This is a genomic window from Pontibacter ramchanderi (assembly GCF_002846395.1).
Classification (GTDB): domain Bacteria; phylum Bacteroidota; class Bacteroidia; order Cytophagales; family Hymenobacteraceae; genus Pontibacter; species Pontibacter ramchanderi.
The window spans coordinates 1-57,394 of the sequence record NZ_PJMU01000005.1; the positions used below are offsets into that span (position 1 = coordinate 1).

General features: G+C 50.7%; 55 protein-coding genes and 1 tRNA gene (1 of these 56 cut by a window edge). 25 read left to right on the forward strand and 31 right to left on the reverse strand.

Annotated features, from left to right (window positions below):
* Positions 1 to 527: 527 nt before the first annotated feature.
* The 5 genes from BD749_RS17990 to rpmH form a co-directional block, all read right to left on the reverse strand.
* A complete protein-coding gene (locus BD749_RS17990; RefSeq protein ID WP_101447107.1) occupies positions 528 to 1,040 on the reverse strand; it encodes a DUF2480 family protein in 513 nt (170 codons plus the stop codon).
* A 9-nt stretch (positions 1,041 to 1,049) separates the two neighbouring features.
* Positions 1,050 to 1,748 carry a tRNA (adenosine(37)-N6)-threonylcarbamoyltransferase complex dimerization subunit type 1 TsaB gene (tsaB, locus tag BD749_RS17995; protein ID WP_101447109.1) on the reverse strand — a complete coding sequence of 233 codons (699 nt, stop codon included), beginning with the start codon at positions 1,746 to 1,748 and terminating at the stop codon, positions 1,050 to 1,052.
* A gap of 106 nt (positions 1,749 to 1,854) precedes the next feature.
* On the reverse strand, positions 1,855 to 3,504 hold the full coding sequence (locus BD749_RS18000) for a S41 family peptidase (RefSeq protein WP_101447111.1): 1,650 nt from the start codon (positions 3,502 to 3,504) through the stop codon (positions 1,855 to 1,857).
* Positions 3,505 to 3,532: 28 nt separating this feature from the next.
* Positions 3,533 to 3,937, reverse strand: a complete 405-nt coding sequence (gene rnpA / locus BD749_RS18005) for a ribonuclease P protein component (protein WP_180336457.1) — start codon at positions 3,935 to 3,937, stop codon at positions 3,533 to 3,535.
* Between the two features lie 41 nt (positions 3,938 to 3,978).
* A complete protein-coding gene (gene rpmH / locus BD749_RS18010) occupies positions 3,979 to 4,137 on the reverse strand; it encodes a 50S ribosomal protein L34 (protein WP_007659000.1) in 159 nt (52 codons plus the stop codon).
* Positions 4,138 to 4,278: 141 nt separating this feature from the next.
* On the opposite strand from rpmH, the gene BD749_RS18015 reads away from it, so the two are divergent.
* A complete protein-coding gene (locus BD749_RS18015; RefSeq protein ID WP_245869427.1) occupies positions 4,279 to 6,090 on the forward strand; it encodes a M61 family metallopeptidase in 1,812 nt (603 codons plus the stop codon).
* Here the strand turns inward: BD749_RS18015 and BD749_RS18020 are convergent.
* The 9 genes from BD749_RS18020 to BD749_RS18060 form a co-directional block, all read right to left on the reverse strand.
* Entirely contained in the window at positions 6,087 to 7,325 is a 1,239-nt protein-coding gene (locus BD749_RS18020; protein ID WP_101447115.1) for an NAD(P)/FAD-dependent oxidoreductase, read from the reverse strand. The two genes, BD749_RS18015 and BD749_RS18020, sit on opposite strands and share 4 nt — an antisense overlap.
* Before the next feature lie 203 nt (positions 7,326 to 7,528).
* A complete protein-coding gene (locus tag BD749_RS18025) occupies positions 7,529 to 7,729 on the reverse strand; it encodes a hypothetical protein (protein ID WP_101447117.1) in 201 nt (66 codons plus the stop codon).
* A gap of 157 nt (positions 7,730 to 7,886) precedes the next feature.
* Positions 7,887 to 8,810: a PfkB family carbohydrate kinase gene (locus BD749_RS18030; RefSeq protein WP_101447119.1), complete on the reverse strand. Its 924-nt coding sequence runs from the start codon at positions 8,808 to 8,810 to the stop codon at positions 7,887 to 7,889.
* Positions 8,811 to 8,974: 164 nt separating this feature from the next.
* A tRNA-His gene (locus BD749_RS18035) sits at positions 8,975 to 9,050 on the reverse strand.
* Between the two features lie 132 nt (positions 9,051 to 9,182).
* Positions 9,183 to 9,551, reverse strand: coding sequence for a DUF6980 family protein (locus BD749_RS18040; protein ID WP_101447121.1), 369 nt, complete (start codon positions 9,549 to 9,551; stop codon positions 9,183 to 9,185).
* A 59-nt stretch (positions 9,552 to 9,610) separates the two neighbouring features.
* Positions 9,611 to 10,081 (reverse strand): DinB family protein, encoded by a 471-nt coding sequence (locus tag BD749_RS18045; protein WP_218972562.1) that lies wholly within the window; start codon positions 10,079 to 10,081, stop codon positions 9,611 to 9,613.
* A 29-nt stretch (positions 10,082 to 10,110) separates the two neighbouring features.
* Positions 10,111 to 11,445, reverse strand: a complete 1,335-nt coding sequence (locus BD749_RS18050) for a dihydroorotase (protein WP_101447123.1) — start codon at positions 11,443 to 11,445, stop codon at positions 10,111 to 10,113.
* Between the two features lie 103 nt (positions 11,446 to 11,548).
* Positions 11,549 to 12,781 (reverse strand): serpin family protein, encoded by a 1,233-nt coding sequence (locus BD749_RS18055; RefSeq protein ID WP_180336458.1) that lies wholly within the window; start codon positions 12,779 to 12,781, stop codon positions 11,549 to 11,551.
* A 124-nt stretch (positions 12,782 to 12,905) separates the two neighbouring features.
* Positions 12,906 to 13,469, reverse strand: a complete 564-nt coding sequence (locus tag BD749_RS18060; protein ID WP_143741281.1) for a hypothetical protein — start codon at positions 13,467 to 13,469, stop codon at positions 12,906 to 12,908.
* A 134-nt stretch (positions 13,470 to 13,603) separates the two neighbouring features.
* On the opposite strand from BD749_RS18060, the gene BD749_RS18065 reads away from it, so the two are divergent.
* Positions 13,604 to 14,944: a DEAD/DEAH box helicase gene (locus BD749_RS18065; RefSeq protein ID WP_101447129.1), complete on the forward strand. Its 1,341-nt coding sequence runs from the start codon at positions 13,604 to 13,606 to the stop codon at positions 14,942 to 14,944.
* 37 nt (positions 14,945 to 14,981) lie between these two features.
* On the opposite strand, the gene BD749_RS18070 is transcribed toward BD749_RS18065, so the two are convergent.
* From BD749_RS18070 to upp, 3 genes are read right to left on the reverse strand one after another with little or no spacing between them, the layout of a single operon-like run.
* On the reverse strand, positions 14,982 to 15,431 hold the full coding sequence (locus BD749_RS18070) for a small multi-drug export protein (protein WP_101447131.1): 450 nt from the start codon (positions 15,429 to 15,431) through the stop codon (positions 14,982 to 14,984).
* A 41-nt stretch (positions 15,432 to 15,472) separates the two neighbouring features.
* Complete coding sequence (locus BD749_RS18075; protein ID WP_101447133.1) at positions 15,473 to 15,916, reverse strand: GNAT family N-acetyltransferase; 444 nt, start codon at positions 15,914 to 15,916, stop codon at positions 15,473 to 15,475.
* A 14-nt stretch (positions 15,917 to 15,930) separates the two neighbouring features.
* Positions 15,931 to 16,587: a uracil phosphoribosyltransferase gene (gene upp / locus BD749_RS18080; protein ID WP_101447135.1), complete on the reverse strand. Its 657-nt coding sequence runs from the start codon at positions 16,585 to 16,587 to the stop codon at positions 15,931 to 15,933.
* Between the two features lie 223 nt (positions 16,588 to 16,810).
* Here upp and BD749_RS18085 point away from each other — a divergent pair, with 223 nt between their 5' ends.
* The 8 genes from BD749_RS18085 to BD749_RS18120 all read left to right on the forward strand — a co-directional run bounded on the left by BD749_RS18085 (position 16,811) and on the right by BD749_RS18120 (position 26,829).
* Entirely contained in the window at positions 16,811 to 18,490 is a 1,680-nt protein-coding gene (locus BD749_RS18085) for a hypothetical protein (protein ID WP_101447137.1), read from the forward strand.
* A 257-nt stretch (positions 18,491 to 18,747) separates the two neighbouring features.
* A complete protein-coding gene (locus tag BD749_RS18090) occupies positions 18,748 to 20,586 on the forward strand; it encodes an ABC transporter ATP-binding protein (protein WP_101447139.1) in 1,839 nt (612 codons plus the stop codon).
* A gap of 128 nt (positions 20,587 to 20,714) precedes the next feature.
* Positions 20,715 to 21,056, forward strand: a complete 342-nt coding sequence (locus BD749_RS18095) for a hypothetical protein (RefSeq protein ID WP_101447141.1) — start codon at positions 20,715 to 20,717, stop codon at positions 21,054 to 21,056.
* An 8-nt stretch (positions 21,057 to 21,064) separates the two neighbouring features.
* The gene (gene lpcA, locus BD749_RS18100; protein ID WP_101447143.1) at positions 21,065 to 21,640 is read left to right on the forward strand and encodes a D-sedoheptulose 7-phosphate isomerase; all 576 of its coding nucleotides are present in this window, start codon (positions 21,065 to 21,067) and stop codon (positions 21,638 to 21,640) included.
* A gap of 991 nt (positions 21,641 to 22,631) precedes the next feature.
* Positions 22,632 to 24,170, forward strand: a complete 1,539-nt coding sequence (locus BD749_RS18105) for a YifB family Mg chelatase-like AAA ATPase (protein ID WP_101447145.1) — start codon at positions 22,632 to 22,634, stop codon at positions 24,168 to 24,170.
* A gap of 245 nt (positions 24,171 to 24,415) precedes the next feature.
* Positions 24,416 to 24,988 carry a porin family protein gene (locus tag BD749_RS18110; RefSeq protein ID WP_245869431.1) on the forward strand — a complete coding sequence of 191 codons (573 nt, stop codon included), beginning with the start codon at positions 24,416 to 24,418 and terminating at the stop codon, positions 24,986 to 24,988.
* Between the two features lie 359 nt (positions 24,989 to 25,347).
* A complete protein-coding gene (locus BD749_RS18115) occupies positions 25,348 to 26,013 on the forward strand; it encodes a porin family protein (protein ID WP_245869436.1) in 666 nt (221 codons plus the stop codon).
* A 156-nt stretch (positions 26,014 to 26,169) separates the two neighbouring features.
* Entirely contained in the window at positions 26,170 to 26,829 is a 660-nt protein-coding gene (locus BD749_RS18120; protein WP_101447149.1) for a porin family protein, read from the forward strand.
* A gap of 94 nt (positions 26,830 to 26,923) precedes the next feature.
* On the opposite strand, the gene BD749_RS18125 is transcribed toward BD749_RS18120, so the two are convergent.
* From BD749_RS18125 to uvrA, 7 genes are all read right to left on the reverse strand, one after another.
* Positions 26,924 to 28,285 carry a dipeptidase gene (locus tag BD749_RS18125; protein WP_101447151.1) on the reverse strand — a complete coding sequence of 454 codons (1,362 nt, stop codon included), beginning with the start codon at positions 28,283 to 28,285 and terminating at the stop codon, positions 26,924 to 26,926.
* A gap of 93 nt (positions 28,286 to 28,378) precedes the next feature.
* Positions 28,379 to 29,023 carry a glycerol-3-phosphate 1-O-acyltransferase PlsY gene (plsY, locus tag BD749_RS18130; RefSeq protein WP_101447153.1) on the reverse strand — a complete coding sequence of 215 codons (645 nt, stop codon included), beginning with the start codon at positions 29,021 to 29,023 and terminating at the stop codon, positions 28,379 to 28,381.
* Between the two features lie 157 nt (positions 29,024 to 29,180).
* Positions 29,181 to 33,968, reverse strand: coding sequence for a hypothetical protein (locus tag BD749_RS18135; protein WP_101447155.1), 4,788 nt, complete (start codon positions 33,966 to 33,968; stop codon positions 29,181 to 29,183).
* Positions 33,969 to 33,986: 18 nt separating this feature from the next.
* Complete coding sequence (prmA, locus tag BD749_RS18140) at positions 33,987 to 34,817, reverse strand: 50S ribosomal protein L11 methyltransferase (protein ID WP_101447157.1); 831 nt, start codon at positions 34,815 to 34,817, stop codon at positions 33,987 to 33,989.
* A 9-nt stretch (positions 34,818 to 34,826) separates the two neighbouring features.
* Entirely contained in the window at positions 34,827 to 35,198 is a 372-nt protein-coding gene (locus BD749_RS18145) for a hypothetical protein (protein WP_180336459.1), read from the reverse strand.
* Positions 35,199 to 35,290: 92 nt separating this feature from the next.
* Positions 35,291 to 36,052 (reverse strand): triose-phosphate isomerase, encoded by a 762-nt coding sequence (tpiA, locus tag BD749_RS18150; protein WP_101447159.1) that lies wholly within the window; start codon positions 36,050 to 36,052, stop codon positions 35,291 to 35,293.
* 137 nt (positions 36,053 to 36,189) lie between these two features.
* Positions 36,190 to 38,997: an excinuclease ABC subunit UvrA gene (gene uvrA / locus BD749_RS18155; protein ID WP_101447161.1), complete on the reverse strand. Its 2,808-nt coding sequence runs from the start codon at positions 38,995 to 38,997 to the stop codon at positions 36,190 to 36,192.
* A gap of 333 nt (positions 38,998 to 39,330) precedes the next feature.
* Here uvrA and BD749_RS18160 point away from each other — a divergent pair, with 333 nt between their 5' ends.
* Positions 39,331 to 39,453, forward strand: a complete 123-nt coding sequence (locus BD749_RS18160) for a 30S ribosomal protein THX (RefSeq protein WP_101447163.1) — start codon at positions 39,331 to 39,333, stop codon at positions 39,451 to 39,453.
* 60 nt (positions 39,454 to 39,513) lie between these two features.
* On the opposite strand, the gene BD749_RS18165 is transcribed toward BD749_RS18160, so the two are convergent.
* On the reverse strand, positions 39,514 to 40,782 hold the full coding sequence (locus BD749_RS18165) for an MFS transporter (protein WP_101447165.1): 1,269 nt from the start codon (positions 40,780 to 40,782) through the stop codon (positions 39,514 to 39,516).
* Between the two features lie 68 nt (positions 40,783 to 40,850).
* Between BD749_RS18165 and BD749_RS19505 the strand changes: the two genes are divergently transcribed.
* The 6 genes from BD749_RS19505 to nth all read left to right on the forward strand — a co-directional run bounded on the left by BD749_RS19505 (position 40,851) and on the right by nth (position 44,095).
* Positions 40,851 to 41,027: a hypothetical protein gene (locus tag BD749_RS19505; protein WP_180336460.1), complete on the forward strand. Its 177-nt coding sequence runs from the start codon at positions 40,851 to 40,853 to the stop codon at positions 41,025 to 41,027.
* A 296-nt stretch (positions 41,028 to 41,323) separates the two neighbouring features.
* Positions 41,324 to 41,659: a hypothetical protein gene (locus tag BD749_RS18170; protein WP_101447167.1), complete on the forward strand. Its 336-nt coding sequence runs from the start codon at positions 41,324 to 41,326 to the stop codon at positions 41,657 to 41,659.
* Positions 41,660 to 41,817: 158 nt separating this feature from the next.
* On the forward strand, positions 41,818 to 42,207 hold the full coding sequence (locus tag BD749_RS18175; RefSeq protein WP_101447368.1) for a group III truncated hemoglobin: 390 nt from the start codon (positions 41,818 to 41,820) through the stop codon (positions 42,205 to 42,207).
* Positions 42,208 to 42,581: 374 nt separating this feature from the next.
* Positions 42,582 to 43,184, forward strand: a complete 603-nt coding sequence (locus BD749_RS18180) for an RNA polymerase sigma factor (protein ID WP_101447169.1) — start codon at positions 42,582 to 42,584, stop codon at positions 43,182 to 43,184.
* Positions 43,159 to 43,389 (forward strand): hypothetical protein, encoded by a 231-nt coding sequence (locus tag BD749_RS18185; RefSeq protein ID WP_101447171.1) that lies wholly within the window; start codon positions 43,159 to 43,161, stop codon positions 43,387 to 43,389. The genes BD749_RS18180 and BD749_RS18185 overlap by 26 nt, the downstream gene beginning before the upstream one ends.
* Positions 43,390 to 43,408: 19 nt before the next feature.
* A complete protein-coding gene (nth, locus tag BD749_RS18190; RefSeq protein WP_101447173.1) occupies positions 43,409 to 44,095 on the forward strand; it encodes an endonuclease III in 687 nt (228 codons plus the stop codon).
* 67 nt (positions 44,096 to 44,162) lie between these two features.
* Here the strand turns inward: nth and BD749_RS18195 are convergent, their stop codons facing one another.
* The 3 genes from BD749_RS18195 to gldB form a co-directional block, all read right to left on the reverse strand.
* Positions 44,163 to 44,687 (reverse strand): DUF4890 domain-containing protein, encoded by a 525-nt coding sequence (locus BD749_RS18195; protein ID WP_101447175.1) that lies wholly within the window; start codon positions 44,685 to 44,687, stop codon positions 44,163 to 44,165.
* Positions 44,688 to 44,868: 181 nt separating this feature from the next.
* On the reverse strand, positions 44,869 to 46,071 hold the full coding sequence (locus BD749_RS18200) for a glycosyltransferase family 4 protein (protein ID WP_101447177.1): 1,203 nt from the start codon (positions 46,069 to 46,071) through the stop codon (positions 44,869 to 44,871).
* Between the two features lie 29 nt (positions 46,072 to 46,100).
* Positions 46,101 to 47,096, reverse strand: coding sequence for a gliding motility lipoprotein GldB (gene gldB / locus BD749_RS18205; RefSeq protein ID WP_245869439.1), 996 nt, complete (start codon positions 47,094 to 47,096; stop codon positions 46,101 to 46,103).
* A 67-nt stretch (positions 47,097 to 47,163) separates the two neighbouring features.
* Between gldB and BD749_RS18210 the strand changes: the two genes are divergently transcribed.
* Positions 47,164 to 47,841, forward strand: coding sequence for a porin family protein (locus tag BD749_RS18210; protein WP_101447181.1), 678 nt, complete (start codon positions 47,164 to 47,166; stop codon positions 47,839 to 47,841).
* A gap of 99 nt (positions 47,842 to 47,940) precedes the next feature.
* Here the strand turns inward: BD749_RS18210 and BD749_RS18215 are convergent, their stop codons facing one another.
* From BD749_RS18215 to BD749_RS18225, 3 genes are all read right to left on the reverse strand, one after another.
* Positions 47,941 to 49,527, reverse strand: a complete 1,587-nt coding sequence (locus BD749_RS18215) for an Rne/Rng family ribonuclease (RefSeq protein WP_101447183.1) — start codon at positions 49,525 to 49,527, stop codon at positions 47,941 to 47,943.
* Positions 49,528 to 49,735: 208 nt separating this feature from the next.
* Positions 49,736 to 50,599, reverse strand: coding sequence for a tetratricopeptide repeat protein (locus BD749_RS18220; protein ID WP_101447185.1), 864 nt, complete (start codon positions 50,597 to 50,599; stop codon positions 49,736 to 49,738).
* Between the two features lie 72 nt (positions 50,600 to 50,671).
* Positions 50,672 to 50,977, reverse strand: a complete 306-nt coding sequence (locus BD749_RS18225) for an HU family DNA-binding protein (RefSeq protein WP_007655567.1) — start codon at positions 50,975 to 50,977, stop codon at positions 50,672 to 50,674.
* Between the two features lie 354 nt (positions 50,978 to 51,331).
* Here BD749_RS18225 and mutY point away from each other — a divergent pair, with 354 nt between their 5' ends.
* The 7 genes from mutY to recG form a co-directional block, all read left to right on the forward strand.
* Positions 51,332 to 52,423: an A/G-specific adenine glycosylase gene (gene mutY, locus BD749_RS18230; RefSeq protein WP_101447187.1), complete on the forward strand. Its 1,092-nt coding sequence runs from the start codon at positions 51,332 to 51,334 to the stop codon at positions 52,421 to 52,423.
* Positions 52,424 to 52,533: 110 nt separating this feature from the next.
* Entirely contained in the window at positions 52,534 to 53,001 is a 468-nt protein-coding gene (locus BD749_RS18235) for a single-stranded DNA-binding protein (RefSeq protein ID WP_101447189.1), read from the forward strand.
* A 143-nt stretch (positions 53,002 to 53,144) separates the two neighbouring features.
* Entirely contained in the window at positions 53,145 to 54,398 is a 1,254-nt protein-coding gene (gldE, locus tag BD749_RS18240; RefSeq protein ID WP_101447191.1) for a gliding motility-associated protein GldE, read from the forward strand.
* A 25-nt stretch (positions 54,399 to 54,423) separates the two neighbouring features.
* A complete protein-coding gene (gene gldD / locus BD749_RS18245; RefSeq protein ID WP_101447370.1) occupies positions 54,424 to 54,978 on the forward strand; it encodes a gliding motility lipoprotein GldD in 555 nt (184 codons plus the stop codon).
* A gap of 183 nt (positions 54,979 to 55,161) precedes the next feature.
* Complete coding sequence (locus BD749_RS18250) at positions 55,162 to 55,707, forward strand: DUF6252 family protein (RefSeq protein ID WP_143741282.1); 546 nt, start codon at positions 55,162 to 55,164, stop codon at positions 55,705 to 55,707.
* Between the two features lie 62 nt (positions 55,708 to 55,769).
* Positions 55,770 to 56,243, forward strand: a complete 474-nt coding sequence (locus BD749_RS18255) for a DUF6252 family protein (protein ID WP_101447195.1) — start codon at positions 55,770 to 55,772, stop codon at positions 56,241 to 56,243.
* A gap of 164 nt (positions 56,244 to 56,407) precedes the next feature.
* Positions 56,408 to 57,394: the 5' portion of an ATP-dependent DNA helicase RecG gene (gene recG, locus BD749_RS18260; RefSeq protein ID WP_101447197.1), read on the forward strand. The gene runs 1,110 nt beyond the window's last position; 987 of the gene's 2,097 nt are visible here — the first part of the coding sequence; the start codon lies at positions 56,408 to 56,410; its stop codon lies beyond the right edge, outside the window.

The window sequence follows — 57,394 nt, forward strand, 5'->3', positions numbered from 1 at the left end:
GCCGCCCTGCCGGCTAGCCTTGTCCCTCTCCCCCGAACCGTATGTCCGGGTTGGGAGTGCAAAGGTCGCAAAAGTTTTCTTCTCCGCAAGGGGTAACCGACAACTTTCAGCTTCCCCGCCCCCGGGTTCCGCCTAACTGCCTGACCGGCACGCCGAATAGTTTTTAAATTTCTTGCGGGTTTTGTCGCCTCTTAGCGATACAAGCCTTTACTGCCTGCATTGCTAAGAGGCTGTTTGTTTTCAGAGCTTTTGATACTCTAAAGATTCAGGCTGTTTAATTGGCAACTTTCATAAGGAGATTGTCTGTACAATCTGTGGAGATTCCCTATGATACACGCTCCAGTTTCCCGTGCGCTAGAGTGTAACAGCCAATTTGCCTCTCTTAGTTCCAAGTGTTTTCACTTTTTAAAAATTTCTTTTCTGCCCTATGCCCATTTCTTCTGCTGATAGCTTATTAAACTCCTATAACCATTATAATACAAAAGGCCCTCTCTTTCGAAAGGGCCTTGTTTTATATTTATGCCAGCCTATTCTGCTTTTGGTCTTTTGTATAATGGGACCGTACTACATGGCTCACCATACATCAGGCTACTTACTACCGGAAGTAGCTTTCTCATGATTTCTACATAAGCATACGTTGGCACAGGTATGCTGCCACATCCTTTGATGACAACTTTACCGTCACGGTATTCTTCTGGATCTATTTTGGCTATGGCCTCCTGCATCAGCGCTTGTTCTAATGCATCTAAGTCTCCAAACACATAGTAGTTCGCATGAGCCTGTAGCTTTGTTGCGAGCAGCATGTAGGCCCAGGTTGGCACAATAGCATCTACTGAACAAGTAATGGCCACGTTCTTTCCTGCATACATCGACCAATCGTGCTCTTTAACAAAGGCCCTGAAATCTTTCTCGCGCAGGATCAATCCCTGGAACAAGTTCTCTTTTATATCATACACAACGCGCTCACCTGGATGGAGCAGTTCCTCCAGGTTTAGCGTTACGAGTGCACTCTGTGCAACTTTGTTTATTATATCCGACATTGCTATGGCTTATTTTATGTTATTCTTACTAGGGCTTGTTATATAAACATCCTTTAAATAGAAGGGTTCATAATATGCCACGTCTTCAAAGGCTTGTTGCTCGTACTTTGCTACTGCCAATTGGCCAATTGGTTTGGCAGATGGTTGTATGCTGTCCAGAAACAAAGCGTACGGATTTCCCTCTTGTAGCTTTTTGAACTTCGCAGACCCATTCCCAAAAAAGATGATGGACTGACTGGCTAGTTGCGCTTGCAGGCTTTGTTCGTCCAGCACGATTGGCGCTACCGGCAGTACCTCTTCCAGATTGGAGTTGAGCAAGCAGGTATACACCTCCATTCGGCGGGCATCGATCATGGGGCAGAACAGGTAGTCCTGTGCATTCGGTATACTGTCTATTGCCTGCTTAGCCAACCCGTATAAAGTAGACACCTCCAACAGTGGAATATCCAGCGCATAGCAAAGTCCTTTGGCTGTGGAGCTACCAATGCGCAAACCGGTATATGAGCCCGGTCCTCCTGAAACTGCTACTGCACTTAGGTCATGCAAGTTATAGCCACAGTTTTCGACAAGCTGGGAAATCATCACCGTGATATGGGACGAGTGGGACTTTTCGATCTGCAGCTCAGATGCCCCCAGCAAGTCCGCTCCTTTATATAAGGCAACAGAACATACGGTAGATGAGGTTTCGAGTGCGAGCAGTAGTGGCATGCTTAGTACTAATAATGAATGATAAGACAAAAGTACGCTTGAAAGTGCAAGAAACAAAAAGGGTGACGCCAGACCGACATCACCCTTTTGTATATAACCTGAGTATTTACTTTACCTTAAGATAAGAAGCATACTCTTGCTGATTGTCGAGAACACGCTTTGCCATCAGGATATCCGGGTCGTCGTCAAACGAAGATTCAATGTAGCCTTTCTGCAGATAGTAACGGGAAGCGATCTCAGCCTCCAGCATTTCCTGGATCTCGGTGCGGAAGCGCATCAGGTCGTTTGACTTGTTATGCGACACTTTCTTCTTGATGGCATCCAGCTCCAATTTGATGTCCTCAAGGTGTTTTCCACTTTTTGCCTGCTCTGTCAGCTCTTCCAGTTCACGCTCTACCTTAGTCGTATAATTTACGTCTTTGTTATCCAGGAAAGCGACAAACTTCTGGTAGTCGGCATCGGTTAACTTAAACTGTTTGGCTGAAGGTATGCTGGGGTTCTCGGCTCTGTACTTGTTGGCGTACTCAAAGAAGTAACCTTTTGAGGCGATTGTCCTGGCAATTTCAGAATAAGTTTTGCGGGTTACCTCCACATCCGGACTCACGCCACCGCCATCGTATACAATACGTCCACCGGCAGTTTTATGGGCCACTTTAAGTGAGTCCGGAATTTTACCGGCGCTGCCATCTTCGTTGCGGTGTTTGTAATCGATGGCCTGGATGCTGCGGCCGCTCGGGATGTAATATTTAGCTGTTGTTACCTTCAGTTGCGAATTATACGAGAGCGGACGCGTTGCCTGCACCAGGCCTTTTCCGAAAGTACGCTCCCCTACCAGCACGGCACGGTCATAGTCTTGCATCACACCAGCCACAATCTCTGAAGCCGAAGCACTGCGTGAGCTGGTCAGAATCACCATCGGAATGGTCTTGTCCAGTGGCTCGTCTAATGCTTTGTAGGTTTTGTTCCACTCCTTTACCTTACCTTTGGTGCTAACGATATCCCGGCCTTTGTCCACAAACAGGTTGGAGATGTTCACCGCTTCGTGCAGCAAGCCACCCGGATTGTCGCGCAAATCGAAAATGATCTTTTTAGCTCCCTGTTCTTTCAGTTTCTGAACGGCGGTTCGCACCTCCTTGGAAGCATCCACTGTAAAACCTGATAACTGGAAATAACCAACCTCGTTATCGATCATACCATAGTAAGGCACATTGTCTACCATGATGTTGGCGCGGGTAAGCTCTACTGTTCTGGGCTTCGTTTGGCCGTAGCTTTTCACTTCGAGTTTTACAACAGAGTTGGCTTGTCCCTTGAGCAGTTTGCTAACTTCTGAAGTGGTCTTGCTGGAAACGTTTACCCCATCGATCTTCAGAATTTCGTCGCCAATGACCAGGCCCGCCTTATGGGCAGGAGAATTTTCATAGGGCATTTGCACCACAATCTTGTTGTCGCGGCTGCCAATGAGTGCACCAATACCACCGTACTGGCCGGTCGTCATGGTGCGAAAATCTTCAATATCGTCTTCGGGGATGTAGTTAGTATAGGGGTCGAGCGACTTGAGCATCGCGTCTATACCTGTGCGCACCAGTTTGGAGGGCGGCACTTCGTCTACATAATAGGTGTTTACTTCTTTGAAAAGCGTGGCAAAAACGTCGAGGTTCTTGGCAATTTCGAAATAACGCTCGGACTCCGTCTTAAAAGAGAAGAGGGTCAGCGCTAAGCTGCCGGCGAGGATGCCAGCTATCCATTTCTTATACATAGAATTCCAGGTTTAGGGCGGGGTAAGACTATCTAGTCAAACAACGTTCCAAACCGGAAATTAGTTTTTTTTGGATTGTATCAAAGGATTTTTTTTCCTTGCCGATATAAATAATGGCAAGAAGGCCGGGAGCCTTCCCCTGATGTTGGGTAAGTAGGTGCTTGTTGAGGCGGTAAGCCTCACGTATCTGGCGCTTCAGGCGATTCCGGTCGACGGCGCGCTTAAAATGACGCTTCGATACGGAGATGACCAGCTTTGTGCTTTCGGAAAGAGGTGCTTCGGGCGAGTGGTATACAAACCGGAGCGGATACAAATTAAAAGAAGAACCCTTGCTAAACAGCAGCGAGATGAGGCGCTTACTGCACAAGCGTTCTTCTTTCGAATATGTATAGGAAATCGGCTGCTCTGCTGCTTGGTCTTTAGCTGGATCCATACGCATGACGGCTCCGGGCTGAGCAAAGCACAACCAGATTACTAAGCTTTGTGTCTTCTTTCGTCAGAAACAGTCAGTTTCTTTCTGCCTTTAGCTCTTCTGCTAGCTAGCACTCTTCTACCGTTAGCGGTCTCCATTCTAGATCTGAAACCGTGCTTATTTCTTCTTTTTCTCTGCGAAGGCTGGAATGTTCTTTTCATCGTCTGCCAATGGTTTTATTATGGCCTGCAAAATTAGGGAAGCTTTTCTAAAATAGCAATGCCACCTCCCATATTATTTCTAAAATTACAGAAAAAAGGCACAGCGCACCGTTTCAGGCTAATTTGTTGCGCTGCTATACCTTGGCTCGAGCGGCAACAAAGGCCTTTGTGCCGGAGTTAAATACAGATTATCTTAATTTTACAACCGACGCTATACCTGCAAACGCCATGATCCGACACCACCTCTCATATGCCAATCCGCTCACGCACGCTCTGGATATTACCCTTACCATACCTGACAACGAACAGCAAACGCTATACCTGCAGCTGCCCGCCTGGCGACCAGGCCGCTACGAACTCCAGCATTTCGCTCAGAAGTTGGGCGGTGTTACGGCCACGTCCAACGGCACGGCTATACCTGTGCGCAAAGTCACCAAAGACCGCTGGCTGGTAGAGGCAGGCAGTGCAGAGAACATAGAGGTAAGGTATAGCTTCTACGCCCGGCAGATGGACGGCGGCGGCTCCTGGCTAGATGAGGAGCAGCTATACCTGAACGGTATCAATTGCCTGATGGCCGTAGAAGGACGCGAGCACGAATCGCAGCAGCTGCAACTGGCTATACCTGCCGACTGGCAAATTGCCTGCGGCTTGCCGGAAACAGAACCCCATTCCCTACTGGCAAAGGACTACGACCAGCTGGTGGACAGTCCGCTTATTGCCAGCAACTCACTCAAAAAAGAAACCTACACCGTGGCCGGCATTCCTTTCCACATCTGGATACAGGGCGACTGCCGGCCGGGCTGGGAGCAGATTAAAAAAGACTTTGAGGCCTTCACAAAGGAGCAATTGGAGGTGTTCGGCGATTTCCCGGTGGCAGATTATCACTACCTCAACCAGATCCTCCCCTACCGCACTTACCATGGCGTAGAGCATGTTAACTCCACCGTGATCACGCTGGGTCCGGGCGAGTTGTTGATGACCCCGCCACTGTACAAGGAATTCCTGGGCGTGAGTTCGCACGAGCTCTTCCATGCCTGGAACGTGAAACAGATACGCCCTAAAGAGATGCTACCATATGATTTCACGGGCGAGAACTACTTCCGGACGGGCTATGTGGCAGAGGGCATCACCACCTATTACGGCGACTACATGCTGGCCCGCTCCGGTGTGTTTACAGCAGCGCAGTATTTCGAAGAACTCAACACCACACTGCAGCGCTACTTCACCAATCACAGCAGAAACAACATGTCTGTGGCCGACTCTTCTTTCGACCTCTGGCTCGATGGCTACAAGCCCGGCATACCGGACCGCAAAGTGTCCATTTACATCAAAGGCGCTTTAACTGCCTTGCTATTAGACCTGCAACTGCGCCGTGCCACAGGCAACCACCAAAACCTGGACACGGTGATGCAGCATCTTTGGAAGGAATTTGGAAAACGCGGGATTGGGTATACCGAAGTAGATTACAAACAACTGGTGCTGCGGGCCGGAGGCGAGACATTTGAGACTTATTTTGAGCGCTACATAGAAGGTACAGCTCCTATTGGGGGCGCATTGGATGAAGCGCTTGGCTTTGTCGGCTGCACCCTGAACTCTGAGAAAAGCGCGTTGCTGTATGAAAGTGTTTTTGGGTTTAAGGTGATTGCTGATGCGCAATCAACCAAAGTGACGGCCATTGCGCCCAACTCTCCTGCGAGCGAAGCCCTCAGCACGGATGACGAATTGATTGCCCTTAACGGACGCAAGATCGAGCAGAACCTGCAGGCTCTCCTTGCCGACATGGACCTAGCCCAAGGTATAGCGCTCACTCTTTTCAGGAATAAGCAGTTGCGGCGCGTTGAATTGCGACCAAGGCAGCAGACATACTACACCAGGTATAGCATTTCTAAAAAACCGGACGCCACAGACGCCGAGAAGCAAAATTTCAGGTTGTGGCTGAAGCAGGACTTTTAGTTGAACAGCAGCTTGAGATAAAACGATGGCTGCTTGAGGCGCTCGCGCAAGTCGAGGTCGGTGAACATGCAGGAAATAGTCTCGGCGAGGGCTTTGTTTTTGGAAGCTTTGCTGGCTACCTGGTTGAAAAGCCAGGGGTAGTCTAACAGGCGCTGCATGCGGCGGCTAAGCTTTAGCTCCTTCCAGAGCCGGTTGTACACGGCTTTGTCGTAGCCTTGCATGAAGTCGGCGGAAAAGTTCTGCTGCTGCAGGCACAGCCCGGCTTGCGCAGCTGCCCAACGGCCGCTGATCATGGCATTGCTGATGCCCTCGCCGGTAAAAGGATCGATGAGGGAAGCCGCATCGCCCACCAGCATGTAGTTATCGCCTGAAATCACCCGCTTCTTCGAGCCGAGCGGAAGGCCATACCCTTTGATGTCGCCCACCAGCTCGGCATTGGCAAAGCGCTCTTTGAATTCCGGGTGTGTTTCAATGATGCGAAGCATCTCCTTTTTAAGGTTCACCTTTTTCTGGCTCACCGTCTCGCTCAGCATCCCTACCCCTACATTGGCATAGCCATCGGGCAAGGGGAAGATCCAGAAATAGCCCGGCAGAAAATCTTTGAGAAAGTGCAGCTCGATGAAATTATCCTGATCCAGTCCTGCCACATTTCTGTAATAGGCCCTGAGGCCGGCACAGTAGTGCTCGGGCTCCTGTTTTATACCTGCGTGGTGCCGCGCAAAAGCCGAATGCGCTCCATTGGCCGCAATCAGCAAGCGGGTGTTGAAAAGCTGTTCGCCACTTTTGTCTGAAAGCGAAAAACCCTGCGCCGTCCTTTCAACAGTGGCAATGTCTATACCTTCGAGCAAGGAAATTTCCGGGCGCTTTTTCACTTCCTCAATCAGAAAGTTATCAAAATCAATGCGCTTGGAAATATAACCGGAAGGTACATCCCGCTCAGGATCATACTCATACCTGAAGGGCACGCTCAGTTTGTGGCCGGCCGGCGAGATAAAATGGATCCCCCATGAAGGCAGTTGCTCCTGTTGCTCTCCTAACAAAGCAGGCAAATTCGGCGAAATGCGCTTCAGCTCGTTTACCACCTTGCCGCTCAGGGCATCACCGCACACTTTGTCGCGCGGGAAAACAGCCTTGTCGATGAGCACACAGGGTATACCCTGGTTAGCCAGGTGCAGGGCTGCGGTGGCGCCGCCGGGTCCGGCGCCCAGGATGCAAATGTCGTGGTGTTGGAGCATAGGTATGATTGGGTAGCGGGAGCTAAAATAGAAAGCAAACCCGAGCCAATCGCTATACCTGTCCGAAAAAGCACATAAAAAAAGGAAAGCCCGTGGGCCTTCCTCTCCTTTTCCATAGTCTTATTTTGTATTCCTGGCGCACTTACTTGTTGTAAGGGGTGCTTTCGCTGCCTGCCGCCAGGTCAGGTTTAGTCGCGTTATAATTACTTCTTGTCGTACGGTGTGTTGTTTCCACCCTTCGCCAGGTTACGGTTTGGGTTCTGCACTTTTGTATCGCTTTCGTTCAATGCGTTTCGGTTCGGGCTCTTGTCGATGTTACCCATCGGCTTGTTTGTGTCCTCTCCTTTCGGGTTGTTTTTCTTCAACTCGTCCAGCGTCTTTTTATTTTCGTTTTTTAAGCTCATTTCAGTCAGTGTTTAGGTAATCGTATACCTTCCTTGTACCCCATGAACCCCCACTTTGTTACATTTCGGTGCAAATCAAGCGACCAGCTATACCTGCTCCAAAACAAAAAAGGGCAGCTTTCGCTGCCCTTTTCTACTATTTATAAGTTGCTTATACCTAAGATAATACCGTATCGAAAGCCACCAGGTTTACGAACTGCTGCACACGCTGGTCTATCTCCTGCTGGCCCAGGTTCTTCAATCTTTCAGTACCAAACTTCTCTACGCAGAAAGAAGCCATAGCCGAACCGTGAATAATGGCACGTTTCATACCATCAAAGCTGATATCGCCGGTTTTGGCGATGTAGCCGATAAAGCCGCCTGCGAAAGTATCGCCGGCTCCGGTTGGGTCAAATACTTCTTCCAGTGGAAGGGCCGGAGCAAAGAATACCTTGTCCTCGTGGAACAACAGGGCGCCGTGCTCGCCTTTCTTGATGATCAGGAATTTCGGACCCATCGCCATGATCTTGCGGGCAGCTTTCACCAGCGAGTACTCGCCGCTCAGTTGACGCGCCTCTTCGTCGTTGATCGACAGCACGTCTACCATCCCAATCGTTTTCTGCAGTTCGTCCATGGCAATGTCCATCCAGAAGTTCATCGTGTCCATCACGATCAGCTTCGGGCGGTTGTTCAGGCGCTCGAGCACCGTGCGCTGCACCTGTGGCGCCAGGTTACCCAGCATCAGGTACTCACAGTTCTGGTAGCTTTCCGGGATGATCGGATCGAAATCGCCCAGCACGTTCAGCTCGGTTACAAGCGTCTCGCGGCTGTTCATGTCGTTGAAGTAGCGGCCAGACCAGAAGAAAGACTTCTCGTTCTCCTTTACCTGCACGCCCTCGGTGCTGATGTTGCGCTGGTGCATCAGGTTGATGTGGTCCTGATCGAAATCGCCACCCACTACCGATACCACATTCACGGGCTTCACGAAGTAAGAAGCCGACAGCGAAATATAAGTGGCGGCACCGCCTACGATCTTATCTGTTTTTCCGAAGGGCGTCTCGAGTGCGTCAAACGCCATTGAACCTACTACTACTAAGCTCATATCTTTTTAATTGTTGATTGTTAACTTAATTGTTGATTGCTAAATTGTTTAAGCGTTAAAGTGTTGTTACACGAATGTGTTTATTACCAACAACCTAACAGCTAAACCATTTAGCAATGCAATATAAATGAAAAAAGCCCTTGAAGGTTTGCTTCAAGGGCTTCGGGTGGAAGATGGGTCTCGAACCCACGACCCCCAGAATCACAATCTGGTGCTCTAACCAACTGAGCTACAACCACCGTGTCTCGTTTGAGAATGCAAATATACGTGCCGTTTTCTTATTTACAATACGCAGAACGCATTTTTTTAGATAAAAATCGTATCTCGCTGTGTGTTTTACACTTACAATTTCACCCGCTTCAGGTATAGCGCCTACCTCCCCAGCTTTGTGCCACACCACGGGCAGTAGTTGATTACGACCATGGTAGCGCTGCCATTGTGCACCGGTATACCAAACAGCCCTTCGTCCCACCGGTTAATCACCACTTCCGGATCGTCATACCTGATTTCGCCGTCTTCATCCAGGCTCTCGTATACCTTATCCGCCATCATCAGGCAGCAGTAGCTTTTGTAGTCAAAGCCTCGGCTTTTTAGCTTATCAGTAATGGCCCAGTTGTAGCAGGCTTCGTTTTCGTGTATGGCTTCTTCGTAGGCTTCATACTCCTCCGATTGCAGCACCTCCTCCGACAGCTCCTTGCCGAAAAAGCGGGCATGCAGTTCTTTGAATTTCTCTAACTCCATATCTTCTGGTCTATACCTGCCGAACAGTTAACTTCTCCTACTCTCCATTTCTTAGCCACCTAACGCATGATATCGGTATCAATCGGAACATAGCCCAGGTGCCTGCTTAGCGATAGGATCTGGCCTTTGTGGTGATACTCGTGTGTAATGACGTGCGTGAACAGTTTGAGCGGGTTTGCTTTGGCATTTCTATCATTGATAGTCACCTCCAGGTTGGTGAGGTAGTTTCGGCCAAAACTCACTACAAATTCCTCTACCAGTTTGTCTAACTCCTGAAACAGGAGCCGGGCGTCTTTGACATTCTGAACAGCTTCGTAGGGCGTAAAGATCATCTCTTTTCGCAAAGCCTGCTCGCCCAGCCAGAGCTCATAGGTATTGGCAATGTGCACCAGCAGGTTTCGGATGCTTCCTCTCCCGAACGAGCTGTTTTCCTGGCAAAAGTCCGCTGCTGCTATGGTTTCGCAATACTGCAGGAGCACCTCCCGCGATCCTCTTACCCAACCATATTGCAGCGACATAATGCTTTCCATACCTGGCCCTTTCCGGTTATACCTTATACCTATCTGTCAAACAACAGGCGCTCCCCTTTCTTGCTCTCATCAAACTCTCCTTTGGCAAAGGCCAGGTGGCCTGACACCAGGGTATGGGTGATGGTGCTGCTGAAGGTATGGCCCTCGAAAGGCGACCAGTTGCATTTATAATAAGTATTGTCTTTAGTAACGGTATACGGTTTGTTCAAGTCCACCAGCACGAGGTCAGCCCAGTAGCCTTCGCGGATGTAGCCGCGCTCACGCACATTGAAGAGGATAGCCGGCGCATGGGCCATTTTCTCTACTACTTTCTCTATCGTCAGCTTACCCTGCTTCACAAACTCCAGCATCATCTGCACCGAGTGCTGCACCAGCGGCACTCCGCTTGGCGCCTGCTTATACTTGCCCTGCTTCTCTTCCCAGGTATGCGGGGCATGGTCGGTGGCGATCACGTCAAGCTTGTCTTCGAGCAGCCCCTGCAACAAGCCCTCTTTGTGGCGGTGCTCTTTTATGGCCGGGTTACACTTGATCTGGGCTCCCAGGGTGCCATAGTCTTCTTTGTCAAACCACAGGTGGTGCACGCATACCTCAGCCGTAATGCGCTTCTCAGCCAGCGGAATATCGTTTCGGAAAAGCTTCAACTCCTCTTCCGTGGAAATGTGCAGGATGTGCAGTCGGGTGTTGTGCTTCTCGGCCAGCTTCACAGCCAGGTACGACGATTTAAAACAAGCCGCTTCGTTGCGTATTTCGGGATGGCACTTAATCGGAATATCCTCCCCGTACTTCTCTTCATAGATGGCCATGTTGTCGCGGATGGTCTGCTCGTCTTCGCAGTGCACGGCAATCGGCAGCTTGGCTTTGGAGAAGATCTGCTCCAGCGTTTCGGCATTGTCCACGAGCATGTTCCCCGTGGAAGAGCCCATGAAAATCTTGATGCCGCAAACCGTGTTGGGGTTGGTGAGCAGCACCTCGGCCAGGTTATCGTTGGTGGCGCCCATGTAAAAAGAGTAGTTTGCCAGCGAGGTTTCGGCTGCGATCTTGTACTTATCCTCCAGCAATTCCTGCGTCACGGCGTTGGGCACCGTGTTGGGCATCTCCATAAAAGAAGTGGTTCCGCCCGCCACAGCTGCTCTCGCCTCTGTTTCGATATTGGCCTTGTGCGTCAGTCCCGGCTCGCGGAAGTGTACCTGGTCATCGATGGCGCCAGGGATCAGGTGCAGGCCGGTGGCATCAATGGTCTCGTCGGCTTCGGCGGCTATACCTTGACCGATCTGGGCAATGCGGCCGTCTTTTACCAATACATCGGCAGTGGTGGTGGTGCCCTCATTTACAAGCTGTGCGTTCTTTATCAGAATAGATTTCATGCTGCTAAGGTATGTGCTCAACAAAGTTAACACACATTAGCGGAGTTTTACGCACAAATGCGCCTGTTTGCTATACCTGAAAAAGCAAAAGCTATACCTGCCCCTATTCAGGCTGCATCAGTTTGCCGATGAAGAGGATGGCGCCTGAGGATTTCTCGCGGATCATAAACACGAAAGGACGATCGATGCGGAAAGCTGTTGGCATGGACGTAAGCTCTACACCGACAGAGGTAACGGCTGCGGCCTCTGTACCCTCCTCGTTTACTTCCACAAAGGTTTTGTGCTTCACCTTAGAAATTGCCAGGTTGCTTTGCCCCTCCAGCATGCGGCTGAAATTCGCACTGCCCGTAAAAGCTATACCCATACCCAGTTTGGACAGCATGGCATTTAGCTCCTCTTCATACTCCAGTTTAAATTTAGGCATCTGCAGCTCCTTGGTAAGCTTATTGCCTGCTGCAAGCCACTTTGCCAGGTTTTCAGGATTCAGCTGCGGCATAATGCTTTGCACGGTGTTCTCCCCGCTCGGCATTACGATTGTCATGCTATACTGTTCGTTCCCGTAAGGCAGGTCTACCATATTCACGACGTTATCACTGTATACCAGGTATTCGCCTTTTTTCATGGACATAAAATCGTGCGTAACGCTGCTGCCGTTCTCGAGATAAAACAGACCAGGCTTTGTGAGATTTTTATCGAAAGGGTAGGTCCAGGTGCCTTTAAAATAGATCGCATTGATCAGAAACAGCACTTCGTCACGGCCTATCTCATCCAGTATCTTGTCGATTTTGCCATTAGTGTTGTTGTTCACCCAATTGTTGATTTGCCCAATGGATGCTGGAGAAGCAAAGTCAAGCCCCTGCACAGTGGCGTTGAAATAGTCTTTATTAATTTGGATGAACGGAGCCTGCAGTCGCACCAAGTTGCTGTGCCAAAGGGAATTGGCCGATGTGAAGATCACCTTCTTGTCTATACCCTGCAGCAAGGCGACCAGGTCTTTGTAGGATTTATTAATGTCTTCATCAGAGGCAGCCTCAAAACCAAGCGTCTGCCCAATGGCCTGCTTCGTTTCACCATCGGCACCATTGTAGGCCATGGTGAGGGCCATGCTGATGCTGAGCGGCGAGATAAAAATATTCTCTGTCTCCTCGGCTTTGCTAAGCTCCGCAAAAGAGCGGAAAGCAAAATTGTTGGAGCTGTTTACAGTCTTCTGCTCCTGCACCGTCAACGGACGGGTATTCGGTGTATTGGGTCCATCCTCTACCATCTCTTTCTGGCAACCGGAAAACAAACTCATCGCCACAAGGGCTATACCTGACAGGAACATATTCTTACGCATGGGGAAAATCGGGTTATGGTCTATACTTGAAAGACCCTGATGGTAGGGAAAGGGTTGCATGGGATCAATCATGATACAGCTTGTTAAACCACTTCTATCCTCTTAAAAAGTACTTTAATTCTGATTAAATTTCTTCTTGCAACTTTGCCCGTCTTCTTTTATCGAATTTATCACTAAGAGCAATTGATGAATAATCTAAACAAATTAAATTTTCACCATCGGCTTGAAAATCTGCTCGACTTACAACTAATGTCACTTTATCACCAATCCACATTAACTTATTTTTATCAACCAATTGTGAAGGTGCCCCATAGATATCATCCATATTTTGAATGTATTTCTTTAAGTCATTAGACTGTATATAAACACTAACGGATGAGAGCTTGTAATCTAAATAGATACCAGATATCATCACAACTTTATCCCCATCTAATGGCGAATGTGGGGGTTCAAAATAACCTGTCATTAAACCAAGCGCTTCATCAGTTTTCAAGGAGACAAAATTTTTATTTTCTCCTAAAACAGAACCTAACTTAATATCTCGGAATCCATTCTTCTCATCTAACCTTTTAATATTTACATTTTTGGCTCTTATTGCATCCTCCGAACTTACTCCGTCGCAGCCAACCGTAATCAAAACAAATACAAACAGGATTGATAGAGTAATTTGAAACTTAATTAGTCGCATATAAAGGTGATTTATTGTGTTTAAAATAACTTCTACTTTTAAGATAACAATATACACACTTTCCCCTATGTTACCCCGCTCCCGCAAATTTCCCGTACCTTTGTACATTAATATCAAGCACAAGCACCACAACCATGGCAGAAGAAGCGGAGAAAGAGATAAGCACATTCGAGGATTTTAAGCTGAACCGACAGCTGCTCAACGCCATTGAGGAGGCCGGCTACGAAAAGCCAACTCCGATCCAGCTCAAGGCTATCCCTATCATCATGGGCGGGCACGATGTGATGGGCATCGCCCAAACCGGAACCGGCAAGACAGCCGCCTTTTTGCTGCCGATCCTGATGAAGGTAAAATATGCGCAGGGCACCAACCCGCGTGCCATCATACTGGCCCCTACTCGCGAACTGGCCATGCAGATCGAAGAGAACATCACACTGCTTGCCAAGTATACCGACCTGCGCCATACCGTAATCTACGGCGGACTAGGCCCCAAAACACAGATCGAGACCATCAACAAAGGCATTGACATACTGGTAGCCACGCCCAAGCGCCTGATGGAGCTGTACCTGAAAGGCGAGTTGATTCTGAAAGAAGTAAAGACGCTGGTGCTCGACGAGGCCGACAAGATGATGGACATGGGCTTTATGCCGCAGATCCGGCAGCTGTTGGAGGTATTGCCGCGCAAGCGCCAGAACCTGCTTTTCTCGGCTACCATGCACCCGAAGGTGGTGGAGCTGTCGGAGGAGTTTCTGGAGTTCCCGACCCGCATTGAGGTAACGCCGCAGGCCACACCGGTGGAGACTGTAAGCCAGTTGCTGTACCAGGTACCCAACCTGCGCACCAAAATTGCCATGCTGGAGTATTTAATTCAGGACAAGGAAACGTTTAACCGGGTAATCATCTTTACGCGCAGCAAGAAGAACGCTGAGAACGTGGCCAAGTTCCTGGACCGGCGCGAGTACGGTGAGGTACGTGCCATCCACGGCAATAAAGGGCAGAACACTCGCATCAATTCCATGGAGGCTTTCAAAGGTGGCGATGTACGCTTCCTGGTAGCAACCGATGTGGCCTCACGAGGTATAGACGTGAGCATGGTAAGCCATGTAATCAATTTTGATGTACCTTTTGTGTACGAGGACTATGTGCACCGCATTGGCCGCACCGGTCGTGCCGAAAACGTGGGTGCTGCTATCACTTTTGCCAACCCAGCCGAGATGTACCATATCCGCAAGATCGAAAAACTGATCAGGATGCAGATACCGGAGGAGCCGATGCCGGCAGAAGTGAAAATACACGACACCACTTTTGAAGAGCAGCAGGCCATTGCCCGCGACATCGACCATCAGAAACGCAGCGAGAACCCGGATTTTAAAGGCGCTTTCCACGAGAAAAAGGCTATACCTAAGAAGCGGCCCGAAAGTAAGCGTGACCCGAAAGCCTCATTCTGGCAAAAAACCAAGAAAAAGAAAAGATAGCGAAGGCACCCTGCCCGGAAAGGCAGGGTGTTTTTGTTTACAGGTACTCCAGGGCTACTTCCTGAAATCGGTATACCATACCTGTCAGAATAAAACCCCACAGTGTGCCGCTCCAAAGCATGTGCAGGATAATCTGCCGGCGGGGAACCCCGAAAACGGCGGCTACGATGGTACCGAACACAGGTGTGAGGAAGAGTGGTGTAAAGAAAGCGACGCCTATAACCCCAAAGTTACGCCAAATACGCACCACCCGGCGGCTACGGCGGCTAAAGACAGGCCGGCTGTAATTGCGTCGGTAACGGGCATACCAGCGGGCCGCCTCTCTCCCGATAAAAGAAAACACGAGCACACTGGTCATCATGCCAGCAACGGTCAGCAATACGGTTTCGAGGTAAGGCATGCCCAGCGACATACCTGCCAACGGCCCGCCAATGAACTTGACCATGCTGATCAGGTATACCGACATGTATTTAAGAAGTTCCTCCAATCCCCTTCTGAACGCTCATGCGAGTTTAAATAGTACAGGCCCTAAGCGCCCAGATTCATTTTCATTTGATACAGGTCGATCCCCTTTGCCCAAAAGTCCGGCTCCACCTGCTCCAGCTCAAATCCCAGCTTCTGGTAAAACGGGTATACCAGCTGGCTCGTCCGCACCTGCAGCCACTGCATAGTGGGCATTTCCTTTAGCTTGCTGATGCGAAACAGAGTCAGCTCCCGCCCGATGCCTTTACCTTGAAACGCAGGGTGCACCAAGTCCCAGGATAGTCGCGCCCAGGTATAGCCGTCGAAATAATTAATACCCCCTGCTCCTACTACCTGCCCCTCCTGCTCCACCACAAAGTAGTCTTCGCGACGCTCCTGCAGGTATAGCACCAGGTTGGCTTCCTCTTCAGGTGCAAAATATTGTGGCGTGTTGAGGCGAAGGATTTGCAAAAGCGCCTCCTGGTCAGTTGAGGTATAGGGCCTGATCATGAGCAAAGGGAAAACTATACCTTCGGACCGAAAGCCAGGTCGCCGGCATCGCCCAGCCCCGGCACGATGTAGAAGTTCTCGTTCAGGCTTTCGTCCATGGCGCCCAGCCAGATGTGCGCCTCCGGCACCTCCTGCTGCACATAGGCCACCCCTTCCGGCGAGGCAATGGCAGCGGCAAAGTGCACCTGCACCGGCTTGCCGTGGCGCAGCATGCCTTTATAAGACTTCACAAGCGAGCGACCGGTAGCCAGCATCGGGTCCGCCAGGATCAGAATTTTGTCGTGCAGGTCCGTCGAGGCCAGGTACTCCATGTTGATCTGCAGCTCGGTGTTCTGCTCCTCCACCCGGTAAGCCCCCACAAAGGTGCTGTAGGCCTTATCAAAATAGTTGAGCATGCCATTGTAAAGCGGCAATCCAGCCCGGAGAATGGTCGCCAGCACCGGCTGGGCCGTCAGCAGTTGGGTTTGTGTGGTTGCCAGTGGCGTTACGATGTCACGGGTTTCATAAGGCAGCGTTTTGGATATCTCGTAAGCCAGCAGCTCGCCCAGGCGCTCCAGGTTGCGGCGGAAGCGCAGGCTGTCGTGCTGCACCGAAACGTCGCGCAGCTCAGCTACAAAATGATTGACAAGCGACGGCGTTGCGGTGAGAATATGCAGGTTATCGTTTTGCATGGTATGGCTGATTTAGTAGGCTAAAGATACGGTCTTTCGGCAGGACGGCAATCTCTGGCCCTCAAAAACGTTAAACCGGTCAGGTGCTATACCTGTATAAGGCTGAGCTATACCTGCTTTCAGCGGGCGGCATCATGCAATTTCATGTGTTTTCGTTAATATTGTGAATTCTAATCAAATTCCTGACAAACCGCTTCCCTCTATTCTAGACTATTCTTCCTTTATGAGAAATATACTTGCCGCTGCGGCTCTTAGTCTGCTGGCTATACCTGCCGCGCAGGCCCAAGATGTGTACGTACCCTACGACCGCGACACTTATCACCTGATCGACCGCTACCAGATTAAACTGGGAACAAAAGTGCCGGAGATGCATACCAACGTGCGCCCGATCGGTCGTCGGGATGTCGCCGCGCTGGCTGAGTCCGCCATCGGTGAGCCTCGCTCTACGGCCGACATGTTCAACATCCAGTACCTGCTCAACGACAACTGGAACTATACCTCGCAGGCGAACGACAACAGCAGCGAGCGCCCGATCTTCAACACCTTCTTCCGTAACAAAACAGACCTCTACCATTACGAGTCAGAGGACTTTACTTTGCGCGTGAACCCGGTGCTGCACCTGGAACTGGGCAACGACAGCGAAAGTAATGGCATGCGCTACGTCAACACACGCGGGGTGCAGCTGGAGGGTAGCATCGACAACCGCTTCGGTTTCTATACCTTCATCGGCGAGAACCAGGCCAAGTTTGCCGATTATGTAGTCGACCGCATTAAGCGCGACGGCGTGGTGCCACACGAGGGGCTTTGGAAAGATTTTAAAGGTGATGGCTATGATTTTCTGACGGCACGTGGTTACATGAACTACTCCCTATCCAAGCATGTGGAGATACAACTGGGCCACGACCGCCACTTTATAGGCGACGGCTACCGCTCGCTCGTTTACTCCGACTATCCCCCACCGGCTTTTTTCCTTAAGCTGAACACCCGCGTCTGGAAACTGCACTACATGAACCTGTTCCAGGAACTCACGGCCGACTACCGCCGGCGTGGAGGTGGAGACAAAATTCTACCCAAAAAATACATGGCTTTCCACCGGCTGGGTGTGAACATTACTGATAACTTCAACCTGGGCTTGTTTGAGCAGGTTATTTTCGGACGCGAGAAAGGTAAATTTGAGCTGCAATACCTCAACCCGATCATCTTCTACCGCAGCGTGGAGCACAACCTGGGCAGTGAAGACAATGCCATGCTGGGCCTCGACTTCCGCTGGAATCTCTTCAACACGGCACAGCTTTATGGCCAACTGGTGCTCGACGAGTTTGTGCTGAACGAAGTTAAGTCAGGCGAAGGCTGGTGGGCAAATAAACACGCCGGTCAGATTGGCGCCAAGTACATCGACGCTTTCGGCCTTTCTAACCTCGACCTGCAGGGTGAGGTGAACATCATCCGCCCGTATACTTATCAGCACCGCGACGGCAGCTCTAACTATCAGCACAATCGCCAGCCACTGGCCCACCCCATGGGCGCCAACCTGTACGAGTTTGTAGGTATAGCCCGTTATCAGCCACTGCCACGCCTGCACCTGGTGGGCAAGGCCATTGCCACCCGCTTCGGGCAGGACGAGATCACAGCTGAGGGTGACACCATCAACTGGGGCAATAACGTAAACCTGGATTATAATAAGCGGCCTAAGAACTACGGCCATGAGATCGCCCAAGGTATACGCACCAACCAACTGCACCTCGACCTTACAGCTACCTACCAGTTCAAGCACAACCTGTTTGTAGACCTGAAAGGCATTATCCGCCGCACGGAAGCAGACGTGAGCACGCTGAGCAAAAACACCGTGTTTACCTCGGTAGCTTTGCGCTGGAACATTGCCCAGCGACTGCATGAGTTTTAAAAAACAGGTATAGCGCCATAACTTGAGCGGGGAGCCTTTATAAATGAAGGCTCCCCGCTTTCGTTTTAAAAGCCCGCTATACATACCTGTTCCATTTTAGTTATCTTTGCAGCGACTAAGCGTGCGATAGGTACTGCGCAGTCTGTAATATTATAATTCATTAATACTTAAAAACTTCCGGCAAGCAACCTGTGTGTTACAGGAAGCGATCGGAACCGCCGCCTATACCTGCAACAGCAAGGCTGGCCTCCACCAACATGAAGACTTATCTCCGGATACTGCAGTTTGCAAAGCCCTACAGTCGCTTTGTGCCGCTTTATACTATTTATACCGTGCTGGGCATCATTTTCGGCCTGCTCAATTTTACGCTTCTGATTCCACTGCTCAGCGTGCTTTTCGGAACGGTAGGAGCGGACGATGCCGCCGCGATGGTGACCACTAAACCCGAGTTCAGGCTTTCGCTTCAGTACTTCACAGATTATTTTAATTACCATTTCGGGCAGGTAATCCTGGAGAAAGGCCGTCAAGGTGCTTTGCTCTTTGTGTGTATTATCATTGTCTGCTCGGTTTTTCTCTCTAACCTCTTCAAATACCTAGCACTAAGAGTAGTGGGAGCACTACGGGCACATGTGGTGAAGAAGATTCGCCATGCTACCTACGAGCGTGTAACGCAGCTGCACCTAGGCTATTTCAGCAACGAGCGAAAAGGCGACCTGATGACCCGCATGACAGTGGATATTCAGGAAGTGGAGAACTCCGTGGTCAACACCATGACGGTTGTGATCCGCGAGCCCATTTCGATCATCGCCTTCTTTGTTGTGCTTTTCACCATGTCGGTTAAACTCACGCTTTTCTCCTTAATTTTGCTTCCGCTCTCCGGTATACTCATTGCAGGTATAGCCAAGCGCCTGAAGCGGGCCGCGCAGCAGGGGCAAGAATCGTTGAGCTTTATCCTGACGATCATTGACGAGACGCTGAGCGGTATTCGGGTGATCAAGGCCTTTAATGCGGAGCCTTACATCATGGACAAGTTCAACCAGCAGAACGACCGCTATGCCCAACTGCAGCGCTCCATCGCCAACAAGCGCGACCTGGCCTCTCCGTTCTCGGAGTTTATGGGCGTAACGGTAGTGGCGGGTCTGCTTTGGTTTGGCGGCAACCTGGTACTGAACCAGCAATCGGACCTGAAGGCCGAGGAATTTATCACCTACATTGTGCTCTTCTCGCAGGTGCTCGTGCCAGCGAAGGCCATGTCGGCGGCTTTCAGCAACATACAGCGCGGACTGGTGTCCGGCGACCGCATCCTGAAAGTGATCGACACCAAACCGCAAGTAATTGACAAACCAAATGCAAAAGTACTGCCGGAGTTCCGCCACGAGATCAAGTTCCGGGATGTGAGCTTCGGGTACGGCGACCACACGGTGCTGCAGGACATTAACTTCAGCATTCAGAAAGGGATGACAGTGGCCCTGGTAGGTCCGTCAGGCGGTGGCAAGTCCACGTTAGCCGACCTGATCCCGCGCTTCTACGACCCGACAAAAGGTGCTATCCTCATCGATGGCCACGACATTCGAGATTATACCGCGGAGTCGGTACGCGACAAGATCGGCGTGGTCACACAAGAGTCGATCCTTTTCAATGATACCATCTTCAACAACATCGCCTTCAACAAGACCGATGCGACGGAAGAGGAAGTAATTGCCGCCGCCAAGATTGCAAACGCGCATGAATTTATCGTGCAGACGCCGGAAGGCTACCAAACCCTGATCGGCGACCGTGGCAGCCGCTTGTCTGGCGGGCAGCGCCAACGCCTGAGCATTGCCAGGGCAATTCTGCAAAACCCACCCATCCTGATTCTGGATGAGGCCACATCGGCCCTGGACACCGAGTCGGAGAAACTGGTGCAGGAAGCGCTGACTAACCTAATGAAAAACAGAACATCAGTAGTGATTGCGCACCGCCTGAGCACCATACAGCACGCCGACGAGATTGTAGTATTACAACAAGGCCACATTGTGGAGCGTGGCAGTCACGAAGACCTGTTGCAGCAGGGCGGATTGTACGCAAAACTTACGCAAATGCAACTAGTACCTTAATTACAACTGGTGCTTTTGTGTTATAGACTATCGCTTTAAATTAAATTTTGGCCCTGACATTTCGGTATATTCACATTTTTTTATAGTTTAGCCCGAAACAGTTTTGCACCAAAATCCAACCTTAAAGCATGAAAGAACTTAAGACACTCTCTGATGTGGTCGTTTTTTGCTACGCTATGTTTATAGCACTTTTGCTAACAAACTTGCTGGACCATAAAGCCATATTTGAGATCACAACCGGAGAGCAGGCACTCACACTCTACAAAGCACTCGGAGCAGTTGGCGCCGGATTGATGCTGGTGAAGCTGCTCATCGGCAAACTATACATCACATCGCTCAAATACGACCGGCACATGGCTCAGGTGAAAATCAACGAGCTAAAAGCCGACCTGTACGAGCGCAAACAGGAATACAGAAGCAACAGCTACAAAGAATCTGTCCGGATGGAGATGACTGTAGCTGGCAATTAACAACATACATGACCCAGATCGTACTTCAGGAGCTGCAGGAAGCACAACAGACGCTCAACAACTTTATAGCCGACCCCAACAACCTGGCCGCTATCGAGCGGGCCGCCAACGCCATGGCCGATGCCGTGGAGGCCGGCGGCAAAATACTCTCGTGCGGCAACGGTGGCTCCATGTGCGATGCCATGCACTTTGCCGAAGAACTGACAGGCCGTTACCGCGACAACCGCCAGGCGATCCCTGCCATTTCCATTTCCGACGTGAGCCATATGAGCTGCGTGGGCAACGACTACGGGTACGATCACGTTTTTTCGCGCTACATAGAGGCACTCGGCAACAAAGGCGATGTTTTGCTGGCCATTAGTACCAGCGGCAACTCCGCCAACGTACTTAAGGCAGCCGCAGCCGCCAAAGCCAAAGGCATGACAGTAGTAGGCCTCACCGGCAAGGACGGCGGCAAACTGGCTGCCTTCTGCGATGTAGAGGTACGGGTACCGCACCAAGGCTACGCCGACCGCGTGCAGGAAATCCACATTAAGGTCATCCACATCCTGATCCTCCTGATCGAGAAGCGGCTTTGTGGGTAATGTATATTGGGCTGCCACTAGCTTGCACCAACGAAGGAGCACCAAGACCTTGCGGTGCCTAATGGTAGCCACGAAGATGTGGCCTTTTTGAATCGCTATATAGAGTCCCTACCTCACGGGTTTCCAGGATATTTGTACACGGTTGTCATCCCCCCGCCCCCTTCAAAGGGGGACTTTCCTGTCTTTACCATCTTATAGGTATAGCCCCGTAGCTAACGTGCTTACTCACTGCCTCTGATTTAGCACACCCCTACCCCCAGAGGGGATTTCGGTTAGTGGCTGTTCAAGGTATAGCTTCATCGTTAAAGCCGTTCCTTCGCTAGACCGGGTCCAACCACCCCTGCCCCTCCTTGTCCAAGGAGGGGAGCTTTAGGCGGCTGCCAGTTCACAAGTATAAGCGCTGTAGTTCTATAAACCTGTGCACGATTAACACACCCCTGCCCCTCTCAAGAGGGGAATCTCTGCCATTGCCCATTTCAGGTATAAGTTTTATTGTATCTGCTACATACCACTGGCAGGTATAGCAAGACTAACTTGCCCCGGAAGCTATGAAATAAATAGCTTGGGCCAGGTGCACTTTTCGGCGCTCCACTGTTCGAGCGTTCAGCGAGTTTGGAGCGTCTTGACTTTTTTGCCTACTTTTTTTGTCAAGAAAAAAAGAAGGTGCCCGCCGCACAGGCGGAAAGCCAATTATGCAATAGCGCAAGTAGCTATACCTCCAGCAGTAGCTACAAAACACCTATACCTGCGCCAGAGCCCCCACCATAGCAGACACGAGCACAGACACTCCCGCCATAATATATAACTCCACTGGCCACTCAAAGAACCCTCTCCACTATACCCACAACACTTCTATAGCATTACTACCCATCATCACTCCAATAAATTTATTTTTTCTACATTTACTACCACTCCCCGGAATCAATTACCAGCACGCTGTGTTGCGAATCTAACTTATAAAACCGCATTTATAGATCAACATCTAACCCATATGCTTATCAAGACGTTTGGCAGCGCCGTGCAGGGCGTGAACGCCTATACCGTAACCGTGGAAGTGAGTGTGAGCGCCGGCGCGAAGTACTTTCTGGTAGGTTTACCCGACAATGCCATTAAAGAGGGTGAGCAACGCATCGAATCGGCCTTGGCCCAGTACGGCTACAGGCTAAAACGCCAGAAAACCATCATCAACATGGCACCCGCCGACATCCGGAAAGAAGGCGCCGCCTACGACCTCACCATTGCGATGGGCATGCTGGCTGCCGGAGGCCAAATGGCTGCTGATAAGTTATCGCACTACATGATCATGGGGGAGCTCTCGCTTGATGGTTCGCTTCGCCCTATCAAAGGGGTGCTTCCTATTGCCATCCAGGCGCGCAAGGAAGGGTTCAAAGGCATTATTTTGCCAGCCCGCAATGCCAACGAAGCCGCTATCGTGAATAACCTGGAAGTGATCGGGGTGGAAAACATCAAAGAGGCGATCGATTTCCTGAACGATGAACTCGACATTCAGCCTGTTAAAGTAGATACCCGCGATGTGTTCCAAAGCACAGCTAACCAATACGCTGCCGACTTTTCGGATGTGCAGGGGCAGGAAAATATAAAGCGAGCCCTCGAAATAGCTGCGGCAGGCGGCCATAACGTGATTATGATCGGCCCACCGGGAGCGGGCAAGACCATGCTCGCCAAGCGCCTGCCTTCTATCCTTCCGCCGCTTTCGATGCACGAGGCGCTGGAAACAACCAAAATACATTCAGTGGCCGGCAAACTGGGCGAGGTGTCGTCGCTGCTTTCTACGCGGCCGTACCGGGCACCGCATCACACCATATCAGATGTAGCACTCGTTGGGGGTGGCGGCATACCGCAGCCGGGCGAGATCTCGCTGGCACATAATGGCGTCTTGTTTTTGGATGAATTGCCAGAGTTTAAGCGCACAGCACTGGAGGTGATGCGCCAGCCGCTGGAAGAGCGACGCGTGACCATCTCCAGAGCAAAAACGACACTGGATTTCCCGGCCAATTTTATGCTCATTGCCAGCATGAACCCATGCCCCTGCGGATTCTATAATCACCCTGAGAAAGAATGTGTTTGCGCCCCCGGCCTGGTGCAGCGCTACCTGAACAAGGTAAGCGGACCTTTACTTGATCGCATCGACCTGCACGTGGAGGTTACTCCCGTAACGTTCGATGAAATGACAGCCACCCGAAAGTCGGAGGATAGCGGGACTATACGTGAGCGTGTGGTGCGGGCGCGAGAGATACAGCGTGAACGGTTCAACAATTTTGACAACATTCACTCCAACGCCATGATGCCTTCACAGATGGTAAAGGAAATCTGTCAGATCTCAGATGCCGGCCGCACCCTGCTGAAGACCGCTATGGAGCGACTCGGCCTGTCGGCCCGCGCTTATGACCGTATCCTGAAAGTAAGCCGAACTATTGCCGATCTGGCTGATAACGAGGAAATTAAAATTGAACATTTAGCAGAAGCCATCCAGTACCGAAGCCTCGACAGAGACGGTTGGGCAGGCTAACATAAAGCTTATCACAAATAGCTATATACCAACATCTTACAAAGTTCAACATTAACAAAAGGTGTTGAACTTTTCTTTTTAACGCCATTTTAATCTGCTTTTTCAATTGCATCATCCTTTACTTAAAACCACTAGCTTTTTTAGACTTTTCTTGGGGGCCTGCGTAATATGGGACGTCAGGATCTTAAAATAGAAGAAGACTGGTTCTGGCGATCATACACTTAACCCTATAACCATTTACTACTATGAAGAAAAGAATTTTAATGTTCGTATTAGCCATGACCACAGTGGTTGCCGCACATGCGCAGGGCCCACGACTTGGCATTAGGGCTGGCGTGAACTATGCTGGCTTTGGTGGCTCCGATGCTGATAACTTTGATCGCATTTGGGGCGGGCATGCTGGCTTAACAGCTAACTTCCCACTGTCAGCTGATAACTTTTTTTCAATTCAGCCAGAATTGCTTTACTCGATGAAGGGTGCCGAGAATGACGGAAACACATGGAAAGTGAAAGTGAATTACCTGGACGTTCCTGTTTTAGGCCGGGTTAATGCTGGTCCGCTGTACTTTGAAGCTGGCCCGCAGCTATCAGTAAAGATCAGTGATGACAGAGAAGGAACTGCGCCACCGACTGATGATGTTAAGCGAACTGGTCTTGGTTACGCAGCAGGTGTGGGCTTGCAGGCCACTCCGCTCGGCCTGAGCGTAGGGGTACGTTACAACGGAGATATTTCCAAACTGTATGACAACTCTAATGCCCCTAATTATCGTAATGACGTATTCATGCTGACCCTGGGCTATATGTTCGGCAGCAGATAAACGTACCATTAGTACAGAATAAAACTATTATACCAAAGCCCCGGTCTATGCCGGGGCTTTTTCAGGTATAACCGCTATACCTGCTGTTCCCTTCCGCTGACTCTTGTAGCAAATCCAGCCGCCAGCTGTTCACAAAAAAGTATCGCCCGGCTGCTGTAAAAAAACAGCACAACTGTCAGTGTCAACATAACTGTTGCTTATTGTTACCAAAAAATATAGTGCAATTGATTAAAAATTATAAATCTGACTATCAACCAGATATAGTATTCTCAGTGAAAATACCAGGCTTATATACTCAATAAAAATATAGTTCTGCACGTATATTGCTCAGATCAAACCCAAACAACTATTACCTAATTATGAAAAAGCTATTATTTATGTTCGTGTTTGCAGTTGCTACTGCATTTGGTGCGCAGGCACAAAACGCCAGCTTCGGTATAAGAGGCGGTGCGAATATCTCTAACCTGTCAGGCGATCTGCGCGATGAAGACCGCTTCGAGAACAAAGTCGGATTTCATGCCGGCATCATGGCGAACTTCGGCATTGTAGATGATTTCTTCTCGATACAGCCTGAGTTGCTTTACTCTGTAAAGGGTTTTAAGAACGAAGACTCTGACTTTACGCTACTGGGCCAAAACTGGAGAAGAGAGGGCAAAGTAAATTATAATTACATCGACCTGCCGGTGCTTGCCAGAGTTAAAGCAGGACCTTTGTATTTTGAGGCTGGTCCCCAAGCATCTTACCTTGTTAGCATTAACAACGAGACCAAATCTTATCTGAACGGCCAGTTACAGAATACTTCTCGCGATGAGAATAGCAAAGATGGTCTGAAAGAGTTTGAGGTGGGGTATGCAGCTGGTATCGGTTTTACTTCTGCTAACAATGCCATCAGTTTCGGTGTGCGCTATAATGGTGCCTTCAGCGACTTTGTGAAAGAAGACTTAAATTTTGACGGTGACCTGACCAATGCCCGTCACTCCATCTTTATGGTGACAGTAGGTTTGGCTCTGCCAACGGGCCGTTAATCATATAACGTTATAAAAAAGCCGCCAGGTGCTTAGCGCCTGGCGGCTTTTTTTATTTCTGACCCTGCCCACTATACCTTGCGCTTAACTAAATGCAGCCGTCTGGAGTACAATGAAGCAAAGGCTTAGGCCTGCCTCGTGTAAAAACCTGCAATTATGAAAAAGATTATACCTCTTCTGGCGCTGCTGTTTGCCATCCAGTACGCAGCGGAAGCCCAGTATTACCGCTACGGCGTGAAAGTCGGTGGCGGCTTCTCCAAAGCTGCCGGCTCCGATGCACCCTCTGACCAGATCAACCACCTGGCAGGCATGCACGGTGGCTTTGTGTTTGCTTACGAGTTCGCCTCCCGCCTCTCGGTGCAACCGGAGTTGCACTACAGCCGCAAAGGCTTCACCTACGACAACTATACCTTGAATATGCCTCCTGAAACAGCCCTTGCAGGAGACCTTCGCCTCGATTACATTGAGCTCCCGCTTATGGTTAAACTACAAAAGGCTGCTTTGTTTGTTGAAGCAGGGCCTTATATGGGCTACCTTTTAAATGTCGGCAACAAGGTTAACATCATCGACCTGGACCCCAGGACAGACCCGCCACCCGTAATTGGACGAGAAGATATCGACAGAGATGATTTCAACAGCTTTGATGCTGGCTATGCGGTGGGCGCAGGTTTGATGCTCGAAAGCGGTTTCTTTCTGAACCTGCGACACACCGGCAGCCTTCGCCCTTTTCCTAAACAAGACTTGACCCAGCGCAACCTGGTCTGGCAGCTTTCCATTGGCTTCCTGATGCCCGCCCGCCGGCCCGGCAACTGGTAAGGCAAACGGCTATACCTTGGGGTGCTATACCTAAAACAAAGCAGCCCTGCTACTCCAGTTGAGTAACAGGGCTGCTCGCTTTTGGAGAAGATGCTTATTTGCTCATCTCAGCATAGTACTTATAAAACTGCGGGATCGTCTCTATACCTTTCATAAAGTTGAAGACACCGAAGTGTTCGTTCGGTGAGTGGATCGCATCGGTATCCAGGCCAAAGCCCATCAGCACCGAATCCAAACCGAGCTCTGACTTAAACATGGCTACAATTGGAATAGAGCCACCACTGCGCACCGGCACTGGCTTTACGCCAAAGGTCTCTTCGTAGGCTTTGGCAGCCGCCTGGTAGGCAATCGAGTCGGTTGGTGTTACCACTGGCTCACCGCCGTGGTGCGGCTTCACTACTACTTTCACGCTCTTCGGCGCAATGCTCTCAAAATAGTTCTTGAACTTCTCTGTGATCTCCTCGGAAGTCTGGTTCGGCACCAGGCGCATCGATATTTTAGCGAAGGCCTGCGATGGGATGACCGTTTTAGCTCCTTCGCCGGTATAGCCCCCCCAGATACCATTCACATCCAGCGTCGGGCGGATGGAATTGCGTTCCATGGTCACATAGCCTTCCTCACCGTGCACATCCGGCAGGTCGAGGGCCTGCTTATACTTGTCTAGGCTGAAAGGGGCGCGGGCCATCTCAGCGCGCTCCTCCTGGCTCAGCTCCTGCACGTTGTCGTAGAAGCCAGGTATGGTGATGTGGTTGTTCTCGTCGTGCATGGCAGCGATCATCTGGCACAGGATGTTGATTGGGTTTGCTACCGCACCACCGTACAAACCAGAGTGAAGGTCGCGGTTCGGGCCGGTCACCTCCACCTCCACGTAGCTCATGCCGCGCAAACCAGTCGTAATAGATGGCGTGTCGTTGCCCAGCATACCTGTGTCCGAGATCAGGATCACATCGGCCTGCAGTTTCTCTTTGTTGTTTTTCACGAAAGTGGCCAGGTTAGCAGAGCCTACTTCCTCTTCGCCCTCGATCATGAACTTCACGTTGCAGGTAAGCGCGTCGTTCTGCATCATCACTTCAAAGGCCTTCACGTGCATGTACATCTGGCCTTTGTCGTCGCAGGCACCGCGGGCGTATATCTTGCCGTCTTTTATCACGGGCTCAAACGGAGGCGAATGCCACAGTTCGTATGGGTCGGCGGGCTGCACATCGTAATGGCCGTACACCAGCACGGTAGGCAGGCTAGGGTCTACCACTTTCTCGCCGTATACAATCGGGTAGCCGGCGGTCTCGCAAAGCTCTACGTTATCGGCTCCGGCGTCGCGCAGCTTCTGGGCCACAAACTCGGCGGTGCGCAGTACATCCTGCTTAAACTTCGGGTCGGCGCTTACAGAAGGGATGCGCAGCATGTCCAGCAGCTCGTTTATAAATCGGTCTTTGTTGTCAGCAATATATTGGTTCATAGTCTAGATAAATGTCTTGCCTTAAAGGTACGAAAAAAGCCACCCTTCGGAAAGAGTGGCTTTTAGAATGCTAATACCTAGAAGTAGCTATACCTATTTCCGGAGCCCCAGCTTAATGTTGGCTTTGCTCTCTTCGCCATTTATGAGTCGGTTGATGTTCTTGCGGTGCGTCAGTACCACCACAGCGAACACGATGAATCCAAAGATGATCAGGATCGGGTTGTCCGGATGGAAGCGTGGCAGCAGCAGCAGGATCGGGAAGGCCAGCGCGGCTATCATAGAACCCAGCGACACATACTTGGAGGTAAAGAGCACGATCACAAAAATGATCATACACATCAGGGCTACTTCCAGGTGTATGGCCAGCATCATGCCTAGCAGCGTTGCCACGCCTTTTCCGCCCTTAAAGCGCTCGTATACCGGAAAAATATGCCCTACCACGGCCAGTGCACCCATTGCCAGTTGATAGAAGATCAGATCATCGGCGGGTATGGCATTAAAGATCACCAGCAAGGCTGCCAGCGAAGTGGCCACCCAGCCCTTAAAGATGTCGATCAGCATCACAATGGTGCCCGGCTTTTTGCCCAGCACCCGAAATGTATTGGTTGCGCCGGAGTTGCCACTGCCATGCTGGCGAATGTCAATTCCGTAGTAGGCTTTGCCGATCCAAACGGCGGTGCAGATAGAACCGATCAGGTATGCTACTAAAAATAAAGCGGCAATTAAAAGTATGTTCATGACGCGTGTGTCAGCTTTTGTTGCATTAACTGCACTTAACAAAATTAAGTGCAGTCAGCTTGTATATTTTTTGAAAAGAACCCAAATATAGGTACTAGTTAATTCAATATCCAAAAGAGAAATATCTTTCCCTATACGTCCGGGAGGCAGTTATCGGTTATTGCCAGCCTTCTTCCTCTTCGGTATTTCCTTTTTTCTTCTTCTTTTTCTTTTTCGTGTCCTCTTCTTCGTCCTCCGCAACATTAAAGCCACCCTGCTCTGCCACAGGTGGTTGAGTGGCTACTTTAAAGGCGTCTTTGCCGCCCAGGTAGTCGTGCTTAAACTGATCAACAAAACGGTTCTTGTCGATGCTCTCTCCCATGTACATACCGTACTTGCGGGAGCGCCCGCCGCTGGCTTTCGAGCGGATGGCCTTGTTCAGGTCAGCGTCTGAAGAAACGACTACCAGCCCATTTTCCATATAGTTCAGGAACACCCAGGTATACGGATCGGCCTGCAGGTATAGGTTCACCACCGGTTCGCCGTTCAGATCCTGCTTTATTTCCATAAAGCCGTCCATGTATGCCCCGATCTCCTCTTTCATCACATTCGATAAACCCAGCTTACCCACGCTGTACCAGGCATTGGTCTTGTTAGACCAGCGCAGGTCCACGTTATCGAACACCATGCTGCGCACCAGCTTGTTAGACAGTTTTGGTAATGTAATGGCACCCCCCTGGTAGCGCTGCGCGTCGCGGCTGCCGATGATGTTGGCCAGCTTATACGTCATTGCCTCATCACCGCCCTGGTCACCCCCTCCACGAATGGCTGTTTCGTTCAGCTTTTTTCCTAGCGCCGCTATAACAGAGCTGTGCATGTTCATGTCAAAGGCCATGAGGGCATCAATGGCATAGTAGCCGCTGTCGGTTTTGGCTATACCTGTACCGGCCGACTCTATCCCGAAGTCTTTCATGGAGTTCACCAGGTTTAGCTTGCCTTCGAAAGCCACTGTTTTAGAGCCCTCATTGTAGCGCAGCTCGTTGCCCTCATAAGACCCGGCGGCCGAACGGGCGGCATCTGTGATCTTGAATTCGCTCTTCTCTTTGTCGTAAGACAGGTCGCCGCTCACCGTAAAGATATCGAGGTCGTCTTCGTACTGCTTTTTCGAAACGAAGGTGTTGTAAGGCTTAAAGGTTCCGCGCGACAGGTGCAAGCCAGTGTATAGCTGGTTCCCATCGGGGGCTTTCTGCTTCATGATTGGGATGCGCACGTTGTCCGGGTTCAGCGAGTCGCGCTTGAACGGGAACCAGTCGGAGTCCTCTTCGTTTCCGGTGAAGTTCAGCTTTAGGTCACCGTCGAAATCCATGTGCGGACGATAAGAGTACATGGTCACGTTGCCTCTGTAGCGGATATGCGGGAAGATATAGAAGTTATCCGTCTCGCGCACCAAGGCCTGTGCATAGGTCGTGTTGATGCTGGATTTTTTCTTCAGTTGGTGCTGCTTGTACACAAAGTCCGCAAACTGCAGCTTAAACGAATCGGAGGCGGCATTCTGGTAATCGTGCATCGCGGTGCCACTGAAAGCGTTTCGTGAGAGCACATTGATATTACCGGCATACAGCTTGTGGAACTGCTGCAGGGAGTCGGCCATAACGCGGGCGTTGCGCAGGGTCGTGATGGTGGCGCCCGCCGCTACAGCCACCTTGCCGCTGTCAGGTACGATGTGTACATCGCCTACAGGTATAAAAGGCACACCGCCCGCCAGGATAGAATTTACTTTCAGATCGTACTCACCTGTAGCGGCACTGAAGTAGAGCCCCTCCTGCTCCGGATGCTGCGAGTAGAAGTAGTTCTTGCCAGCTGCATCGTCAGCGGCCAGGCTTACTTTCTGCTGCTTCATGTCCCAGGTGGCCCGGCTCATCGACGTTTTGTACTGCGCCTGCGGGAACTCGATGCTAGCTATACCTTTCTGCTCACTGCCGAACTCCACAAAGCGCTTGTCCAGGTCGTAACTGATGGCCATATCCGTTGCTTTCATGGCCGGTTTGCCCGCCACATCCGACTTCACGATCATCTGCGCATTGTTGCCCGACAAGTTACGCCCTCTGAACGAGAGCTTCTGCGATACAATGTTGGCATCGGGGTTGTCCAGTTCGCCTTCACCGTACAGGCCTCCCGGCGACAGTTTGGCCGTTCCCGTAAATTTAAACTCCTCTTTGTAGATCTTCATCGGGTTCTCAGCAGCCACCATTACATACATGGTATCCTGCTTTGGCGCCCAAACCATTTCATAGTGCCCTATGCTTGCTACCGGGAAGTTGGCAACGCCGCCTCCGGGCTCCATCTTCGCGCTGCTGCCTTTTTGGGTCACTACTTTATCGAGGTAGTAAGTATACTCGGGTGCCTCAAAAGTCGAGGTTAGGTATTTGAGCGTTCCCCGGCTCTGTATACCTTCGGAGCTCATCATAATGGTGTCGTAGGCTATACCTTTGCCTCCAAATGCCGGCAGACCGTTAGGCCCGGGTTGGTAATAGAAACCGAGCGTCTCGTCCGGCATCATGGTCAGCTTCGTTTTGATCGGCGGGAAAATGTTGCCGGAATGGAAAGTCCCACTAAAGCCGATCATGCTTTTGCCTTTGCTCAAACTGTCGAGCTTGTAAGACGGGATGTCGAAGTAAACGGTGCTGTCGTAGGCACCGGCCAGCACGTCGGGTCTGGCAAAGGCTACCTGCCCACCCATTGGCGAGTCGAATTTCGGATACTCCGGGTAGTGCTTGCGGCCCGACTTGTTGTTTGGCTTGTTAATGTAAAGTTTGCCCGACATTTTGCCTGAACGGCTGGTCATTACCTGTTCAAGCTCTTTCTTCTTACCGACTGCACGGCGCTTTTTCGTTACAAATGCCACCGTGTCCAGTTTCTGCATATCGATCATGAACTCGTTGTAATCGAATTTGAACTGTGAGCCCCTGAAATTGAGGCGGCCAGCGTACAGTCTGCCCCCAAACTCCATGTTGCGGTTATCGAGCAGGTGCACTATGTTGCTGTCGGGCACGGCATATACAGTAGAGGAGTCGTTGTTGAAGGCCATCTTCTCCACACCACGCACCGTCAGGCGGTTGCTGTTCAGGTTGAGGGTGGCGTTGCGGCCCGACGGCACCACCGACTTGATTACCAGGTGGTCATAATCGCTCAGGTTTTGCGCGGAGCCCACATAGTGCCAGGCTTTGGGCTTCAGGGAAATGAAGTTAGACTGACCGTCGTAGGTCAGGTATCCTTCGCGGGCGAGCCCGATGGCGGCTTCGCGTACCGCTTTTTCACTTAGTTTCGATGCTTTGGCTACATCAAAAGCGTAAAAGTCGTTGGTTTTGGTTTTGGCCGCATACGACACCAGCACTTGCAAAGGGTGGAAACTAGCCACACCAACCAACTGTTGAAAGCGCATGTTCGAGAAATACTGCGCCGACTCAAGCTGCACAGGTATAAGCGTCTTGGTGTTCAGGATCGAGAAGTTGATGTGCGGCGTGCCCAGGTTCCAGGCCAGTCGCTCGGCCGTGATCTCGAACTTGTGGTAGCTATCGTAAAATGGAGTTTTGCTGTATACGCCTTTGTCACGGGTCAGTACCAGTTCGCGGGTAGGCTTGGAGTAGCGTAAATGCATGGCCGGGTGCGTGAGCGAATCCCGACGCTGGTTCTGGTAAATGGCTACGTAAGCTCTATTGGCAAATATAATCGAGTCGTTGAGGTTATAGTTGTGTGCCATCGACCGGAACTTCTTCTTTCCGTCTTCCAGAACGGCCAGCGCCGATATGCTGCCATCAAGCGGCTTACTACCGATCAGGTTGCCGGCCAGCGTGAAGCCACCGGTATACACAATGTCCTTGCCCAGGCTTTTCACTTTGGCATCGTTGGTGTAAGACGCAAAACGCGGGTACGATTTTTCGCCGTTGGTGCCGGCTTTCGTGCTTCTGAACTCAAACACGCCCTCGATGGGAGCATCGAGTACCGCATTGTAGGTGATGGTGGCTTCCGGCACTTTAAAAGCAGCGGCCGTGATGTCGAAGTTATAGCCCTTGAATGTTGCCGAAACCGGCTTTCCGTCCGCCTCCCACGCAAATGATCCGCCTTCACCCACGAACAGATTGCTCGCCAGCATCAGGTGTCCGCTGGTTTTCATAATGGTCGTGGAGTCGTGTATGGTGGCAAAGCTCAGGCTCACGTTCTCCAGTTTCAGCACCGGGCCGTTTACTTGTGGCTGGGCAGGTATAAACATCTTTTTGAAGTCGTCGCGGCGCTTTTTCTCCGCCACCTTCGGGTCTACTTTTTTGGCTGCTGCTGGCTTGGGTGTATCCCAGGAATCACCCCAGTCGTCGGCGGTGGCCTCGCTGCTCTCGCCTGTCACCTCATCGTCCCACGAAAAACTATCCCAATCGCTTACCTCGGCTGACTTCTCCTTTTCTTTCGGAGCGGCCTTGCCCTCGTAGGCAAAACTCACGGTGCCTCCCACGGTGCGCAAGGTATACTGCTTGTTCTGGTACAGAACACCGGTGCTTAGGTAGCTGCTGCTGGTCTGGAAGAAGCGGTCAAGGGCCGCGCCTTCGTCCTGCTGCACTGCTTTGGCCACTACCTCCAGCATGTTGTCAATTTGGGCGCCACGCATGTTGTGGTGGTTCACAGCGCCTACCAGCATTTGGTAGAAGTTCTCGTAATGCGGATTGACGCGCATCTTTTTGCGGTACATCAGCTGCGAAATGTCGATCACCTGCTGCTTTTGCTTGTCGGACAGCCGTTGGTTGCCCCACACGCTCTCCAGTGCAGCGCCAAGCGCCTCGGCATCTTTGGCCTTGCCGGTTACCAGCATGTTTTTGGCATCGATGATGTACTGCGCCGGGTCGGTCGCCAGCTTGGTCTGGGCCTGCGCTGCAAACACCGCCAGAAAAAACAAAAAGGGTAGAAGTTTATATTTCATAGGTTGGGAGATTTTAGATTAGCTGTTCTTAAAAATAGCGGACACCCAGTTGTTCTTGGTGCGGTGCGACACGTAGGTAAGGCCCAGTTCAGTTGCCCGTTGCTGTAGCGCAGGCAGGTCCTCGGTATAGAAACCGCTCAGCAGCAGGGTGCCCTCCGGCTTCAGCACCGCCACGTAGGCAGGCATGTCGTCGAGCAGCACGTTGCGGTTGATGTTGGCCAGAATGATGTCATAAGGTTGGTCTCCGGCAATGGCCTCGGCGCCGCCAAGCCTTACATCTATACTTGGGTAGCCGTTTTCTATGGCGTTCTCGCGAGCATTCTCCACGGTCCAGTCCTCTATTTCTACGGCTACGATCTCCGCAGCGCCCAACTCTCCGGCCATTATTGCCAGTATACCTGTGCCGCAGCCCATGTCCAGCACGCGCTTGCCCTGGTGGTCCAGTGTTAGCTGGTTCTCGATCATGAGCGTGGTGGTCTCGTGGTGGCCCGTACCGAACGACATTTTCGGATTGATGACGATGTCGTACTTTGCCTCGGCTGGTTTCTCGTGGAACGAGGCCCGCACAGACACCTGCCCGCCAATGAAGAGCGGTTCGAAGTTGCGTTCCCACTCTTCATTCCAGTTTTGGCGCTCAATCTTCTTTACCTGGTACTCCACGGTCGTATACCCAGCGTAGCGGGCGATCATGTTATTCAGCTCGTGCTGGTCGAACTTGTCTTCGTCGATGTATGCGTTAAAGCCCACCTCGGTTTCTACAAAGGCGTCGAATCCCAACTCGCCCATTTCGGCTGTGAAGATGTCGGCAAAATCGGGGCTTACTTTCAGGGCTACTTCTATAAAATCCATGCGCGTATGTTAAGGGCGGCACGCTGCGTAGGAGCGCACGTTGGTAAAATGTACAGTAAAATCAGCAAAATTCCGGTTATCGGTCACGTACAGCACGTGGTCGGCGAAGGCTTTTTTGTTGGTAATGTGCCAGATGGCCGTGCCGTCGGCAAAGAGTTTGTTGTTCTCGCGGTACACCACCATCGAGGCAAAGGCTTCGTCATCGCCCAGGTATACCGTGTAGGCAGCGGTGTTCTTGTACTTGGGGTCGCGCTCCAGGTATACAGACCCGTAAATGCGACAAATATCGTTATTTGATACAGTTACAGGGGCGTTGGCTGCTGGCTGAGGCGCTGCCAGGTATGGGAGCATCGACAACCAAAAGGATATCATTAGAATCATAAAAGATAATTTAGCCAAATATAACTATATCTGCAATAAAAAAGGCTGCTCACTATATAGTGAACAGCCTTTTTTCCTGTGTTATTTGATTATCAGAATGATTTGATAATGTCGGTAAAGTCGCGTGATTTGAGTGAGGCCCCTCCGATCAGGCCACCGTCCACATCGGGTTGCGCGAACAATTCTTTTGCATTGCCCGGGTTGCAGCTGCCTCCGTACAGGATGGAGCAGTTGAATGCCGCCTCGGCATCAAACATGCGCGAAAGCTGCTCTCGGATGTAAGCGTGCATTTCCTGTGCCTGCTGGCTGCTGGCAGTGCGGCCCGTGCCAATGGCCCAGATCGGCTCGTAAGCGATCACCACCTTATCAAATTCCTCGTTGCTCAGGTATGAGAGGCTGTCGTGCAGTTGCTTGCCCACGTATTCGAAGTGGCGGTCGGCGTCGCGCTCCTCCAGGGGCTCACCGCAGCAGAAGATTGGGGTCATGCCCTGTGCAATCGTTGCTTTCAGTTTTTTATAAAGCGCCTGCGCGTCTTCGTGATGGTACATGCGGCGCTCGCTGTGGCCGATGATCACGTACTGCACTCCCACCGACTTGAGCATGCTGGCCGACACCTCACCGGTATAGGCGCCGCTGTCGTGCTCGCTCACGTTCTGGGCCGCCAGGTGCATCAGGTCGTTGCCTTGGGTTAATTTGCCCACGCTCTGCAGGAACGGAAAAGGTGGTGCCACAATCACGGTCACATCGCCGTTTACCTCGTCTTTCACCATGTTATCGATCTCCGATACCAGCGACAGCGCCTCCTCGTAGGTCTTGTTCATTTTCCAGTTGCCGGCAACAATTCGTTTTCTCATGTTTTATAGTAGCTATTGATTTATTTTGATTTACACCCGTACGGCAAGTTAGCAAAATAAGGTATACCCGCCTTGCTATACCTTAAAAACAAGCGCCGCGACAAAACCAATTGCCGCGGCGCTTATACATATACACTTTAGAGTCTATCCTTCAGGAACCTGGCCGTATGGTTATCTTCCAGTTTGGCCATTTCCTCCGGCGTACCTTCAAACAACAAGTGCCCGCCGTTAGTGCCTCCTTCCGGACCCAGGTCAATGATCCAGTCGGCGGATTTAATAATGTCCATGTTGTGCTCGATGATAACGACGGTGTTGCCATTCTCGATCAGGGCATTGATGGACTGCAGCAGCTTGTTGATGTCGTGGAAGTGCAGTCCGGTGCTCGGCTCGTCGAAGATGAACAGGATATCCTCCTGATGCGCCTGTACGCCTTTGGTCAGGAACGACGCCAGCTTCACGCGCTGCGCCTCGCCACCCGACAAGGTGTTGCTCGACTGCCCCAACCGGATATAACCCAGACCCACATCGTTCAACGGTTTCAGCTTCTCCACGATCTTCGACTGATCGGCAAAAAAGTCGATGCTGTCAGCGATGGTCATGTCCAGCACTTCGGAGATGCTCTTGTCTTTGTATTTGATGTCAAGCACGTCCTGTTTGAAGCGCTGGCCGTGGCAGCTCTCGCAGGTGAGGTAGATGTCGGCCATGAACTGCATCTCGATCTTCACCTGGCCCTCGCCCTGGCATACCTCGCAGCGCCCTCCCTCAATGTTGAAGGAGAAGTGCGATGGCTTGAACCCACGCGACTTGGCCAGTGGTTGGTCAGCATACAAGGTCCGGATGGCATCATAGGCCTTCACATAAGTTACCGGGTTAGAGCGTGACGACTTACCAATCGGGTTCTGGTCCACAAACTCCACGTGCCGGATCTTGTTGTAGTCGCCGGCCAGCTTATCAAATTTACCGGTCGCCTCTGCCGTGTTGCCGTGCAGCTTCATCATGGCCGGCGCAAGTATCTTCTTGATCAGGGTCGACTTGCCCGAGCCACTCACGCCGGTTACCACTGTCATCACACCCAGCGGCACTTTCACACTTAGGTTTTTAAGGTTGTTCTCACGGGCACCCTGTATCTCGATAGCGTTGCGCCATTTGCGGCGACGTGCCGGCACCGATACTTCCATTTTTCCGCTCAGGTATTTGGCGGTATAGGTATCGGCCGTTTGGGTCATCTCATCCAGCGTGCCCTGGAACATCAGGTTGCCGCCACCAGAGCCAGCCTCCGGCCCGATATCAATCAGTTGGTCAGCGGCACGCATCATCTCCTCTTCGTGCTCCACCACAATCACGGTGTTGCCTAGCTTTTGCAGGGAGCGCAGCACGCCGATAAGCTGCTCGGAGTCTTTGGGGTGCAGACCAATGCTTGGTTCGTCGAGGATATACATGGAACCTACGAGGGCGCTACCCAGCGAAGTCGCCAGGTTGATGCGCTGGCTTTCACCACCTGAGAGGGTATTGGAAAGTCGGTTAAGCGTCAGGTAACCCAGACCCACACGCACCAGGTAGCCCAGGCGGTTGGTCACTTCCGTAACCAGGCGCTCGGCCACGTTACGCTCGTGCTCGGTTAGTTGTATTTGCTCAAAAAACGGCAATGCCTGTGTGATCGGCATCAGTACCAGATCGGTGATGCTCTTGCCATTGATCTTCACGTAGCTGGCATCTTTGCGCAATCGCGAGCCTTTGCAGTCGGGGCAGGTGGTGCGGCCGCGGTAGCGCGACAGCATCACGCGGTACTGTATTTTGTGCGTCTGCGATTGCAGGTGCTTGAAGAAGTCGTTTAGTCCTTCGAAGTATTTGTTGCCTGTCCAAAGCAATTCCTGCTCTTTCTCAGAAAGTTCGTTGTAAGGACGGTGGATCGGGAAGTCAAAGCGGATGCCGTTCTTCACAAGCGGCTGCAGCCATTCGTTCATTTTCTCGGAACGCCAGGGCGCAACGGCTCCTTCGTATACCGTCAGGCTTTTGTCGGGTATAACCAGGTCCGGATCTATACCCAGCACACTGCCGAAACCCTCGCAGGTCTGACAGGCGCCGTAAGGGTTGTTGAAGCTGAAGAAGTTGACCGAAGGCTCCTCGAACACCATGCCGTCGAGCTCGAAGCGGTCGGAGAAAACACGCTCCTCGCCATCGCCATACTTCAAACGACACTCGCCGTGGCCTTCAAAGAAGGCCGTCTGCACCGAATCAGCAATGCGGAATTGCAGGTCTTCATCGGATTTGTAAATCACGGCACGGTCTACCAGAATATAAATCTCCTTACCCAGCTTCGGCTTCTTCTCCTCCAGCAGCTCTTCGATAAAGTATACCTGTCCGTCGGCATAGATTCTTGAATAGCCTTTCTGCAGCAGTAGATCCAGTTCCTTATGCAGGGTTCGGTCTTTGTGCAGCTTCAGCGGCGCCAGGATCATCACACGGGCCTCGTCCTCCAGCGAGAAGATGAAGTCCACGACATCAGCCACGCTGTCCTTCTGCACCACCTCACCCGAAACAGGCGAATACGTCTTGCCGATGCGAGCGTAAAGCAGTTTCAGGTAGTCGTAAATTTCGGTGCTGGTACCCACGGTGGAGCGGTTGTTCTTGATGCTCACCTTCTGCTCGATGGCGATGGCCGGGCTGATGCCTTTGATGTAATCCACGTCCGGCTTGTCCATGCGCCCTAAAAACTGGCGGGCATAGGAGCTCAGGCTTTCCACGTACATGCGCTGCCCCTCAGCATACAGCGTATCGAAGGCCAGCGACGACTTGCCGGAGCCGGAAAGGCCGGTAACGACGATGAATTTGTTGCGTGGCAGGGCCACACTGAGATTTTTAAGATTATGCACGCGAGCGCCTTTGATGATGATATGCTGGCGTGGGTCGAGTGCGTCGAGGTTATTTTCGGATGTGTTTGCCATAAAGTATAGCGCCGGCAGAAAAGCCCGCGCATGACGAACTGATTTATATACGATGTAAAGATACGAATACCCTGTCGCATTCTGAAGGCTTTTGACCCTGTACCTGACCTATGGCCTCGGCTTGCAACGTGGCATCCTTTTGAAACACCCTCAGCTCTAAAAAGGTTTAGCCTGCGTTCACTAATTGCCGGTCAAATGAGTCCCACTTTCACGTAAGATGACAGAACCAGGTATGGCACACATTGCCGCTAGTAAATCGCAGCATGTTTAAACTGCAACGGCCTGCTTCCGTATGTATGGGATGCTATCTACAACCACTAAAACCAATTGAACATGGGAAAAGGAGATAAAAAAACGAAGAAAGGCAAAATTGTGAAGGGCACATACGGCAACAGCCGCCCAAAACAGGCCACCAAGAGAAAAGCGGCTGAGAAAAAAGAAGCGGCTGCCAAGTAGCCCTACCCTGCCACATCAGCCATCCCATGCCGCGCCACGCGTAGCATGGGATGTTTTTTTTCAGACAGGTTCCAGCTCGGGCGTCAGGTCCAGCTTGCGCAGTTTGTCGGCTTTCAGGGCCGTTATGCCCACCACCAGCAGCGTGATCGCGCCGCCCAGCACCACCGACGGCACCGCTCCCATTACCTTGGCCATCGCGCCTGCCCGGAAGGCCCCGATCTCGTTAGACGAACCGATGAAGATGCTGTTGACCGAGGAGACGCGGCCCTTCATATACTCCGGCGTCAGGGTATGGAGGAGCGTGGACCGGATGATGACGCTGATGCTGTCGAATGCACCGCTCAGTACCAGCAGCACCAGCGAGAGCCAGAAGCTGGTAGATAACCCGAAGAAAATCAGACTCACCCCGAACCCTGCCACACACCAGAGCATGATCTTCCCGGCTTTCAGGGTAATGGGGTAATAGGCCATCCAGATGGCCATTGCCACCGAACCGACTGCGGGTGCCGCCCGCAGAAAGCCAAGCCCTTGCGGACCGACCAACAGTATATCGGAGGCAAAAACGGGCAACAGCGCCACCGCCCCCCCGAACAGCACAGCGAACATATCCAGGGAAATAGCGTTCATGATGACCTGGTTGCCAAACACGAATCGTATACCTGAGCGCAAGCTCTCCATCATGTTCTGCGGATTAATGTTCTCCGGAAGCGCCTTGCCACCGATCAGCGCGAAGGCAGTGAAGGACAGCAGCACCAGCAGGGCGTCAACAGCATAGGCCGCCGTGATGCCGTAAAAGCCGTACACCAGTCCGCCTAGGGCCGGGCCCACTAGCGAGGCAGCCTGCCAGGTAGTGCTGCTCCAGGTAATGGCATTGGCGTAAAGCTGCTTGTCGGCCACCAGTTGGGGCATAAACGAGAACACGGCCGGCCCCATAAAGCCACGCGCAATCCCGCTGATGAAGATAACCACATAAATCGGCAGCACGCCATACAGAGGCAGCACACGGCTCATATCCAGTGTGAAGTAAAGGAGCGCCAGCGAACAAAGCATTAGCACTGCCACCACCGTCACGATAATGCGCTTGCGGGGCACCGTATCAGCCACGTAGCCGGCATATAGCGACACGAAGATGGAAGGAATTGCCTCCGCCAGCCCAATCAGGCCCAAGGAGAACACATCATTTGTGATTGCATAGATCTGCCAGCCTACCACCACAGCCTGGATTTGCATGGCCAGCGTAATGCACAGTCGCGCCGATATGTACAGCCTGAACTCCGGTAGCCGAAGCACGGCATAGGGGTCGTGCCTGCGTGTTGGCTTAGCCTCCATTTTCCTTTCTCCTATATAAACAGTTTTTCATACCTGCAAAGCTACGCCATGGCAAGTATACCTGCAGAATGGAGCAAGGAATAAATCTGGACAAGCTGCCTGACCCGGAATACGCCAGGCTTGCAGGAAAGCTACCAGAAAGAATCAATTCTCTTCGCAGTGTTGCCTTCATCTCCAGGGCAAGGCAGGTAAGAGGCTCAACCCTACCCGAAAAGACCATTGCAGAAACGGGGCAGGTGCGCTAAAAGACTCTGCACCTATACCATATAAATTTATTTATAATTTCAAGTCGCAAACTGTAACACTCCGCCAGGTATAGAAGTATAATTTTTTACGGAGCGGCGCCACCTCAGCTACCAGCCGCCTCCTGCATGCAAGCCATTGCCAACCTGTGCCTACGCATGCTTTCGGTGCTAACAGCGCCATATTATTCTTTTATTAACAATCCTTTTAGGGGTTAACACAGTCAGCTCAGGTCCGTATCCTTGAGCCAAGGAGCTGTCTTCTTTACTGATTATCAATATTTAAAAATATCAACAACATGGAACAACTGGACATCCGCAAATTATTGGAGAACATCGAGAGAAAGGTGTACCAGCAGGAGATCACATCAAGCTCTGATGTAACGCAACTGATCAACACTGAAATTGCCAAGGCCATTAACCTAAACAGTAGCCTGGCAGGTGGCGAAGGCCTGCAATATCAGAATATCTCATGCACCACCGTGGAGTGCTACTTAGAGCACCTTAAGGCAGTAGAGGCCAAACTGCAAAGCCCTGCCGACATTACGGCGCAATGCAAACCGGTGGAGGAGCGCGAGATCAACCGTCGCCTGCTCTTGATTTTGAATCGATTGAAACGCTACAGCCGGGAATAGCCGGAAACAACAGATTAAAAGACTGATCCTTCGTACAGACGCTCCGTTTTGCGAAGGATTTTTTTATGCCCTTTGTATACCTTTAGTGACCAATGTCATTTTTCCCGCGCTGCTGTGTAAGTAATTTTGTAACCCTATTAGGTTTCAATTTGCAGCACATGAAGGAAGATATTAAAGATGAACAGGATATAAAACTGCTGGTTGACTCGTTTTACGCCAAGGTAAACGAAGACGACCTGTTGGGCCCGGTTTTCAACGGCTTTGCCAATGTGAACTGGGAGCATCACCTGCCTATAATGTACAGTTTCTGGAGCTCCGTGCTGTTTGGTACCATGGCCTACAAGGGCCAACCTTTCCCGAAGCACATGCGCCTGCCCATAGACCGCCAGCACTTTGCACGCTGGGTTACGCTGTTTACCGAAACAGCAGACGAGCTGTTTGAGGGCGAGAAGACAAAAGAGTTAAAGCAGAAAGCCAATAGTATTGCGCAGGTGTTTCAGATGAAAATGGGCCTGATCGGCATCATAGGAAAAGAAACAGTTCTATAAGGAGTAAGCCCTGATAAAAAAGCAGCCATTCCATGCACCTGGAATGGCTGCTTTTTCATTGCCCTACACCTAAGCCAATCACCAACTCCGTAGTAATCGCTTTTAAGCCAGCGATATATACGGAATCGCTATATGTTGAAAAATAAATTTAACTGAAAGCATATACGTTTATATTATCTTGCCGTATATTAGGGAATAGTAATTCTTAACTGATGCATAGCATCTTTAATATTTTTGTTAAAGACACCCGGCTATGTTTGTGCAGTCAAAATGCATTCCCTATATTTGATTTACATTTCTTAAAAATATTTGTTCTTACAGCCTAACGCAACAATATGGTATAAAGCTCTACGTTAAACTAATGTAGCTTTACGATGAATACAACTACCCAGCTGAGCGACTCCGCTTTGGTCTCGCTCTACATCGCAGGTAACGAAAATGCGTTTGAACAGCTAGTAAACAGACACAAGAACAAAGTATTCACTACGATCTTACTGATTGTTAAGGACACGTATACCGCTGAGGATCTCATGCAGGATGCCTTTATCAAGGCGATCCATACCATGAAGGGCGGCAGGTATAACGAAGAAGGCAAGTTCTCTTCCTGGATATGCCGTATTGCCCACAACCTGGCAATCGACTTTTTCCGTAAAGAGAAAAGAAGCCCGATGATCACCCTGGAGGATGGCAGTAATGTGTTCAATGCCCTGTCGTTTGCCGAAGACTCCGTGGAGTCGCAGCAGATAAAGGAGGACACTCATGCCCGCCTGCGCGAGCTGATCCAGACGCTGCCACAGGCGCAGCGGGAAGTACTTATGATGCGCCACTACGCCGACATGAGCTTCCAGGAAATAGCCGAGGCAACCGGAGTGAGCATCAACACAGCTTTAGGTCGTATGCGCTACGCATTGATCAACCTAAGAAAAAAGATGCTTAACAGCACGATTGCTTATGATAAAAACCTCTACTCAGAATGAGCTGATCCAGTACGTATACAATGAGTTGGCAGACCCTGCCCTCGAGCAACTGGAAACAGCATTGATGCACGACAACGAGCTGGCCGAGAGCTGCTCCGATCTCATGCTACTCCAGCGACTGCTCGACGGCGCGGCCAAAAGCCCTAGCCAGCGGTCTATCGACAACATTTTAAATTACTCAAAAAGCTTAAGTTTGCAGTCTTAACCGACTGCAAACTTTTTTTATGCGCAAAAGAGAACGCTACAAGCTGCTGATCGAGCACTTTACCCAGAACTTTCCAGACCCCGAGACCGAGCTGGCCTACTCTAATCCATACGAGCTGATACTGGCTGTCGTGCTCAGTGCCCAGTGCACCGATAAACGCGTGAACATGGTAACGCCTGCTTTGTTCGAGGCATTCCCGACACCGGAGCACCTGGCGGCAGCAACACCGGAAGAGATCTTCCCGATCATCCGAAGCATTTCATACCCTAACAACAAAGCAAAGCACCTGGCCGGACTGGGCAAAATGCTGGTGGAGCAGTTTAACGCAGAGGTGCCGAGCACCGTGGAAGAACTGGTGAAGCTGCCGGGTGTGGGACGCAAAACGGCCAACGTGATCGTTTCGGTGATCTGGAACCAACCGGCTATGGCCGTGGACACGCATGTGTTTCGGGTGAGCAAGCGCCTGGGCCTCGTTTCCAAAACAGCCAAAACACCGCTCGAAGTTGAAAAAGAGCTCGTAGCCAACCTGCCACAAGAGTTGATCGCCAAAGCACACCATTGGCTAATTCTGCACGGTCGCTACATCTGTTTGGCTCGTCGGCCTAAGTGTGAAGAGTGTCCGCTCACGCATTTCTGTGCGTTCTTTCAAAAATACTACCCTAACATACCTGACGACCCGGAAAACAAGGTGGGAGGTATAGTCTGATAAAAAAAGCGGGGGCAGACACTGTATGTGTTGCCCCCGCTATCACTATGGGATCTTATGAAAGGGTTTATTTCCCCTGTTCCTGCTTTTTGTATTCGCCTCTTTTTTTGTGCATGCCTGACTTTTTGTGCTCGCCTGATTTCATTCCTTTGCGGGCTTCGCTGCGCTTCTCTTTCATTTGCGCTTGATCGGCTTCGTACTTAGCATACTGCTCTGCCGAAAGGATGCTCTTCAGCTCAGCCTGCCATTTCTCGTAGTGTGCTTTTCGGACTTCCTGCATTTGGGTTCTCTGTTCCGCTGATTTCTCGCCGGTCGCTTTGTGACTCTCGTGCATGGCTTTCATCTCCTCCGCATGACGCTTGTTCAAAGCCTGCAACTGGTTCTTCTGCGAAGCATTCAATTCCAGCTTTTGAGCCAGTCTATCGGTTCTCATCTGGGCCATTTCTTCAGGGCTCTTTTGTGCTCTGTCCTTCATGGCTCCACGCATTTCGCTGCGAGGCTTCTGGTCCTGTGGCTTGGTTGTAGTCTGTGCATAAGCGCTTCCGCCTGCAACTAACATACCCAAGGACAGGGCTGCTATTATCTTCTTCATCTTTATATCTCCTTTAAAATTTCGGGTTGGTTCGATTAGTAACTAAACTCAGGCCTGAGTATTCTTTTGCTATACCTGCCTAATCAAAGGATGTGCCAAAAATAGAAAAAGCAATTTCATGACCCAGTAAGGGCCTGATTAACAACCATGTAATGCAGCTAATGGATAATAGCAGATCGGGCTATACCTTGTTTGCTACTCGCAACAAAATCTGCTCTACCTGAGCGGCGAGCTGCTGGCGGTCGAACTGTTGCCGCGCGATGGCCTGTCCACGTTGCCCAGCCTGTTGTCGCAAAATATTGTCTGAAAGGATTTCGCTGATTTTATGGGCCAATGCCTCGGGTTGGCCTGCAGGCGTATACCAGCCGCATGCATGCTGCTCCACAAATGCCTTGGTCCAGCCGGGGTTAGTCACGAGCACGGGCACACCGCAGGCCAGGCTATCGTAAAGTTTGGCGGGCGAATTGGATGCCAACACAGGCAGATCGTTGAAAGTAATGAGCGACAAATCCGCCAGTTTGAAGAGGGCGAAAACATCGGGCCGGGGCTGTGGCGGCAAAAGTATCAGGTTTGGCAGGCGCAACGATAGCTTTCGGAGTTCAGCATCGTAGTAGCCTCCCCCCGCCAGAACAAAAACGATATCCTGCTGATTGGCCATCAACTCGGCTGCTCGCATAATGGTGGGCATATCATTGGCCCGGCCGAAGGTACCCGCATAAAGCACCACCCGCTTCCCCTGAAGCTGATACTGTTTACGAAGCGCTTCTACCTTTTCAGGAGTTGCGGCATCGGCCATTTCAATATCTGTGCCGTTCAGGATGGTGGTTACCTTCTCGCGTGCTATACCTTGCCCAACAACATAGTCCTCCATGTCCGGAGAAAGTGTGATGATGTGGTTCGCGCTCTGGTAAAGGCTTTTTTCTAGTCTATACAAGCGCCGCTTTAACCACTCCCGTTTCACAGCACCCATCTCGATCGGAAAGCTGGGCCATAAGTCCTGCACCTCAAACACCCACGGAATGCCGCGCATCCGGGCAACGCGGGCTGCCATCCAGGGCGTTGTGAGTGGTGTAGAAACGCCCCAAACTACATCCGGCTTAGGTATGGAAAGGCCTTTGGCAAGACTGTAGGCAGCAAAACCTCCGTAGGAGACCAACCGCCTGCGAACGCCCATCTTGTTGCTGTAAGGCACCTCCTGCTCGTACAGGTCCACTCCCTCTGGCACCCACGTATACCTGTCCGTAATGCGAAGCTGCTTCCAGGCACTACTCGTTACCAGACTCACCTTGTGCCGCTTGGCCAGGTACTCCAGAAAGGTATAGTGCCTGCAGGTAGAAGGGCAGTCGGGGTTGTGGTGGTGCTGGTTGAAAATAGCTATGTGCATGCGCGCAGGTATAGAGGCGAAGTAGGATACTACCGCTTCTCAGGCTTGTATTTCGACTCGTTAAATATTTTCTGATGATCGTTATCGGCCATCAGTTCCTGCAGCGTTACCTTGGGGTTGCGCTCCATATACCTGCGCACGATCTGCCAGCCCACCCAGGTACCCAATCTTCCAGGCGAAGTGGGATCTATTTCTGGTGTGTTCGGTCGCTCACCAATGTATTTATTCACCACAAACGGACTCTTTTCATAAAGCAGTTTCTTCTCAACGAAGTGTGCCCAGATACGTCCCTCGTTATGCCGCACATCTGCCAATTGCTGCCCGCTATACCCAATGATGGTAGAGTCGGGTGCGCAGGGCATGATAGATTTAACGAAATAATAGGCCTTGCCTGTGTTCACCATTTCGGCCAGTAGGCTACGGTCCAGGAAATCGGTTTTATTGAAACGATTGGACAATAGCAGCATGGCGGCAGGCACCATGTTCGGGCGCTCGTACCGATTCAGGATGTAATCATAGGTATCGGGGCGGTAACTGGCATTTTTGCCGATGAAAAAGTCGATACCGAACACCAGCAGGCTATCGGATACCATCAGATCCTGGTTAAGGCCGGATACGAAAGTTTTTACCTGTGGCTGCCTGAACTCAGGATAGTAATATTTGATGTGCTTGAAGGCGGTTTCGAGCTGTTGGTTTTCGGTGGCCATGTCTCCAAAGGTGGTGTCGGCCTCCTGCGCTAACTTCTGGAGCTCTGGGTTAGTGGCAAGCGCATACATGGCGTTGATAACTGCCGAGTCGGAAGGATAATTTTTGCGCTGCAGGAACCGCTCCGCAAAAAAGGGATTATCGTCCAGGAATGAGGCCATATCCTGTTTGGAGCTTACCGCGAAAAAAGGCTTCTCGAGTCGCTCAATCTCTACCGATACGGGTATGCGTTCAATTTCCTCAGGTATGTCGCAACCCTCTTTCTTCTTGCAGCTAAAAAGCAATAGGATGGTTGCGAGTAATAATAATCTGTGATACATTGCCGAATATTTAATACAAAAATACAGGGTTATCCCGTATTAGAATAAATTAACGCGACAAAATAACATGCAATTCAAAAAACTAGCATTTCTGCTGCTCTTTTTGGGCTTCTCTTCCACAGCCATGGCCCAGATGGAAATCGGTATTCAGTTTTCACCTACTATTTCAGGTAACCGCTTTATAGCAGAGGACCGCCATAATTTTGAGAAGTCGAACAGCGCCCTGCGCTTAGGCGTAGGTGTGGTTGGCGACTACTTTTTCTCGAACAACTACGCTTTCAGCTCAGGGCTGATCTACCGCGGCAAAGGCTCTAAGATCAGCTATACCTATATGTCGGAGGGCGCGGATGGCACAGTTACCCCCGTAAAGGAAACTGATGAACTGACAGTGCAGTATCTTGAAATACCGGTTACGCTGAAGCTTTTCACAAATGAGATAGCGCCTGACGTTGTGTTGTACTTCCAGGTGGGCGGTGCGCTCGGCACCAAAGTATCTGGCCAGGTAGATCAGAAAAAGGTGATCAATGGTGATAAAACGGCCAAGCGCTTCAACGTCTTTGAAACGAGCGCAGTGCTGGGCACCGGCGCGGAGATGCAGCTAGGCCAAAGCACGAAACTGTTCGGTGGTGTTACCTACCTGCGTGGTCTGAGCAATATCGATAATTACTACAAAAAGCAGTTGAACGACAAGAATCTGGCCATTAAGAACAACGGCGTGTCAATTGATGTGGGCATTAAGTTCTAAGGTATAGGTATAGCAGAGTTCAAATCTCTATAACCAAAAAAGCCGCTCTGAATGAACAGAGCGGCTTTTTTGTTGCCAGTTGAATCTGATTAAAATTTTTTATTCCTGCACCTCGTTCACCTCCGTCAGGGCGGTGCGCAGTTCTATCTCTTCGCCTTTGTCGTCCATCACCTTAAAGTCGGTGATGCCGAGCGAAGTGTCTTTTACAAATTTTACCCACTTAAAGTAGTGGAAGAACCATTTCAGCTGTCTGGACACCAACCCTTTGGTATAATACGCATACAGGAAAGGGTGTACATACAGCGTGAGGCTCTTGTGGTTGTGCCGCGTAAGCAGGTCGTCTACCGCTACGTCAATTTCATCAGTAATCAGAATGCTGGCAGATATTTTACCGGTACCGTTGCATGTGGGGCAAACCTCACCGGTCACGATATTCTGCTCTGGCCTTACACGCTGACGCGTGATCTGCATCAGGCCAAATTTAGAGATAGGCAGAACTGTCGACTTGGATCGGTCCCGCTTCAGTTCCTCTTTGACTACCTCGTATACCTTCTGGCGGTTTTCAGGCGACTTCATGTCGATGAAGTCAATGACAATGATACCACCTATATCCCGGAGTCGCAGCTGACGGGCCACTTCTTTGGCAGCCATCATATTCACGTTCAGCGCGGTAGCCTCCTGATCGGTTTCGGTATTAGATTTATTCCCACTGTTCACATCGACTACGTGCAGGGCTTCGGTGTGCTCAATCACCAGGTATCCGCCGCCTGGTATGGTCACTGTTTTGCCGAAGGCAGCCTTTAGTTGCCGCTCAATGTTAAAGTGTTCGAAGGTTTTTGTCTTACCGGTATAGTGCTTCAGAATTTTAACTTTTTCTGGCGCAATGCTACCGATGTATGCTTTGATCTCGTCATAGAGCGACTCGTCGTCGACTACTATGTTGTCAAAGCTCTCGTTCATTAAGTCTCTCAGTATGGACGAAGAACGTCCCAATTCCCCGATGATCTTGTCATTGGGTTTGGCAATCTTCAGCGATTTAAAGCCTTCTTCCCAGCTATCCACCATGTTGCGCAGGTCTCTGTCGAGTTCTGCTACCTCACGGCCTTCTGCCACTGTGCGAATGATCACACCAAAGTTCTCCGGCTTGATCGAGGTGATCAGGCGCTTGAGCCGTGTACGTTCCTCTTTGCTAACGATCTTTTTGGATACGCTTACCGTGTTTGAAAACGGCACGAGCACCAGGTAGCGACCGGCAAGCGACAGCTCGCAGGAAAGACGCGGTCCTTTGGTGGATATCGGCTCTTTGACAATCTGCACTAAGACTTGTTGCCCCTTTTTGAGGACATCGGCAATCTTACCGAGCTTGTCAATTTCTGGCTCGAATTTGATCTGGTTAAGCTTTGCAGAAGCGTTCTTCTGTGTCTGTGCCGCCTTTACATACTTATTCAGCGTTTTGACATTGGCTCCCAGATCATGGTAGTGCAGAAATGCATCCTTGTGGTAGCCAATGTCAATAAAAGCGGCGTTTAGGCCTGGCATTACCTTTTTTACAGTTCCCAGAAAGATATCGCCTACAATGTAGTTCGTGTCTTTCTTTTCGTGGTGAAACTCTACGAGTCTCTTGTCCTGTAATAAGGCGATGCGCTCTCCATCCTGAGTAGAATTGATAATAAGCTCGTTACTCAATTTCTCTCAAAGATTAGTTGGATGTATAGACCAAAGCCCACAATTGCAGAAGCAATGTGGGCCTCAATAAACGCAGAAGAAATTACTTCTTCTTATGTCTGTTCTTTCTTAGACGCTTCTTTCTTTTGTGCGTAGCGATCTTATGTCTTTTTCTTTTCTTTCCGCAAGGCATAGTCTTGAAATTTTTATTAAATGATTATTTCTTTTATTACAGTTTAGCCAGGTATTCGTCAACAGAGGCTATCAGAGCAGGGTCGCTGCTCATCGTTTTCACTTTGTTGAAAGTCCTGATCGCTTCTTCTTTCTTTCCGGTCTCTGCCAGTGATACGGCCAGGTAGAAGGTACCCTCTACGTGGTCTGGATTAACGGTTACCAATTCCTGGAATCGCTCAGCAGCTTTGTCCCATTGCCCCGACTGCACCGACAGGATACCCAAATTAAACAACGCCTTCTGGTTCTTCGGGTCAGCCGAAATCACTTCACGCAGCAATGTTATACCCTGCATTGGGTTTTCGCTGGCGATGTAGGTCATGGCTACGTTTGTTTTCGCATCCATGTCCGAAGGGTTGTTCTTCAGTACCTGCTCGTACATTTTACGTGCTTTGCCACCCATTTCGCTGGCGCGCTGCTGCGTCGCAGCATACGTAAAGGCTTCGAAGTACTGGTCACCGGCTTTACGGTAGGTCTTCTCACCCGGACGGGCTTCGGCGGCCAACTCGTAATAGTAACCTGCACTGTCAAACTTACTTGCTGCAGCATAAGCGGCTGCCAGTTCATTGGCCAGCAGGCCACGCGTCTTGGCATCAGATGCTTTGTTGTAGCGGGCACGCACCGTGGCAAGCTCCATCAGCTGCTCTGGCGTCGCCATAGAATGCACTCCCTCAGCTGCAGCAGTGGCTGGGGCAGGCCCATGATCATGACCGTCATCTTCAGAGTGACCATCCGGCAAGGCAGAGGCTTGCTCGGCAGCTACAGTACTGTCATCCTTTGTTACAACCACCTTAGGCAGAAAGAACATACCCGCTGCCAAAGCGATTGCTATAACTAGAATCAGAATTTGAGCTCGTGACATGTGTTCCTGTTTTTGTAAGTGACTGTATTTTAAATGATAACCTAAAAGGCAACCGGCAAATATACGAAAGAATTAAGAATGAGCCAGTTCTTTGATCTTTTTGCTGTTCTTAATCTTGGCAATAAAGGTCTTAGACGGCTTGAAGCTTGGAATAAAGTGCTCATCAATAATGATGGAAGTGTTCTTCGAAATGTTACGAGCCACTTTCTTAGCGCGCTTCTTGTTTACAAAGCTTCCAAAACCTCTCACGTAGATGTTGTTGCCGTCAGCCATTGAGTCTTTCACTACTTTGAAAAACGCCTCGATGGTAGATTGCACATCAGCCTTATCAATCCCTGTTTTATCAGCAATTTCTGATATTACTTCTGCTTTAGTCACTTTCTTAGATTTTTATAAATTAATAATAAGTTAACTTTCTATATTTCAGGAGGAACCACAACGCTGCCGTTCTCCATTTTTCGGGGCACAAAGGTATACCTACTTTTCGACAAGTAAAAGCTTTAGCACTAAATTATTACAGATTGTGCTTCGCCTAAACCCATTGGGTTCAACCGCTTTTCGCCGAGCATCCTGCAGCAATACCCGTGCCACTATACCTCCCTCCTAACGCGAGCTATGTGCTTATATTTTAGGCAGATACCTTTATCTTACAAATTCAACACAAGTTCTTTCCAGAACAAAGCTTTATCTTTGTCTGTTTCCACTCCCTATACCAATCGCCCCATCACAGCTATGGAAAATAAACCCAGTCCTTTGTTTGCCGACACTATTATTGGCTGGTATCAGCGCCACAAAAGGGCCTTGCCCTGGCGCGAAACAACTGATCCATACCTGATCTGGTTATCGGAAGTAATCCTGCAGCAGACCCGCGTAGCCCAGGGACTTCCCTATTTTCAGCGCTTTGCCGAGGCCTACCCGACCGTGCAGCAACTGGCAGCCGCCCCTCAGGACGAGGTACTCCGCCTCTGGCAGGGGCTTGGCTACTACTCCAGGGCTCGCAACATGCACCATACCGCTCAGCAGATCGTGCAGGAGCATAGCGGCGTATTCCCAAGCAAGTATGAGGGGTTGCTGAAGCTGCGCGGGGTGGGCAGCTATACCGCGGCGGCCATTGCTTCTTTTGCTTTCAGAGAAAAAGTGGCCGTGCTCGATGGCAATGTTTTTCGGGTGTTGGCGCGGGTATTTGGCCTTTCAGAAGATATCGCAGCTCCTTCCTCACGCAAAGTGTTTCAGCAGCTGGCCAATGAGCTTATACCTGCCGAGGCGCCCGACACTTTCAACCAGGCCATTATGGAGTTTGGGGCCATCCAGTGCACACCTGTAATGCCCGACTGTCTGTTTTGTCCACTGCAGCAGTCCTGTTTTGCTTTTACACACGGCCTGGTGCAGGAGTTGCCCGTTAAGTCGAAAGCCAAAGCCGCCCGGCAGCGCTTTTTTCATTACTTGGTGTTTGCGCACGAGGGCGAGTATTACATGCGCAAGCGCATGAGTGGCGACATCTGGGAAGGACTGTACGATTTTTACCTGCACGAAAGCGACACAAAAGCACTAGACATCAACAGGCTATTGAAGGAATTGAACGAGGCAGGTATAGCGGTGCATGAAAATCACCTTTTACCGCCTCGCAAAGAGTACAAACACGTGCTGAGCCACCAGAAAATCACGGCTCGTTTTTACCTTGTCCGGCTCGATTCTCGTTTAAGTGAGGAGATTTTGCAGGAGGCGCGACTGGCACCTTATTCATCTGAAAAAATAGAGGCCCTACCGAAGCCAATTCTTATCAACAGCTATTTGAAAGATGAGAAGATTTTACTAAATTTATAAACTGAAACTTTTCTGTCTGCAAATGCATTCTAGAGGTTCAGTAGCCATAATTGCCTCCGGCTTGGTTGTCGGAGTAGCCCAAATCAATTTACTATTAAACAAAAAAAGACATGGCAAGTGTAAACAAAGTAATCCTTATCGGAAACCTTGGTAAGGACCCTGAAGTTCGTCACCTCGAAGGCGGCGTAGCTGTAGCGCGTTTCCCGATCGCTACTTCCGAAACATTCAAAGACAAAAACGGCGAACGCCAGGAGCGCACCGAGTGGCACAACATCGTGCTGTGGCGCGGTCTGGCCGAGGTAGCCGAAAAGTACCTGCGCAAAGGGCAGTCTGTCTTCATCGAAGGCAAGATCCGCACGAACAGCTACCAGGATAAAGAAGGCGTGCAGCGTTACAGCACCGAGATCGTGGCTGATAACATGACCATGCTCAGCGCACGCGAAGGCGGCAATGGTGGCACAGGAAGCTTCCAGGGCGGTGCTTCTTCACAACCTTCAGGACAGAGCAGCGCTGCCGCATCCGGCAAGGGCAATGCATCTGCCTTCCAGAACGACGAGCCAGACGACCTGCCGTTCTAACCTATGTTTAACCTAACTATCTAGTTTTGGACAGTTTAGATTCCGGAGACCCCCTAAGTTATAGCCTACTGCAACTTTTACAAAGCGCAACAGCTTTACTTAGAATTGAATATATCGCAGCCATCTCGGTTTGCTTTATCTTATTGCTGCTCTCTGCCCTCACTTCGGGGGCGGAGGCAGCTTTTTTCTCGCTCTCGCCGCAAGAGATCGAGAAAGCCAGAACGAGCAAGAACAAGAAACTCCAACTGGTGCACCACCTCCTGCAGAGTCCACGCCAGCTGCTGACCTCGCTCCTGATCATCAACAACGCTATTAATGTCAGCATCATTACGCTCTGCGCCTACATGGCGTGGCAGGTAACGAATGTTACTTCCTTGTCGGCTACCGCTATGTTGACTAGTGTGCTGGTGGTTACTTTCCTGATCGTTTTCTTTGGCGAAGTACTGCCTAAGGTATACGCCCGCAAGCACGGGACCGCTATTGCGGAACGCATGGCTCCTACTCTTTCGGCTCTGGCTCCCCTTCTGAAGCCCCTGGCCTGGTTGCTGACTCGCATTAGTGCGTATATCGACAAACGCTATCGGGTACGGTCTTATAACCAAACCCTCGAAGAGCTGCACCATAGCCTGGACGTGGCCCTCACCAACGAAGAAACCTCACCGGAAGAGCGCAAGATCCTGCGCGGCATTGTCAACTTCGGCTCGATTACGGTGAAGCAGATCATGCGACCTCGGATGGATATTGTGGCCTTTCCGCAGAGCGCCACGCTGCCGGAGTTGCTCCCACAGATCATCCAATGGGGCTATTCGCGTGTACCGGTCTACACCGAGAGCACCGACAGCATCGACGGTATCCTGTATGTGAAAGACCTGCTGCCTCATCTCGATAAGGGGGCCGACTTTAAGTGGCAGAACCTGATCAGAGTGCCTTTCTTTGTGCCGGAGACGAAGCACATCTCGAACCTGCTGCAGGATTTCCGGGAAAAGCATGTGCACATGGCCATCGTGGTGAACGAATACGGCACAACGGTAGGTCTGCTGACCATGGAGGATGTGATTGAGGAGATCGTAGGTGAAATTAACGACGAATTTGACGACGAGGACGAAATCATTTACTCTCAACTCGACGAAAATACCTTTATCTTTGACGGTAAAACATCCCTGCACGACTTTTGCAAGATCACCGAAGTTCCGTTTGATGCCTTTAACGAGGTGAAAAGTGAGCATGAGACGGTGGCTGGCCTGATGCTGGCACTATTTGGCCGTATACCTGATGTGGGCGAGGAAGTGTCTTATGGACGCTACCATTTTACGGTTGAGTCGGCGGACAATAAGCGTGTAAAACGAATCAAGATTAATGTCGCAAGTAAAAAAGAGCACTATCATAAAGTCAGCTAAATTGCAGCTGGCCCTGTGGGCAGGTATGGCCCTGGCCGTTGCCGGCTGCTCCGCCGAGTACACCCCGAAGCCAAAAGGCTATAACCGCATCGATCTGCCCGAAGCTGCCTACCAGCAATTGCAGGACGAGCACCCCTATACCTTTGAGTATTCGAAGTACGCCAAAATTCGCCCTGATTCCTCACTGATCGCACAACCGCACTGGATCAACATCATTTACCCGAGCCTGGGCGCTAATGTGCAGCTGACGTATAAGGCCATCAACAACGACCCGAAGATGCTGAACAACCTGATTGAGGACGCCCGCAAGCTGACCGGCAAACACCAGATAAAGGCTTACTCGATTGAGGAAACGGAGATCAGAACGCCGCAGGGTGATGTTGCTTCCGTGTTTGAGTTGGAAGGTGAGATTCCGAGCCAGTTTCAGTTCTATGTAACCGACACGACCACACATTTCTTCCGGGGGGCACTCTACTTCAGAACCGCCACACAGAATGACTCGCTGGCACCTGTGATCGAGTATGTGAAGAAAGATATTGTGCACTTGCTGAACACGCTGAGGTTTAAAGACAGGAAATAGGTTTTCTTTGACAAAAGAATTTGTGACAAAAGGCTGTAGGTATACCTGCGGTCTTTTTTTGTTTAAAGTATCCATACCCTGTTTTAAAATAGTCCTACAGGTATAGCGTAAAAAAGGAAGATCACCATAAGCATATTTATAATGATATAAGGTATATTTAATATGCATTTCAGTTCTGCCGCTATGAAGCAAATTCTCATACTTATCCTACTGCTTCTGTCACTGGTGTTTGCTGCCTGCAAGAAAGACGAGCTGAAACTGCTGCCCGATGCTACGCAAACAGGCGCCAACACCATGGGAGCTATTGTGAATGGTAAGGCTTGGGTGGCCGATGGTGGCACGGGCTTTAATCCTCCTGATCCTGTTGAGGGTGGTTATCATGGAACTTATTCTTATGATGCTACCCGTAACAATGTACTTATTAGAGCTTACAAGAAAGACAAAACAGGCTTTCAATTTTACCTTCGTAATGTATCTCAGCCCGGAGAGTATCCCTTAAATACTACCACTAACTTGTTCGGCGGTGAACTGAGTCAGCCCCAGAATTACGGAGCTTACTACATACCTGGTAAGCTGTATATGACCACCAGCAGGTACACGGGCAAGGTCATCATCACAAGGGCAGACACCGTTAACAAGATTGCGGCAGGCATCTTCGCTTTCAAGGCAGTTCATGGGAAAGATACAGTAGCGGTAACCAACGGCCGCTTTGACGTCAGTAACTTCTGAGGGGTAGCGCAGTACTACTTACGTTCCAGCGCTCACCGCATGAAACATAACAGTTGCTATCTATGAAAAACAAGCTCTACTTGCTGTTGCTTCTTGCTGGCCTATTTGCCTGTTCCAAAGACAGCTTTTGCGACGAATCATTTTGTGTCAGAATAAATGGTAAAAGATGGTGGCCGAGCAGTGGCTTTAAGACGAATTCTCTTTCATTTACACTGACGGATAATGGAAGTATATTCTGGTTCAGCGCTCAAAACGGCTCTACTTCCCTCTTAGTAAGTGTAAGAGATACAATAAGAGGAATCCAGGTAAGGGAGTATCAACTGGGAGAACATTTCAACGCAGGTTATTATACCGAAGATTCTAACGAGGATTTCCGCACGGATCAATCACATACAGGCTCTTTATCCATAGCATCGATAGATAGTTATAAAACAACAGTCTCCGGTACGTTTCGCTTTAAAGCCCGTAACGCCATGACGGGGGAAGTTGCTGAAATCTCCAATGGCAGTTTTAATGCAACGTACTACGAGTATTAACCCCAGTATTGGATTCGATCGACAAGGATTTTATAGACTTTCTTACATACCACTACCACTCACAAAGCATAAAGCCCTGCCAACGCTTACACCTGTCGGGGCTTTTGCTTATTTTTGTAAGGTATACCTGCTATACCTTATTTACCTAACCTGAGCGTAGACCCTTGAACAACTTCTTCCATACCAAGATCGAATTCCTGAAAGGCGTGGGGCCGCAGCGGGCTGAGCTGCTGCAGAAGGAGCTCAACATCTATACCTATGGCGACCTCATCCAGCACTACCCTTTCCGGTACCTCGACCGCACCCAATTCTACAAAATAGCGGAGCTGGACGAGAGCATGCCCTATGTGCAGGTGCGCGGGCGCGTGCGAGGCAAGGAAGTGCTCGGCGAAGGCAAGAAGCAACGCCTGGCCGCCACGTTGGTGGACGAAGACGGTAGCGAGATGGAGCTGGTCTGGTTCAAAGGGGTGAAGTGGATGCAGAAAACGCTGAAAAACCATACGGACTACATCGTATTTGGGAAACCTACATCCTTCAATGGCAAATGGAACATGGCCCACCCGGAGCTGGAGGAACTGGCAGAGGAAAAGCAAACGGCCGCTTTTCTGCAGCCGGTATACCATACCACCGAGAAACTGAAGGCATTCCGGGTTGAGAGCAAGACGATCTCCCGCATCATGGAAATGCTGCTAAAGGTAGCGGTACCGAATATAAACGAAACGCTTTCCCCGGATTTGATCGACCACTACCGCCTGATGAGCAAACGGGACGCGCTGATCAACATCCACTTTCCGCAGTCGGTCGAGAAGTACAATGCGGCCAAATTCCGACTTAAGTTTGAGGAGCTTTTTTACATACAGCTGCGCCTGCTGCGCCAGAAAACCGTACGCCGCGCCGATCTGGCTGGGCAGGTATTCAAGCAGGTGCCTACCGTAACGGAGTTCTACAAAAACCACATGACCTTCGACCTGACCAACGCACAGAAGCGGGTGATCAGGGAAATACACAAGGACCTGACGGCTGGCAAGCAGATGAACCGCCTGCTGCAGGGCGATGTGGGCTCAGGCAAGACCATCGTGGCTTTCATCACCATGCTCATCGCCGCCGACAATGGGGCTCAGTCGGTGCTGATGGCTCCTACCGAGATACTG

What these genes read in the sequence shown, in the direction of transcription:
- nth (WP_101447173.1), top strand. Translation starts at nt 43,409, where the DNA reads ATGCGCAAAAGAGAACGCTACAAGCTGCTGATCGAGCACTTTACCCAG.
- rnpA (WP_180336457.1), bottom strand. Translation starts at nt 3,937, where the DNA reads ATGGATCCAGCTAAAGACCAAGCAGCAGAGCAGCCGATTTCCTATACA.
- BD749_RS18040 (WP_101447121.1), bottom strand. Translation starts at nt 9,551, where the DNA reads ATGGAGTTAGAGAAATTCAAAGAACTGCATGCCCGCTTTTTCGGCAAG.
- BD749_RS18210 (WP_101447181.1), top strand. Translation starts at nt 47,164, where the DNA reads ATGCAATTCAAAAAACTAGCATTTCTGCTGCTCTTTTTGGGCTTCTCT.
- BD749_RS18125 (WP_101447151.1), bottom strand. Translation starts at nt 28,285, where the DNA reads ATGAACCAATATATTGCTGACAACAAAGACCGATTTATAAACGAGCTG.
- gldB (WP_245869439.1), bottom strand. Translation starts at nt 47,096, where the DNA reads ATGTATCACAGATTATTATTACTCGCAACCATCCTATTGCTTTTTAGC.
- BD749_RS18200 (WP_101447177.1), bottom strand. Translation starts at nt 46,071, where the DNA reads ATGCACATAGCTATTTTCAACCAGCACCACCACAACCCCGACTGCCCT.
- BD749_RS18170 (WP_101447167.1), top strand. Translation starts at nt 41,324, where the DNA reads ATGGAACAACTGGACATCCGCAAATTATTGGAGAACATCGAGAGAAAG.
- BD749_RS18110 (WP_245869431.1), top strand. Translation starts at nt 24,416, where the DNA reads ATGAAGAAAAGAATTTTAATGTTCGTATTAGCCATGACCACAGTGGTT.
- rpmH (WP_007659000.1), bottom strand. Translation starts at nt 4,137, where the DNA reads ATGAAAAGAACATTCCAGCCTTCGCAGAGAAAAAGAAGAAATAAGCAC.
- BD749_RS18000 (WP_101447111.1), bottom strand. Translation starts at nt 3,504, where the DNA reads ATGTATAAGAAATGGATAGCTGGCATCCTCGCCGGCAGCTTAGCGCTG.
- BD749_RS18115 (WP_245869436.1), top strand. Translation starts at nt 25,348, where the DNA reads ATGAAAAAGCTATTATTTATGTTCGTGTTTGCAGTTGCTACTGCATTT.
- BD749_RS17990 (WP_101447107.1), bottom strand. Translation starts at nt 1,040, where the DNA reads ATGTCGGATATAATAAACAAAGTTGCACAGAGTGCACTCGTAACGCTA.
- BD749_RS18250 (WP_143741282.1), top strand. Translation starts at nt 55,162, where the DNA reads ATGAAGCAAATTCTCATACTTATCCTACTGCTTCTGTCACTGGTGTTT.
- plsY (WP_101447153.1), bottom strand. Translation starts at nt 29,023, where the DNA reads ATGAACATACTTTTAATTGCCGCTTTATTTTTAGTAGCATACCTGATC.
- BD749_RS18045 (WP_218972562.1), bottom strand. Translation starts at nt 10,081, where the DNA reads ATGGAAAGCATTATGTCGCTGCAATATGGTTGGGTAAGAGGATCGCGG.
- BD749_RS18195 (WP_101447175.1), bottom strand. Translation starts at nt 44,687, where the DNA reads ATGAAGAAGATAATAGCAGCCCTGTCCTTGGGTATGTTAGTTGCAGGC.
- BD749_RS18160 (WP_101447163.1), top strand. Translation starts at nt 39,331, where the DNA reads ATGGGAAAAGGAGATAAAAAAACGAAGAAAGGCAAAATTGTGAAGGGC.
- BD749_RS18185 (WP_101447171.1), top strand. Translation starts at nt 43,159, where the DNA reads ATGATAAAAACCTCTACTCAGAATGAGCTGATCCAGTACGTATACAAT.
- BD749_RS18175 (WP_101447368.1), top strand. Translation starts at nt 41,818, where the DNA reads ATGAAGGAAGATATTAAAGATGAACAGGATATAAAACTGCTGGTTGAC.
- BD749_RS18105 (WP_101447145.1), top strand. Translation starts at nt 22,632, where the DNA reads ATGCTTATCAAGACGTTTGGCAGCGCCGTGCAGGGCGTGAACGCCTAT.
- BD749_RS18145 (WP_180336459.1), bottom strand. Translation starts at nt 35,198, where the DNA reads ATGATTCTAATGATATCCTTTTGGTTGTCGATGCTCCCATACCTGGCA.
- BD749_RS18025 (WP_101447117.1), bottom strand. Translation starts at nt 7,729, where the DNA reads ATGAGCTTAAAAAACGAAAATAAAAAGACGCTGGACGAGTTGAAGAAA.
- tpiA (WP_101447159.1), bottom strand. Translation starts at nt 36,052, where the DNA reads ATGAGAAAACGAATTGTTGCCGGCAACTGGAAAATGAACAAGACCTAC.
- BD749_RS18060 (WP_143741281.1), bottom strand. Translation starts at nt 13,469, where the DNA reads ATGCGACTAATTAAGTTTCAAATTACTCTATCAATCCTGTTTGTATTT.
- BD749_RS18050 (WP_101447123.1), bottom strand. Translation starts at nt 11,445, where the DNA reads ATGAAATCTATTCTGATAAAGAACGCACAGCTTGTAAATGAGGGCACC.
- BD749_RS18055 (WP_180336458.1), bottom strand. Translation starts at nt 12,781, where the DNA reads ATGCGTAAGAATATGTTCCTGTCAGGTATAGCCCTTGTGGCGATGAGT.
- prmA (WP_101447157.1), bottom strand. Translation starts at nt 34,817, where the DNA reads ATGGATTTTATAGAAGTAGCCCTGAAAGTAAGCCCCGATTTTGCCGAC.
- BD749_RS18165 (WP_101447165.1), bottom strand. Translation starts at nt 40,782, where the DNA reads ATGGAGGCTAAGCCAACACGCAGGCACGACCCCTATGCCGTGCTTCGG.
- uvrA (WP_101447161.1), bottom strand. Translation starts at nt 38,997, where the DNA reads ATGGCAAACACATCCGAAAATAACCTCGACGCACTCGACCCACGCCAG.
- BD749_RS18090 (WP_101447139.1), top strand. Translation starts at nt 18,748, where the DNA reads ATGAAGACTTATCTCCGGATACTGCAGTTTGCAAAGCCCTACAGTCGC.
- BD749_RS18135 (WP_101447155.1), bottom strand. Translation starts at nt 33,968, where the DNA reads ATGAAATATAAACTTCTACCCTTTTTGTTTTTTCTGGCGGTGTTTGCA.
- BD749_RS18065 (WP_101447129.1), top strand. Translation starts at nt 13,604, where the DNA reads ATGGCAGAAGAAGCGGAGAAAGAGATAAGCACATTCGAGGATTTTAAG.
- BD749_RS18235 (WP_101447189.1), top strand. Translation starts at nt 52,534, where the DNA reads ATGGCAAGTGTAAACAAAGTAATCCTTATCGGAAACCTTGGTAAGGAC.
- BD749_RS18095 (WP_101447141.1), top strand. Translation starts at nt 20,715, where the DNA reads ATGAAAGAACTTAAGACACTCTCTGATGTGGTCGTTTTTTGCTACGCT.
- BD749_RS18085 (WP_101447137.1), top strand. Translation starts at nt 16,811, where the DNA reads ATGAGAAATATACTTGCCGCTGCGGCTCTTAGTCTGCTGGCTATACCT.
- BD749_RS18030 (WP_101447119.1), bottom strand. Translation starts at nt 8,810, where the DNA reads ATGAGCTTAGTAGTAGTAGGTTCAATGGCGTTTGACGCACTCGAGACG.
- BD749_RS19505 (WP_180336460.1), top strand. Translation starts at nt 40,851, where the DNA reads ATGGAGCAAGGAATAAATCTGGACAAGCTGCCTGACCCGGAATACGCC.
- tsaB (WP_101447109.1), bottom strand. Translation starts at nt 1,748, where the DNA reads ATGCCACTACTGCTCGCACTCGAAACCTCATCTACCGTATGTTCTGTT.
- BD749_RS18255 (WP_101447195.1), top strand. Translation starts at nt 55,770, where the DNA reads ATGAAAAACAAGCTCTACTTGCTGTTGCTTCTTGCTGGCCTATTTGCC.
- upp (WP_101447135.1), bottom strand. Translation starts at nt 16,587, where the DNA reads ATGCAAAACGATAACCTGCATATTCTCACCGCAACGCCGTCGCTTGTC.
- BD749_RS18075 (WP_101447133.1), bottom strand. Translation starts at nt 15,916, where the DNA reads ATGATCAGGCCCTATACCTCAACTGACCAGGAGGCGCTTTTGCAAATC.
- lpcA (WP_101447143.1), top strand. Translation starts at nt 21,065, where the DNA reads ATGACCCAGATCGTACTTCAGGAGCTGCAGGAAGCACAACAGACGCTC.
- mutY (WP_101447187.1), top strand. Translation starts at nt 51,332, where the DNA reads ATGGAAAATAAACCCAGTCCTTTGTTTGCCGACACTATTATTGGCTGG.
- BD749_RS18120 (WP_101447149.1), top strand. Translation starts at nt 26,170, where the DNA reads ATGAAAAAGATTATACCTCTTCTGGCGCTGCTGTTTGCCATCCAGTAC.
- BD749_RS18220 (WP_101447185.1), bottom strand. Translation starts at nt 50,599, where the DNA reads ATGTCACGAGCTCAAATTCTGATTCTAGTTATAGCAATCGCTTTGGCA.
- gldD (WP_101447370.1), top strand. Translation starts at nt 54,424, where the DNA reads ATGGCCCTGGCCGTTGCCGGCTGCTCCGCCGAGTACACCCCGAAGCCA.
- BD749_RS18180 (WP_101447169.1), top strand. Translation starts at nt 42,582, where the DNA reads ATGAATACAACTACCCAGCTGAGCGACTCCGCTTTGGTCTCGCTCTAC.
- BD749_RS18020 (WP_101447115.1), bottom strand. Translation starts at nt 7,325, where the DNA reads ATGCTCCAACACCACGACATTTGCATCCTGGGCGCCGGACCCGGCGGC.